Raw genomic sequence first — 54,044 nt, 5'->3', positions numbered from 1 at the left:
GGGTCGACGATCCCGCGGGTGTCGTGGCGGGGTGCCTCCATGGCCGGATCGTACGTCGCGTTTCTTCAAGATGGGCGGTCGTGGCTGTCCCTACGGTCGGAGCATGGACACGAACCCTGTGAGGACGTACCGCATCGCTGAGCTGCTGGGCATGGCGCGGGAGCGGGCGGTGCCGGTGGTGCGGGGCATTCCCGACGCGACGCTCGCCGCGCCCACGCCCTGTGCCGAGTACGACGTGCGGGCGCTGGTCGATCACCTCTTCCAGGTGATCGTGCAGTTCCAGCGGCTGGCCGCGAAGGAGGCGTCGGACTTCGGTGAGGCGCCCGACCCGGTCGCCGGGAGTCCCGAGTGGCGTGAGCGGTTCGCCCGGGAGGCGGACCGGCTGGTGGCGGCCTGGTCGGCGCCGGGTGCCGAGGAGGGCACGACGGGCGGGATGAACATGCCGGCGCGGCTGGTCGGCTCGATGGCGCTGCTCGATCTGACGGTGCATGTGTGGGATCTGGCGCGGGCGACGGGCCAGGAGTACCCGGGTGCCGACGAGGCGGTCGTGGCGGAGCTGTCCGGCGCGGTGGACGAGCTGGCGCCGACGGCCAGGAGGATGGGGGTGTTCGGGGAGCCGGTGCCGGTGGCGGAGGGTGCGTCGCCCCTGGAGCGGCTGCTCGGGCGGACCGGCAGGGAGCCCTCCTGGAATGCGCCCGCGCCCGCTGTCGTTCCCCCGAGTACTGTTGAAGGGTAAACAACCTGGAGGGTGAGCGACCATGCAGTTCGGGATCTTCAGTGTCGGCGACGTCACGCCCGACCCGACCACGGGCCGGACACCGACCGAGCGCGAGCGGATCAAGGCCATGGTCGCCATCGCGCTCAAGGCCGAGGAGGCCGGGCTCGACGTCTTCGCGACCGGCGAGCACCACAACCCGCCCTTCGTGCCCTCCTCCCCGACCACGATGCTCGGCTACATCGCCGCCCGCACCGAGCGGCTGGTCCTCTCCACGGCCACCACCCTCATCACCACCAGCGACCCGGTGAAGATCGCCGAGGACTTCGCGATGCTCCAGCACCTGGCCGACGGCCGGGTGGATCTGATGCTGGGCCGCGGGAACACCGCGCCGGTCTACCCCTGGTTCGGGCAGGACATCCGGCAGGGCATCCCGCTCGCCGTCGAGAACTACGCCCTGCTGCACCGCCTGTGGCGCGAGGAGGGCGTCGACTGGGAGGGGAAGTTCCGTACGCCGCTGCAGGGCTTCACGGCGACGCCCCGCCCGCTGGACGGCGTACCGCCGTTCGTCTGGCACGGGTCGATCCGCTCGCCGGAGATCGCCGAGCAGGCCGCGTTCTACGGCGACGGCTTCTTCCACAACAACATCTTCTGGCCGGCCGACCACACCAAGCGCATGGTCGAGCTGTACCGGGCCCGGTACGCCCACCACGGGCACGGCACGCCCGAGCAGGCGATCGTCGGGCTCGGCGGGCATGTGTTCATGCGGCGGAACTCGCAGGACGCCGTGCGCGAGTTCCGGCCGTACTTCGACGTCGCGCCGGTGTACGGGCACGGGCCTTCGCTGGAGGACTTCACGGAGCAGACGCCGCTGACCGTCGGCACCCCGCAGCAGGTCATCGAGAAGACGCTGGCCTTCCGGGAGTACGCGGGCGACTACCAGCGGCAGCTGTTCCTGGTCGACCACGCCGGGCTGCCGCTGAAGACGGTGCTGGAGCAGATCGACCTGCTGGGCGAGGAGGTCGTACCGGTGCTGCGCAAGGAGTTCGCCGTGGGCCGCCCGGCGGACGTGCCGGAGGCGCCGACGCACGCGGCCCGGCTCGCGCGGGCCCAGGGCTGAGGGGACGGCAGGCCTCCCGGCCCGTGGTTGTGTGAGCCCTGGTGAGAGGCGAGTAAGAAGGACGCTCCGGCGCAGCGCATCCGGTCCCGGGGAGCCGGTCGCCAGGCACACTGGACGCGTGCCCCACACCGTGCTGCTCGCCGAAGACGACCGCGCCATCCGCAACGCCCTGGAGCGCGCCCTGACCCTGGAGGGCTACCAGGTCATGGCGGTCGCCGACGGTGTCGAGGCACTGGCGCAGGCCCACCGCAACCGTCCGGACGTGCTCGTCCTGGACGTGATGATGCCCGGCATCGACGGGCTCCAGGTGTGCCGGGTGCTGCGCGCCGAGGGCGACCGGACGCCGGTCCTGATACTGACGGCCCTCGTGGAGACCGCCGACCGGATCGCCGGCCTGGACGCGGGCGCCGACGACTACGTGGTGAAGCCCTTCGACGTGGAGGAGGTCTTCGCCCGGCTGCGCGCGCTGCTGCGCCGCACCAGCCCGGTGGGGGTGGGCGACCCCCACGGCGGCGCACCGGTCGGCGGCGCTCCCGCCGGTGGCGCTCCCGGCGGCGGCGCTCCCGTCGGCGGCGCGTCCGCGCCCCAGGCGCCCAGGCAGCTCCCCGAGCGGTTCATCGAGGCCGCCGGCATCCGCATGGACCCGCAGGCGCGCCGGGCCTGGCGGGGTGCGCGCGAGCTGGAGCTGACCCGCACCGAGTTCGAGCTGCTGGAGCTGCTGGTCCGCAACGCGGGCATCGTCCTCGACCACTCGACGATCTACGACCGCATCTGGGGCTACGACTTCGGCCCCGGCTCGAAGAACCTCGCCGTCTACGTCGGCTATCTGCGCCGCAAGCTCGACGATCCGGACGGGCCGCAGCTGATCCACACGGTGCGGGGCGTGGGTTACGTGCTGCGGGAGGACTGAGTGGGCCGCCTCCGCCGGCTGCTGAGCGGGCGGCGGCCGAAGCTGGTCTCGCTGCGCACGACGTTCGCGGTGTCGTTCGCCGCGGTGACCGCGGCCGTGACGGTCCTGGTCGGCATCCTGTCCTACAGCGCGGCGGCCCGGCTGGTGCGGGTGGACCAGCAGACGGTGTTCGACGAGGTCGTGCAGGACCTGCGGGACGAGGTGCGGGAGAACCGGATGACGCCCGGGGACTTCTCCTCCGCCGCGCCCGGCCATGACCTCGTGCGGCCCGCCCGTACCGATGTGCAGGTGCTCGGCCCGGACGGCCGTGTCGTCGACCGGGGCAGTCCGGGACTGCCGGTGACCGGGGCAGATGTGCGGATCGCCGCCGCGTCCTTGTCGGGGCGGGTGGCCGAGCACAAGGACGTCGACGTGGGCGACGACGTCTACCGGGTGGCGACCGTCTCCCTCGGCGGCGGGCGGGGCGCGGTGCAGGTCGCGCAGGAGTTCAGCGACGTCGAGGACCTGCTGCGGGCGCTCCAGCGGCGGACGCTGCTGCTGATGGCCGCCGTCGTCATCGCCGCCGGTCTGTTCGGCTGGTGGCTCGCCCGGCGCATCACGCGGCGCCTGTTCGTCCTGACCGACGCAGCCGAGGACGTGGCCCGGACCCGCCGTCTCGGCATCCAGGTGCCGGTCGCCGGTCATGACGAGGTGGGCCGGCTGGGCCGGGCCTTCGACCGCATGCTGGGCCGGCTCGCGCAGTCCGAGGAGGACCAGCGCCGGCTGGTCCAGGACGCGGGCCATGAGCTGCGGACGCCGCTGACCTCGCTGCGGACGAACATCTCGATGCTCCGCCGGATCGACGAACTGCCGCCCGAGACCCGGGAGGAACTGGTCGCCGACCTCGGCCAGGAGGCCCGTGAGCTGACCGACCTGGTCAACGAGCTCGTCGACCTCGCGGCCGGCCAGTCCGACACCGAGCCGCCCCGGCGGGTGGACGTCGCCGACCTCGCGGAGGAGGTGGCGGGCCTGGCCCGGCGCCGCAGCGGCCGGCAGATCACGCTCCGCGCGAGCGGCGACACCACGACCGACGGACGGCCCGGGATGCTGACCCGGGCGCTGTCCAACCTCGTCGAGAACGCCGTGAAGTTCGACCAGCGCGGCACGGCCCCCGTCGAGATCGTCGTCGCCGGGCCCGCCCGGCCCGGCACGATCCGCGTCGAGGTCCTCGACCGCGGCCCCGGCATCACCGACCACGACCTCGCCCGCGTCTTCGACCGCTTCTACCGTGCCGCCGACGCCCGCTCCCTGCCGGGCTCGGGCCTCGGCCTGTCCATCGTCCGCGAGGTGGCTCTCGCGCACGGGGGAGCGCCGTTCGCGGTCCGGCGGGACGGGGGCGGGACGGTGATCGGGTTCACGGTGGGCGGGTTCCCGGTGGATGACGGGCGCCCGGCCCACTGAGTCACCGCAGGTCGCGATGGAGCCGGAACCGCCCGCCGTGCGTGAGCCGCACTCCGGGCGTCCCCGAGAACAGCTCGTGCCCCTGGTCGTGATCACCGGCCTCGGCCGCCTCCTGGTGGGCCTCGGCGCTGGTCCACTCCGTGTACAGCAGCACCCGGCTGCCGTCGACGCTGTGCAGGAAGTGGGCCGAGATCGCCCCGGGGTGGCCGCCTTCGCGCGGCTGGTCCGCGATCACCGCGTCGGTGAACGACCGCTGCCGCTCGGGCCCGTCGACATCGAACGCGGCGGTGATCAGACAGCCCGGGACCCGTGTCTCCCGCTCCTCGGCCAGGCCGCGGTAGAGGCGATAGCTGGGCGGGCTGGCCGGCGGAACCCCGGCGTCGTCCTCCCATCGAGCGAGCGTCAGCACGGTCTCCCCGTCCGTGCTCAGGAACCAGCTGACGTCGGCCGGACCGGCGGGCGACGGCTCCAGTAACGCCGACTCGTCGTCCACGAGGGCCTGTTGCCGGTCGGGGCCGTCGGCATAGCGGGTGCCGATCACCCATGTGCCGGGGGCGGACAGGTCCGGGAAGGGTGCTGAGGGCACGGACGGAACTCCTTCACGTGTGCGGAGACGGAAGCGGAACCGTGATCGTGCCCGTGGACGGCGGGGAGCGGTCAACTGCTTTTCACCGGCGTCCTACACCGCCAGCCACACCGCCTGGTCCGGCCCCAGCCGGCCGTTCTCCAGCGGGCCGCTGGACAGGAGGAGCCCGGAGTGTGCGGGCAGCTCGTACGGCTCGGCGGAGAGGTTGACCACGCACACGAAGCCCGGGTCCCGGGTGAAGGCCAGCACCCCGGCCGGTGTGTCCAGCCAGGTCATCGTGCCGTCGCCGAGGGCGGGGTGGTCGCGGCGGACGCGCAGCGCCGCACGGTAGAGCTCCAGCATGGACGCCGGGTCGCCGGTCTGGCTCTCGACGGTGTGCTCGGCCCAGAGCGCGGGCTGGGGCAGCCAGGGGCCGGCCGTGGCGCCGTCGGGGCTGAAGCCGTAGGGAGCCGTGCGCCCGGACCAGGGGATCGGGACGCGGCAGCCGTCGCGGCCCCGGTCGGTGTGGCCGGAGCGTTCCCAGGTCGGGTCCTGGAGGACGTCCTCGGGCAGGTCCTCGACCTCGGGCAGGCCGAGTTCCTCGCCCTGGTAGACGTAGGCGCCGCCGGGCAACGCGAGCATCAGCAGGGCGGCGGCGCGGGCCCGCCGGGTGCCGAGCTCGAAGTCCAGGGGCCCTTCCGGGCGGTAGCTCTCGTTGGCCACCCAGCGCTTGGCGGTGCGGCGGCCGTAGCGGCTCGGGTGGCGCGTCACGTCGTGGTTGGAGAGGACCCAGGTGGCCGGTGCGCCGACCGCGCCGAGCATGGCGAGGGAGTCGTCGATGACCGCGCGCAGGTCCTTGGGGTCCCAGCTCGACATGAGGAAGTCGAAGTTGAAGGCGGTGTGCAGACCGTCCCGGCGGACGTACGCCGCCAGCCGCTCAGGCGTGTCGGCCCAGGCCTCGGCGACGAAGGAGCGGTCGCCGGGGAACTCGTCGGCGACCCTGCGCCAGGAGCGGTATATCTCGTGCACCTCGTCCCGGTCCCAGTGCGGATGGTCGACGTGCTGCAACGGAAGCCCCGCGTCCGGGTCCCGGCGGGGCGGCAGGTCCGGCAGCTCCGGGTGCTTGATCAGGCCGTGGGCGACGTCGATACGGAAGCCGTCGACGCCCCGGCCGAACCAGAACCGCAGGACGGACTCGAACTCGGCCCGCACCTCGGGGTGCTGCCAGTTCAGATCGGGCTGCTCGGGAGCGAACAGGTGCAGATACCACTCCCCGTCGGGCAGCCGGGTCCAGGCCGGGCCGCCGAAGCAGGACACCCAGTCGTTGGGCGGCTGCGCCCCGTCGGCTCCGCGCCCGGGCCGGAAGACGTAGCGCTCGCGTTCCGCGCTGCCCGGCCCGGCGGCCAGCGCCGCCTGGAACCAGGCGTGCTGGTCGGAGGTGTGGTTGGGCACGATGTCGGGGATCACACGGATCCCGTGCGCGTGCGCCTCCTCGATGAACCGCTCGGCGTCGGCCAGGGTGCCGAACAGCGGGTCGATGGCCCGGAAGTCGGCGACGTCGTAGCCGTGGTCGGCCATGGGCGACTTGTACCAGGGGTTGATCCAGACGGCGTCCACACCGAGGGACTTCAGATAGGGCAGGCGGGAGCGGAGCCCGGCGATGTCGCCGACGCCGTCGCCGTTCCCGTCGGCGAAGCTGCGGATGTAGACCTGGTAGATGACGGCACTGCGCCACCAGGGTGCGGTGAAAGACACGAGGTGTGGCTCCTTCGAAGTCTCAGGGGACGTGTCTACTTGGCGGCGCCGGCGGTGAGCCCGGCGACGATACGGCGCTGGAAGAGCAGCACCATGACCACCAGCGGGACCGTGACGAGGACACCGGCGGCCATCTGGCTGCCGAACGGCGTCTCGTAGGTCGTGGCGCCGGTGAACTTGGAGATGGCGACGGTCGCGGTCTGCATGCCGGGCTTGTTGGTCATCGACAGGGCGATGAGGAACTCGTTCCAGGCGCAGATGAAGGTGATGATCGCGGTGGTGAAGATGCCCGGCGCGGCGAGCGGCACGATGACCTTGCGGAAGGCCTGGCCGCGGGTGCAGCCGTCGACCATCGCCGCGTGTTCCAGCTCGTCCGGCATCTGCCGGAAGAACGTGGTCAGGTTCCACACCGCCAGTGGCAGCGCGAAGGACATGCTCGGCACGATCATCGACTGGTAGGTGTTGATCCAGCCGATGTCCGTGAACAGCTTCAGCAACGGCACCACGATCGAGACGACCGGGAACATCGAGGTGGCGATGATCAGCGTGAGGATCAGCCGCTTGAAGCGGAACTCCAGCCGGGCCATCGCGTAGGCGGTGAACGTGGCGAGCAGCAGCGCCGCCGCGGTCGTGATCCCGGCGACGACCAGACTGTTGAGCAGCGCGCGCCCGAACCCCTGCGTGGGGTCGAACACGGCCCGGTAGTTCTCGAAGGACAGCGGGGCCGGGACGAGCGAGGTGTCGAAGATGTCGCCGGTGCGGCGGAGGCTGGAGACCAGCATCCAGTAGAACGGGGCCAGACAGTAGGCCACCACCGCGGCGATCCCCAGATACGGCAGCCACCGCCGCCACTTGACCGTGAGCGTCATGCCGCCACCTCCGTACGACGGCGCCTTCTCCCGCTGTCGCCCCCGACGAGGTCGGCGCCGAGCAGCCGCACGAAGGCGAGCGCGATTAGGAACACGTACAGGAAGAGGATCACCGCGTACGCGGAGGCGGGCCCGAAGCGGACGTTGGCCGCCTCGTTCTGCGCGAGCATCGACAAGGTCTCCACCGAGTGTTTCTGCGCGCCGACGAGGATGTAGGGCAGGTCGAACATCCGCAGCGCGTCCATGCAGCGGAACAGCACCGCGACCAGCAGCGCGGGCTTCACCAAGGGCAGGGTGATGTGCCAGAACTGGCGCGCCGGACGGGCCCCGTCCATGCGGGCCGCCTCGTAGACCTCCTTCGGGATCACCTGGAGGCCGGCCAGCACCAGCAGCCCGATGAAGGGCGCGGTCTTCCACACCTCGGCGACGATCACGGCGACCTTGGCGTGGAAGCCCTCGGTGGTCCACAGGATCTGCTGCCCGAGCAGCGCGTTGGCGACGCCGTCGCTGTTGAAGATCCACCGCCACAGCAGTCCGGAGATGGCCGTCGGCACCGCCCAGGGCACCAGGATCCCGGCCCGCACCAGGGCCCGGCCCCGGAACGCCTTGTGCATGATGAGCGCCATGGCCACCCCGACCACCGTCTCCAGGCCGACCGTGACGACGGTGAAGAACGTGGTGTTCCAGAAGGCGTTCCAGAACCGCGCCCCGGCCTCGCCGAAGATCTCGGCGTAGTTCTGGAGCCCGACGAACGGCTCGGTGTCGCTGATGAACCCGGTCCTCGGGTCCAGCTCCTTCGCCCCGTACAGCGACTCCTTCAGCGCCATGAGCGTCGGGTAGAGCACGACGATCGTCAGCACCAGCAGCGTCGGCGAGACCAGCAGCGCGGCCAGCCGCCCGGAACCGGCGGTCGCCCGGCCGGGCTTCGGCGCCCGCGGAGGTTCCGTACGGACATCGGCCTCTGCCGGAGTCCCGGTCATGACCCCGGCCCTCACAGCGCCACCGCCTTCCGCAGCGCCTTCTGCAGGTCCTTCAACGCCCGCGCGCTGCTCTTCTCCCCGGTCAGGGCGGCGTACGTCTCCCGCTGGACCGCCGAGGTCACATCGCCGTACTGCACCACCCGGGGCCGCGGCACGGCCCGCAGGATGGACTCCTTGAGCACCGGCAGATACGGGTACCGCGCGATGAGCGCCTTGTCGTCGTAGAGGGAGGCGTACGGCGGGGCGACGGAGGCGTCCTCGAGGAAGGTCCTGGTGTTCTCCTCACTGGACATGAACCTGATGAAGTCCAGGGCCGTCGCCTTGTTCCCGGCGGAGGAGGACACGGCCATGTTGTGCCCGCCGAGGCTGGAGGAGCCGGGCCCGTTCAGACCGGGCAGGGGCGCGGTGGCGAACTTGCCCTTGACGCCGCTCTTCTGGGCCAGGGAGTACGCGTACGGCCAGTTGCGCAGGAACACCAGCTTGCCGGACTGGAAGGCCTGGCGTCCGTCCTCCTCCAGGTAGGTGATGGCCTTCCTCGGGATCGTGCCGTCCTTGAAGGAGCCGGCGAGGAAGTCCAGGCCCTTCCTGGCCTCGGGGGTGTCGACGTCCGGCTTGCCGTTCGGGTCGGTGACGGTGCCGCCCGCGGAGTTCACCGCCTCGGCGAAGTTCACCGTCAGGCCCTCGTACTTCTGGAACTGCCCGGCGTAGCAGGACATGCCCTTCGCCTCGGGCAGCCTCTTCACCTTGGCGCAGGCGGCGGTCATCTGCGCCCAGGTCGTCGGAGGCCGGGCGACACCCGCCTTCTTCAGCAGGTCGGTGCGGTAGTAGAGCAGGCCGCCGTCCGAGCTGCCCGGCACCGCGTACAGACCGCCGCGGTAGCGCGAGGTCTCCACCACCGGCTTCAGCATCCTCCCCAGCGGGAACCGCTTCTCGGGCAACCGGTCGATCCACCGGTGGGCGGCGAACTCCGAGGTCCACACGGCGTCGAGGGACAGTACCGTGTACGCGTCGGACTTCGTCTCCGCGTTCTGGATCATCTGCTGGCGCTGCGCGTCCGGGTCCGTCGGCAGCTGGATGAAGGTGACCTTCTCCTTCGGATGCGCCTTGTTCCAGCGGTCGAGCATCGGCTGGACGGTGCCCGTGGTGTCCTTGCCGGCCACGTACGTGATGGGCCCGCGCCCTTCGAACGACGGTGGCCCGGCCTGCCCGGAGCCGCTGCCGCAGGCGGTGAGAAGAAGCCCGGTGGCGGCGAGCGCGGTGGCTCTGCTGGTGGTTCTGGTCGTCATGTCTCTCCTGGTCGCGCGGAACCGGGGTCATGGCTGCTGCTGAGACTGCGTTGTCACGGAATGAATGATGGAGATGTGCAGGTCAGGGCGATGCTGATGAAGCTTGCAGGGGTCTCGTCAGGGCCATTCGGACAACGCTTGCAAGCTAGGGGCGTGTTTTGCCGAAGTCAATGCGTTACGCGGGGGTAATCGGCTGACTGCTTGGGCTTCACTCCCGTGAAAGCGCTGTCACAATCAGAGGTGGGGGAGCGAATCCCTGTGCTAACGTCCGGCCCATGCCTCCAGCTCAGCGGCACCCCACGATGGCCGACGTCGCCGAACGGGCCGGGGTCTCCACCTCCACCGTCTCGCGCACGCTGCGCGGCCTGTCCACGGTGTCGCCGGAGGTGCGCGCCCGGGTGGAGAAGGCCGCGCGCGAACTGAACTTCGCCGTGTCACGGCAGGCCGCGAGCCTGGTCACGGGCCGGACCGGGACGGTCGCGGTGATGGTCCCGACGCTCAACTCGTGGTTCATGGGATCCGCCCTGTCCAGCCTGGCCCCGCTGCTGCGGGCGGCGGGCCTGCAGCTGAACGTCTACGAGATCCCGGACCTGGCCGAGCGCACGGCCTTCTTCGAACACCTCCCGGCGCGCCGCAACGCCGACGCGCTCCTGGTGTTCTCCTTCGACCTCACCGACGAGGAGACGGCCCGGCTGGACGACCTCGGCATGCCGGTGATCTACGTCAGCCAGCACGTCGACGGCCGCCCGAGCGTCTACGTCGACGATGTGGCCGGTGCCCTGCACGGCACCCGGCACCTGCTCAACCTCGGCCACCGCCGGATCGCCTTCGTCCAGACGCAGGGCGCGAGCGGCTTCACCTTCAGCTCCGACGAACGGCTGCTGGGCTACCAGCAGGCGCTCACCGAGGCGGGCGTCCCGCTCGACGACGACCTGGTGGTCTCCACCCGGGTCGGCGACAAGCGCGCCGCCGCCGAGGCGCTCGGCACGCTGCTGAGCCTGCGCGAGCCGCCGACCGCCCTCTTCGCCGAGCAGGACGAGGTCGCCGTCGCCCTCATCTGGAACCTGCGCAAGACGCGGATCGCCGTGCCCGAGCGCATCTCCGTCCTCGGCTTCGACGACCAGCCGCTGGCGGACTGGTTCGACCTGTCCACGGTCGCCCAGTCACCGTCGGACATGGGGCGCGAGGCAGGCGAACTGGCGCTGAAGCTCATCGGCGACGCCGAGGGGGAAGACGGCCGGCATCTGGTCCTGCCGACGCATGTGATCCCCCGTTCCACGACGGCACCGGTGGCCCAACCGGCTGATCAGCCCTTGAGCGAGTAGAACCCCATCGGGGAGTTCGGCTCGAACCCGATGCGCGGATACACGGGCGCTCCGGCGGCGGTGGCGTGCAGTGTCGCCCGGGTCAGTCCGGTGGCACGACCACCCTCGTACAGCGCCTTGCGCGTCACCGCCTCCCCGTATCCCCGCCGCTCCCACTCCGGATCGGTGGCGACCATCATGACGAAGAGCCGCCCCTGTGCCGCCACCGTGGCGGCACAGCTCACGGGCGTACCGTCCCGTAGCCCCAGATAGGCGTGCACCTCGCTCTTCCACAGCGAGGACGTGGCGAGCCCGTCCCGCCCGTCTTCCAACGGAAACCCGTACGCACGCGAGTTGATGTCCGCGTAAGCCCGCAGCAGCTCGTCATCGGTGACGCGCGCGAAGGTCAGCTCGGGGTGGACCGGTTCGGGAAGGGGCAGCAGGTCTCCCGCCATGCCGGTGCCGGGAAACGCGTAGGCGAGCCCCGCTTCCCCGGCGGCCTCCCCGAGCACGGCCCGTGCCTCGCCGTCGAGGAGATCCTCGAAGACCCATAAGAACCCGGACCGTTCCTTCGACCGCATGACCTCCGCCGCCTCGTTCAGCCGCTGCTTCAGAAGCCCCGCGTCCGCGCCGACGTCGGTCAGCGTCACGCAGTTCCAGAAGGCGAACCGGCAGTCGGCCCACCGCACGGCGATCCCGGGAAGGTCGCGGACATCCGCACGCGGATCCCGGTCGAGGACCATCACCCGCCAGACGGCGGCGAGTTGCTCCATCGACTCGATCGAGTCCGCGAGATCGCGCGTATCACGCCTGTCGCGCATGAGTACCCCTCAGATCGGTGGCGGGACAAGGGAGTTGTACGCACTCCGCACCCTGCCCTCCACAGACCTCTCTCATCCACACCCGGGAAGATTCTCGATCGCGAACCGCGAGGCGCTCACCCCTACACTGAGCTGCGTTTTCAAGATGATCGGAGCACGACATGCGTCGCCTCGCCACCGCTTTCGTGGCGGTCAGCGTCCTCGCACTCGCCGGATGTGCGCAGGACTTCGACAAGGGCCCGGAGGGCAAGGTCACCGAGAAGGTCAAGGACGGGAAGAAGTTCTATCTGGTCGTTGACCCGGCGAAGGCCGGTGACGAGACGAAGTTCAGGGTCAGCAAGTACGACTACCACGACTGCAACCGGGGCTCGAAGTACCCCAAGTGCGTCGGGGACTGAGCCGCGCCCGCTAGACAGCCGGGCGGGCGACCACGTTGATGTTGAACGTGTGAGAGCCCAGCCCGCCCGCGATGCCCATGAAGAGCAGGGCGAAGTGCTCCTGTCCGCGTGCGGTGCGGATACCGCCGATGTCGAGCTGGGACGACGGCGGCCAGCCGAGGTCGGTGAGCAGCCGTCCGGTGGTGCGCTTCGCCTCGGCGTCGTCGCCGGAGAGGAAGACGGTGCTCGGGCCGTCCAGATCACCCGGGGCGATCATCACCGCGGAGTCCATGGTGCACAGCGTCTTCACGACGGGGGTCAGGGGGAACGCGTCCTGGATCCGTTCCCCCAGGCTGCTGTTGGGGTGCGAGAGCTCGACGAAGTCGTCGGAGAGGCCGACCCCGACATCGATCAGCGGGATACCGGCGAGCGCCGGGGCCCCGATCGAGTGCAGCAGCTCCACGGAGACGGTCCCCGGGGTGGCGTTGACCAGGACCTCCGCGTGAGCGGCCGCTTCGCTCAGACTCCCCACGGGGAGCCCGAGGTCCGTCCGTTCCCCGGGCCGGCGTGAGCCGAGGAGGACGTCATGCCCCGCGGCGCTCCAGCCGTGGGCGAGTGCTCGGGCGACGTTGCCGGTGCCAAGTAGTCCGATACGCATGGCTGGGACGGTAGCCCCCGCCGGGACCACGGCGAATCGGGCCCCGGGCCCGGGTGGCCCGGCACGAAAGACCTAGTCCGGTGGTCGCCCACCCGGGACCCTCACGTCCGTCGTCGCCCTACCGTGCCGTGGGCGAGTGCCCGGCCTCTGAGTCCCCGGGCAGGTCCTCGCGCAGTGGTCGCCGGTCGGCGGCCTTCCGGTGCCAGGCGCCGTACCGCTTCGCGAGGACCACGGCCGACATGCCGTGCAGGAGGATGCTGAGCGCGACGGTGACCGCGATCACCCGGCCGAGGAGCTGAAGGCCCGGGACGTGTTCCTCCACCAGGAGAAGCCCGAAGACGACGGAGGCGAGGCCGCGCGGCCCGAACCACCCGATGTAGGCGACCGTGGGAAGGGCCAGGCCGGTCCCGGCCAGGGAGAGGGCGACCGGCAGCATCCGGATCACGGTGAGGCTCAGCACGGCATAGACGACGATCCGCCAGTCGAGGTCGTCCAGCGTCGGCCCGAGCAGGACGGCACCGAAGACCAGGAAGCTCAACGAGGCGAGAAGGTCGGCGAGATGCCCGGCGAGACCGGCGGAGTCGTCGACGGCGGCCGACGCCTCAGCCGGTGCCTCCGCCGGTCCGCCGCGCCGCAGGGAGACACCGAAGGCGAAGCCTGCCACCCAGGCCGCGATGAAGCCGCTCCCCTCGAGGACGACGGCCAGGGTGTACGCGCCCGCGGCCACGGCCAGGACGAAGGTCTGCCGCCAGTCACCACTGATCCAGCCCCTCGCACGCGACCAGCGCAACAGCCACCCGCCGAGCCCTCCCGCGACCAGTCCCCACGCGGTACTGAGCACCAGCGCCCGCCAGAAGACCCCGGCGGCTCCCTCCTGCGAGGCCATGGTTCCGGGCAGCGCCGCGAGGAAGAGCACGAAGAAGGGCAGCACCATACCGTCGTTGAGGCCGGATTCGACATTCAGGCCGCCGCGCACCAGCGGGGGGACACGCCGGTCGGAGACCGCTGTCTTGCCGAGAGCGGCGTCGGTCGGCGCGAGAACGGCACCGAGCAGGGCCAGTTCCCACAGGGTCAGCCCCGGCAGCAGGGGCCACGCCAGCAGCCAGCCCGCCCCGATGGTCAACGGCAGACCGATGCCCAGCAGGCGGCCCGGGAGGAATCCGCCGATACGCAGATCCCGTCCCCGTACGGACATCGCGTCGGTGAACAGGACCAGCGTCAGGGCGGCTTCGACCAGGGTGAGCACGGGGCCCGCGTCGTGCTTCAGGTCGAGCAGACCGAGCCCGATCGGGCCGATGGCGATCCCGCAGCCGGTGAACACCATCGGCCCCGACACGACGGTCGTGGTCAGCCGCCGGGAGAAGAGGGCGTACCCCGCCGTAACGGCGGCCACGGCCGCCCCCGCCCACGCGCTGCCGCTCACCGTGCCTCACCCGTCAGGGCGTGCGGTCACGAGTGGAGGACCTTCTCCTTGGCCCGGCGGAACTCCTCGTCGGAGATGTCGCCGCGGGCCCGGATCTGCGAGAGCTTGGCGAGCTGGTCCGCCTCGCTGGCCGGGCCGGTGGCGCCGACCGTCTCGCGGATGTAGCGGTCCGTCTCGTCCATCTTGGCCTTGACGTGGTCCTGTTCACGTTTGCCCATGCCCTTGCCCCGGGCGATGAGGTAGACGAAGACGCCAAGGAAGGGGAGGACGATGGTGAAGACCAGCCATCCCGTCTTGGCCCAGCCGCTCAGGGAGTCGTCGCGGAAGATGTCGACGATGACGCGGAAGAGCAGGAAGATCCATATGACCCACAGGAAGATCCACATGATCGTCCAGAAGGCCCCGAGAATCGGGAAGTCGTAGGCCAGGTTCACATAGTCGCCCGTCACCGCTCCTCCTCTCCGGGAAGGTCAAGACCGAACGCCTCGCCGATGGCGCGCGCGGCGGACACCACGCGGGCGCTGCCCACCACGGGGGCGATCGCCACGAGCGTTCCCTGGATCTTCTCCAGCGGCACGCCGGCGTCCGCGGCGGTGCCGATGTTGAGGAGGTAGGAGGGAGCGGAGGCGTCCATGGCCACCAGAGCCGCGATGCGTGCCAGCAGATACGTCTCCTCGTCCAGCCCGGACCGCTCGAAGGTGTCGAGCGTCATCTGGATGAGCGTCTCGAACACCGGCGCGTTCGCCTCGGCGAGAGCGGCGACGCCGCCCGCCCCTGTCCCTTGCTCAGCCATCTCAGGCTCCTTTCCCTGGTGGTTGGTGCGACATCCGGCGTGGCTGCGCCGTCCCGGAGGCCGCGGCAAGGGTTCCGAGAAGAGCCAGCACGAGGACGACGATGCCGAGGACGAGCGCCACGGACCCGGGGGTGGGGTAGTTCCACAGCACCAGGGCGAGCGCTCCGCCCGCGATGGCGATGCCGGTGGTCCACTTGCGGTGCGCGTCCAGCCAGTGGCCGGTGGCGCCGGTGCGCATTCCGTGGCGGGCCATGGACCGGCCCGTCGCCCCGGTTCCGCCCGCCGCCGCGCGTCTGATCCACCGGGCGCCGCGTCCGGGCCCGTACAGGTAGGCGGCCAGCGCGGTGATCACCGCGATGACCAGGACCGTGACCGTGGTGTTCTTGAGGAAGCGGAGGAAGATGTCGTAGATGTCGGCCGCGGTGTCCTGAGGCAGGGCGGTCGTGGAGACGGAGTCCAGATAGATCTGGCGCATCAGGGCGAGGCCGACGAGCAGCACGATCATCATGACCCCGACGCCGATGGCCGTGGTCAGCAGGGCGACGCGGTGCGCGGGCCCGCTCCAGACGGCGAGTGCCGCCAGGACCAGGACCAGGACCGGGAGCCAGACGCCGAGGACGTTCAGCAGACGCATGGCGCCCTGGGCCTCGTCGAGCTTGTCGGTCTGGAACAGGGTGATCGTCTTGTCGACGTCGGGGATCTTCGAGGCTTGATCGAACCCGGCGTCCACCAGTCGTTGCTCGACGTTGTCGACGACGGTGCCGAGGTTCAGGTCGATGCTGTCGTCACCGGCCTGGACGGCGCTGCCGCCCTCGCCGGTGAGAACCTTGACCACGGCGGCGTGAGCCCGTCGGTTGGTGTCGTCCCACACCTCGGCGAACTGGTCGCTGGTCACCACCCGCTGCACGATGCGGTGGACGGCCGAGTCGAGAGCGCTCTTCAGCGGGCCGGTCAGCGCATCGGCGCCCTGGACCACCCGAGGCGGTGCGCCTTCCCGCTCCAGCGTGCGCGCGACGGCATCGGTGAAGGCGGCGACATCGACGTTGTCGACCACGCGCTTGGTGAGCCGGTCGGTCACGGTGTTCTGGACGGAGGGCTCCGTGGCGATCGGAGCGACGGTCTGGACGTACCGGTCGGTGTCGGCGACCTCCGAGTCCACCCAGGCGGCGACCACGGCCAGCGGCGCCAGGAGGAAGGTGAGGACCAGCAGCACGGAGGTCGCCGTGTAGCGCAGACGCCGGTGGTGAACGGAGGCAGCCTTGCGCAGCCGCTCGTATTCCTCCCGTTCCGTGGCGCTCAACGGAGGTTCGCCGACCGGACGGTCGCGGCCTTCCGAAGCAGACGAGGAACCGTCGGAGGAATCCATAAGTCTCCCTCGCGCTGCTTTTCGGGATGTTTTTCCTGTTTGCCAACTTTATCGAGGGCGGGCGGACGGCGCATCGCGAACTGAAGGCGCAAGGAGTGCCGACGGATACGCGAGTTCGAGGGCCAGTGGCGTCGGATCCTCAACGGCTGACCACCGGACCCGCTCGTGTCGCAGCCCTACCGCGGCCTCAGCAACGTCGGCGCGTGGAACTCCCCGAGCCCCGTGACCCGGTCCCGGTCCAGCCAGTAGCGGCGCGGCTCCGCGAGCATGACGGCCACGCTGACGGCGGTGACGCCGGGGATCCTCGCCAACTCGCCGTCGATGAAGCGGGCCAGGGCGGAGCGGTCGGCGACCAGGCCGGTGGCGAGGACGGACAGGTCGCTGGCGACATGCGCGGCGAGGCGGGTCTGGGGGAGCAGGTCGATGCGGCGCATGACCTCGGGGGTCTCGCCGGGCTCGACGCGCAGCCGCAGCATGAACGGGGTCTGGAAGCCGAGCCACTCCGACACGATCTCCAGCCGGGGCTGGACCCAGCGCTCGTCCAGGGCCCGGCGCACGACGCGGTGCGCGGTGGACGTGGCCAGGTCCGCGGCCCGGGCGATGCTCGCGGCGGAGGCACGGCCGTCCCGCAGCAGCAGGGCGACGACCGCGCGCTCGGACTCGCTCAGCGGCCGGTCGGGGGGCGTCGCCGTCGCGGTGCCCTCCGGCCGCGTGCCGGTCAGCTCCAGGAGACCGGCACGCTCGCCGCCGGTCAGGAACTGCGGGTCCCAGGTGATGCCCCGGCGCAGGGTGCTGAGCGCGGGCAAGGCGTTGACGCGACGGACGCCGGGGATCGAGAACATCCGGTCGATCGCCTCGCTCGTGGCCGCCTCCGAGGGGGCGTGGACGACGGCGTAGAGGGGGTAGTCGCCGGAGATCTGCGCCAGCAGCTGGAGGTGGGGGAGGGCGCGCAGCCGATCCAGGACGGCCAGCGGGGTCTCGCCGGTGATGTCCAGGAAGACGTGGACCGGCATCGCCGTGGAGTGCATGCCCCAGTCGGCCTGCCCGATGACGCGGACCATCCGGGCCTCGTGCAGCCGGTCGAAGCGGCGCTTCAGCGTGCCGGCGTCGGCGGACAGGATCCCGCCGATGTCGTCCCAGGTCGCCCGGGGGGCCAGGTGCAGCGCCCCGATCAGGCGCCGGTCGAGCTCGTCGAGGAGAGGGCGCGTCATGGTGCCCCACCTTAGACCGCGGGCACCTGCCGATTAATCCCACTGTTACATGCAGGGTCTAGAGAATCTCTCACTTCGCTGTCATGGTTTGCGGGAACGTCCCCCAGCGTCCCTCGACGCGTCCCCCGCGCGTCGCCTCGAAACCTCCCCTCATGCGCGAAGAGGTACCCATGAGCGCCACCTCCACCGAGCCCCGGCCCACCGAGCCCCCCTCGAGAGCCCTGCGTGCCGCGTTCCGCGCCTTCGCGGCGATCGAGAAGGTCGGCAACAAGCTGCCCAACCCCTTCTGGCTGTTCTGGATACTCGCCGGGGTCGTGATCGTCCTCAGCGCGATCCTGGCGGCGGCCGGTGTCAGCACCCTGCACCCCGGAACGCACGACACCATCGAGGTGCGGAGCCTGCTCAGCAAGGCGGGGCTGACGACGATGGTCGAGGGGGCCGTCGACAACTTCGCGACCTTCCCGCCGCTGGCCACCATCCTCATCGTGGGCTTCGGCATCGCGGTCGCCGAGGCCAGCGGCCTGTTCACGACCCTGCTGCGCCGCATGGTCGCGCGCGTGCCGGGCAAGTACCTCACCTTCGCGCTGTCGATGACGGCGATGGTCGCGCATGTCGCCGGTGACGCCGCGTACGTCACCCTCATCCCGCTCGGCGCGCTCGTCTTCCGCGCGGCCGGCCGCAGCCCCGTCCTCGGCTGCGTCGTCGCCTACGTCGCCATCTCCGCCGGCTACGACGCCTCACCGGCGATCACCACCACCGACACCCTGCTGTCGTCGATCTCCACGGCCGCGGCCCACACCATCGACCCGGACCACGTCGTCACCCCGGTCGCGAACTACTTCTTCGGCCTCGCCTCGTCCGTCCTGGTCGCCCTGGTCATCACGGTCGTCGTCGAGAAGGTCATCGCCAGGCGCTCGGACCTGGACCCCGACGAGCCGGTCAAGGCGCTGACCGCCGAGGAGCTGAAGGCGGTCGAGGTCACCCCGGAACAGCGCCGCGCCCTGCGCAGGACCGGCCTGGCCGCGCTCGGCTTCGTCGCGGTCGTCGCGGCAGCCATGGTCCCGGCGGACTCCCCGCTGCGCGGTGAGCACGGCTCCCTGGTCGAGTCCCCGGTGATTACCGGCATGTCGGTCGTGCTCTTCCTGTTCTTCTCCCTGCTCGGCTGGGTCTACGGGCGCGGCGTCGGGACCTTCCGCACCGCGAACGACATCGTCGACGCGCTGGTCGAGGGCGCCCGCAGCTACGCCCCGATCCTCGTGCTGTTCTTCGCGATCTCCCAGTTCCTCGCCTACTTCAAGTGGACGAACATCGGCAACGTCATCGCCGTCGAGGGCGCCGAGACGCTGAAGGGCATGCACCTCAGCGGGTGGACCGTGCTGGTCGGCATCGCCGTACTGATCACCTTCATGAACCTTGTCATCACCAGCGGCTCCGCCCTGTGGGCGCTGGCCGCTCCGGTGCTCATCCCGATGCTGATGCTCATCGGCATCGAGCCGGAGACCACCCAGGCCGTCTACCGCGTCGCCGACTCGGTCACCAACTGCGTGACCCCGATGAGCCCCTACTTCGCCATGTGCCTCGGCTTCATCCAGCAGCACAAGAAGTCCGCCGGCATCGGCACGCTGGCCTCCTTCACCATCCCGATCGCCGCCGTCGTCTGGATCGTCTGGGTCGCCTTCTTCGTGGCCTGGTACCTGCTCGGCATCCCGTTCGGCGTCGGCTGACCCGACCCTTCAGCAGCCCACCCGACACCGTCGTACGAGACGTGCGACAGACACGAGAAAGCCGGTCATGACCACATCGTCACCCGCACCCGCCGCCGTCACCGCCCGCGCACAGGAGGTCTCGTCGGAGATCGTCACCGACATCCTCGCCCTCGTCCGTCAGGAGACCGGAAGCTACGACCTGCCGGGACTCGCGGCGGGCCTTGACCTCCTGCGCGAGCTGGCCGTCCACAGGCTGGGGAAGCCCGACCGCGAGCAGCGGTACGACGGCGGCGCGTGCGGTGACACCCTCACCCTGACGTACCACGGCACCGGACCCGGGCACGTCGCCCTCGTCGGCCACTACGACACCGTGTGGCCGGCCGGCACGCTCGCCGGATGGCAGCAGCCGCCGGCCGGCCCCGACGGAAGGGAGAAGCTCAGCGGGCCGGGCATCTTCGACATGAAGACCGGCCTGGCCCAGGGCATCTGGGCCCTGAGGCTGGCCCGCGAGACCGGCACGCCCCTGCCCACCGTCACCTTCCTCTTCAACGGCGACGAGGAGATCGGCTCCCTCTCCTCCCGCCCGGTGATCGAGGAGACCGCCCGGAAGGCCGACGCCACGCTGGTCCTGGAGCCCACCGCCCACGGCGCGGTCAAGACCTCCCGCAAGGGCTCCGGGATCTTCAAGGTCACCGCCACCGGGGTCGAGGCGCACGCCGGGCTGGCCCCGCAGGACGGGGCGAGCGCGATCACCGCGCTGTCCGAGTTCGTCCTCGCCGCGGCGAGGATCGCCCGCCCCGAGAAGGGCACGACCATCAACACCGGCCTGATCAGCGGCGGTTCGGCCACCAACGTCGTCGCGGGCCGGGCCACCGCCAGCGTCGACATCCGGGTCGGCAGCGAGCCCGAACAGGATCGCGTGGACGCCGAGTTCGCCGCCATCGAGGTCAGCGACCCGCGTGTGCGCATCGAGGTCGACCACGCCTGGAACCGGCCGCCCATGACCCTGAACACCGCCTCCGCCCCGCTTCTCGCCCTCGCCCGCGACGTCGCCCGCGCGCAGGGCCGCGCCGACCTTCCCACCGCCGCCGTCGGCGGTGCCAGCGACGCCAACTTCGTCGCCGCCCTCGGCCTGCCGGTCCTGTGCGGCATGGGCGCGGTCGGCGACGGTGCCCACGCCCAGGGCGAGTTCATCCACCCCGACACGGTGCCCGCCCAGACGGCCCTGGTCGCCGGCCTGCTGGCCCGGCTGACGGAGCCGCCGCGGGGCTGAACGCGGCGGGCGGGGGTAGGCGGTTCCGGCAAGGTCCCTCGTACGGAAGTGATGCCCGCCCCATGGCCCAGACACGAGACGTCGTCGAACTCATCCTCCAGGACCACGGAAGAATGGAGGAGCTCTTCCACCTGATGCGCAGCGTCGAAGCCGACCGGGCAGCCGCCCTGCGGGAGTTCGCCGACCTGCTGATCGCGCACGCGCTGGCGGAGGAGTCCGAGGTGTACCCCGCCCTCAAGCGCTACCGGAACATCGACGACGACGAGCTCGAGCACGGCGAGGAGGAGCACGAGGAGGGCAACAGGGCGCTTCTCGAACTCCTGGAGGTCGACGAGGTCGGCTCCGCGGAGTGGGACGAGAAGCTGGAAGAGCTGGTGAAGGCCATCACCCACCACACCGACGAGGAAGAGCGCACCATCCTCAACGGCGCCCGCGAGAACGTCGCCATGGACCAACGGGAGGAACTGGGCGGGGCGTTCCTGGCAGAGCGTGAGCGCCTGCTGAAGGAGGGCTGCGGAGCGGTGGACAACGTGCGCCGCATCGTCCGCTCCTGACCGCGCCGCGTCGCCGCGTACGCGGCGGGGTCAGCGATTGCGTGGAGTGACCAGGCCGGATTCGTAGGCGAGTACCACGAGCTGGGCCCGGTCGCGGGCATGGAGCTTGGCCATGGCCCGGTTGATGTGAGTCTTCGCGGTCAGCGGGCTGATCACCAGGCGGTCCGCGATCGCGTCGTTGGACAGCCCCCGCGCGACCAGCGCGACGGCCTCTCGTTCGCGGTTGGTCAGTTCTTCCAGCCCCGCGCCGGCACCGGTGGCGAGCGGCTGGGTGACGTACTGGTCGATCAGCCTGCGGGTGATCGACGGGGCCAGCAGCGCGTCGCCGCGGGCCGCGACGCGCACCGCGTGCAGGAAGTCGTCCGGCAGGATGTCCTTGACGAGGAAGCCCGCGGCGCCGGCGCGCAGCGCGTGGAAGACGTACTCGTCCATGCCGTAGTTGGTCAGGATGACGACGTGCACACCGGCCAGGTCCGGGTCGGCGGCGATGCGCCGGGTGGTCTCGATGCCGTCGAGGACCGGCATCTGTACGTCGACGAGCGCGATGTCGGGCAGGTGTTCCCTAGCGAGTGCCAGGCCCTCCATGCCGTCGCCGGCCTCGGCCACCACCTCGATGTCTTCCTCGAGGTCGAGGAGCGCGCGGAAGCCGCTGCGCACGAGCGGCTGGTCGTCGACCAGCAGCACACGGATCATGAGGTGTGCTCCAGGGGGAGTTCGGCCTGGACGGTGAAGCCGCGCTCGCCGCGCGGTCCGGCACGCATCCGGCCGCCGAGGGCGGTGACGCGTTCCCGCATGCCGAGCAGCCCCATGCCGGGCACCGGGGCGCTGTCCGGTGTGGCCTCGCCGTCGTCGTCGACCCGGATCGCGAGGGAGTCGCGGTGGTAGGCGATGCGGACCGACGCGGTGGCCGCGCAGGCATGCCGGGCGACGTTGGTCAGCGACTCCTGCACGATCCGGTAGGCGGTCCGGCCCACCGCCGCCGGCACGTCGGGCCGCTGTCCTTCGATCACCAGGTGCGCCTCCAGGCCCGTCCGGCCGGCCCGTTCCACCAGCTCCGGGATGTGGTCGAGCCCGCACGGCGGGCTGGTGTCATCGTCGCGCAGGGCCTGGAGGGTGGCGCGCAGCTCCCGGGTCGCCTCCCGGCCCGCCTCCTGGATCGCCACCAGCGCCTCCGGCACCTGCTCGCCACGCCTGCGGGCGACGTGGACGGCGACTTCGGACTGAACCTTGATGATCGAGATCTGATGGGTCAGCGCATCGTGCAACTCCCGTGCGATGCGCAGCCGTTCCTCATCCGCGCGACGCAGTGCGGCCTCCTCGCGGGTGCGCTCCGCCTCGTCCGCCCGCCGCTCGGCTTGCCGCAGCGCCTCCCCGGCGGCACCGGCCGCGACCAGCCACGCGATCTCCAGGGCGCCGCGGGCCCGCGCGTACGCCTCCTCCATGTCGTGCAGGGAGACCAGGGTGGCGAGCGGCAACGCGGCCACCATGACCACCGACGCGATCACCGTGACGGTGCGGTGCCCCGCTCGCACCGCGGCGTACACCGCGAACAGGAAGGCGACGACCGGCACGTCGAACCCGGCCGCCTGATACCCCATCGCGCACAGCCCGGTGGCGGCCAGCACGAGGACGGGAGCCCGGCGGCGGGCGGCCAGCGCCAGACCGCCCGCTGCCAGCAACGCCCAGCCCAGCAGGCCGAGTTCCGTGCCGGAGTGCTTCCCGGACCGCCCGGCGAGCAGCAACGCCACCGCCACGCCGACGGCGACAGCCCAGTTCATGACACCGGGTGGGACACCGAACCGTCCTCTGTTCATGCGCGCACCCTAGCCACAGGCCGGCGGGGGCGAGTCCCGCTGGGGCATGAGCGCCCAACTACCGCGGGCGCGGTACCGGTACCCCCGCCTGCCGCGTCGGCGGTAGACGGGTGCGCCGTCGGCGGCAGCGCGAAGTGCCTGCGGCCGGGGGACGACCGGAGGTGTCCCCGCAGGCAGCATCGGGTGACATCCGGAAGCCAGCCCCACGAAGCAGGAGGCCCAGCATGCGCACATCAGTGGTTCTGCGCGCCGCGGTCCAGCCGACCGCCGCCGATGTCTACGACATGAGCGCCGGGCGGCTCGGGGCCGTCGCGGCCGGCGTGCTCGCGCTGATCGGCGTGGTGGTCGGTGGGCTGGCCCTGGCCCGCCCCACCGGCCGTTTCGGCACCGGCACCGGACGGCGCGGCGCCGCCACCGCTCTGACGGCGGGGCTGCTCGCCATCGTCCTCGGCGCTCTGGTGGCGGCCACCGCCGACGGAGGGCTAGGCACCGGCAACGGGCTGGGAGGAGCCTTCGTGGCCCTGATCGTGGGACTGATCGCCATGGCCCTCGGAGGGCTGGCACTGACCCGCGATCCTGAGGTGTGACGGGTCAGTGGTGGGAGTGGACGACGGCGTGGCCCTTGCCGCGGCCGATCATCCACTTGTTGACCGGCGTGGTGATCGCGAACGCCACGGCGAAGCCGCCGAGCAGCGCGTACCAGAACAGCCCGTCCGACAGATGGGCGTCCATCGCTCCCGGCGTCAGCGCGATGATGACGTTGTCGACCAGTTCCATCACCGCGATGGAGACGGTGTCGGCGGCCAGGGCCACCTTGATCGCCGCCTTCGGGGACACCCCGGCGCGTACCACCGCGAAGAGGGTGAACGAGTAGCCGAAGACGAAGGCCAGGGCGATCGCCAGGATCATCGTCGGCACGTTGCCCCACCCCAGGGCGGTCCCGATGACCATGCCGAGGATCTCACCGATGGCACATCCGGTGAGGCAGTGCAGTGTCGCCTTCATCGCCGTCGTCCAGGTCGTGCCGTGGTCCATGACCTTCATCTCCATTCGACGCTCCGCAAGAACTCGGACGGCCTCAGAACGGAAACATATACCCCCCGTGGGTATCTGAACAGGGGTGGGGCGGGCACCCACCGGGAGCCCGCCCCACCCTGACGCGCTGCGGTCAGTCCTTGCCGAGCAGCTTGTTCATCTGCTCGATCTCCGCGCTCTGCGAGGTGATGATCTCTCCGGCCATCCTGGTGGCCGGTCCGTAGGCACCGTCGGCCTGCTCGGTCTTCGCCATCTCGACCGCGCCCTCATGGTGTTTGATCATCAGCTTCATGAAGGCGGTGTCGAAGGCCTTGCCCGAGGCTTTCTCGAGCTCGGTCATCTCCCCGTCCGTCATCATGCCGCCCATGTCGTGCGCGGAATGGTCCATGGCACCCTTCGCGGGCACGTCCTCGCCCCAGGAGGTCAGCCAGCCGGAGAGCGTCTTGATCTCCGGGTCCTGGGCCTTCCTGATGTCCGCGGCGAGCTTGCTCACCTCGGCCGACTGCGCCCGGCCGGACGCGAGGCCGGCCATCTCGACGGCCTGGCGGTGATGGGGGATCATCCCCTGCGCGAAGGCCACGTCGGCGGCATTGCGCTGCCCCTGCGACGCGGAAGCGGACGCGGAGGAAGAGGCGGAAGCGGAGGCGGTGGCCTTGTGGCCGCCGTGTCCGGCCGAGCTGTCGCTGTCGCCGTCTCCACCACAGGCGGCCAGGACGAGCGCGGCCGCACCTGCGGCGACAACGGCGGCACCGCGGCGGGCGAGTGAACGGTTTTGGATCATGGTTGTGCAACTCCTCGACGCGCGCCGTTCGCGGCGCGCGGTGGGAACGGATGTGAGGGCGTGCGAAGGCACGGCACCCGTCACCGGAGAACTCCGGACGAGGGGGTGCCGAGCGGGCCGCTCTATATCCGCAGAAGCTGCAGCTCGGAAAGATCGGGCGGAGCCCGGCCGTCATGAGGCGCCCCCGAGGAGGCCGCAGCGGGCGCGGGGGCCTGGGGCGCGTCCGGCAGGACGCCGGTCAGCGCGGGCGGCGTGTACGCCGAACCGATTCCGGCGGCCGCACACGTCCCGTCGGCGTGTTCGAGATGCCCCGAGCCGCCATCCGCATGCGCGCAACCCCCGCTCGCGTGCGGTACACCCGCCGCGGAGGCCATCACCATGTCGTGACCGGCAGCTCCCTGCGTCGCCGGCATCCCCCCGGGAGCGAGCCCGTGCATGCCCAGCACACCGGCCAGCACCGCCATCACCAGCAACCCGAGCAGCCGACCGGCGGGGCGGCTGCTGGATCGGGCGCTGGTGGTCACGGGCCCATCGTACGGGCCCGTCATGGGAGTTCCCCTTCAGCCTCGAAGGGGCTTGACCATGACGGCGTAGACAGGCGAGTCGGCGAACGGCTGTTGCTCGCCCGCCTTGGCGTACAGTGCCGCAACCGCGTGGGTTCGCCTCAGGTGCCGGCGCCGACCTTGGTCGTGTCGACCTCGGTGTCGGGCGACGGCGCGGATGGCTCGGTCTCCTTGCCGGACCTGAGGATTTCCCGGGCCTTGTCGGTGTCGAAGTCGTTCTCCCACTTGCCGATCACGATGGTGGCGACGGCGTTGCCGCACGATGAACGCACCGCCCGCGATGCCGGCGGTGCCCTTGCTGGTGAGCATCATGACGCCGACCATGACGCGATGCTGCTGCCAGGACAGGTCGATGCCCATGGCCTGGCCCAGGAAGAGGGAGGCCATCGTGAGGTAGACCGCGGAGTCGTCCAGGTTGAAGGAGAACCCTGACGGGATGACGATGCCGACGACCGGCCGGCCGACGCCGAGGGTCTCCAGCTTGCGCACGAGCTGCGGCAGGACGGCCTCGCTGGAACAGGTGCTCAGGGCGACGAGCAACTCGGCCTTGAGGAAGCGCATCAGGCCGATCCGCCTGCTGGACGACCTGTGGGACAAGTCCGACCGCTACCGGCGCCTCGGCCTCGAACTCCCGCCCGGCGACGAACCCCGTACCCGCGACCTCCAGGAGCACCACCAGCTCGTCGACCTCGTCGAGGACGGCCGGGCCGCCGAGGCGGCCCAGCTGATGCGCGACCACATCACCCACAGCCTCACCGCCACCGCCATCAGCGCGCTGGAAGACCGCGAAGGCGCCCGTACCGTGTGACGCGCGCCGACGGATGTCCGGACGCTGGAACGCGCGCGACCTGGCCGCCTGACGGCTCCTCTCGGCACGGAAAGGGCGAGGCCCGGAAGACCCCGCCCGAACACAAGGAACCCCAAGCTCACGGCCACACAAGGCAATAAGGCTGATGCCCCGCCTCATGCAGCCGATGCGAGAAGTCCTGCCACTCGTGCAGCAGTTGGTACACGTTGAACGCGTCCCGGGGCCCACCCCGGTCCGGCACCGTCGACCAGATGAAGGCCGCCGCGCCCACCGCCTCCTCGCCGATGCCCCGCAGGGGGTCGACGACGGTCATCGGGAGCTTCACCACCGCGTAGTCGGGGTGCAGGACGACCAGTTCCAGGGGCGGGACCTTGTGCAGGGGGACGCCCTCGATGCCCGTGAGGACCATCGCCGCCATGGTCTCCGGCTTGATCTTGGTGAACATGCCGTTCATGCCGAGCTCGTCGCCGCCGAGTTCCTCGGGGCGCATCGAGATCGGGACGCGGGCCGCCGTCGCACCGTCGGGTGCGCCGAAGTACTTGTACGTCACCCCCACCCGACCACCATTCCTGCTCCCCGCCCGAAGATCGTCCACCCGGCGTTCAGCCTGAAATTCATCCACGCGACGCTCACCCCGACGTTCAGCCCGAAGATCGTCCAGCCGATGTTCAGTACGTCCGTCGGGCCGCTCCGGTTCACTCTGCGGACCCTGCGTCTGACGAGTTTCCTGGGTGTCCTCCGCCTCGCGCCGGTGCTTGCCCCGCCTGGCACGTCGAGGACCCAGGTCATCGGTCCCCTCGCCCAGTCCGCCACCGCGATGCATATCTCCACCCGACTGCTTTTTCTAGGACGCGTCGCCCCCGCCGCGCAACCCGATCATCGTGTCAGTGACCTCCCCCGCGGCCGCCCGCCGAAACGTGCGTCGAAACATCTGTCCGCAGGATCTTCGCAGCCTCTGACCACCCTGGGCCGTTTGATCTGTGTGTATCAGGTCCAGTCTCGCAGACGGCCGGGAATCGCGGGCTGGACGCGGGTTCGCCCACACCTTGTGCGTCCGCCGGCGCGTCCGCCCCGTAACCTCCCCTGGCCTACCCTGAACAGGTCACTGAACAGGGTCACTGGCACCCGGAGCCCGACATCGTCGGAGAAGGTCGGAGAAGTCGCAGGTCATGAGCGAACTGGCATATCCGTATGAAGCACCGGCCTCGCAGGCTCTGTTCGACCGTGCGGCGGCCGTCACGCCCGGCGGTGTGAACTCACCGGTACGGGCCTTCCGCGCCGTCGGCGGCACGCCGCGGTTCATGGTGTCCGGAACCGGCCCGTATCTCACGGACGCCGACGGACGCGAGTACGTGGACCTCGTGTGCTCCTGGGGGCCCATGATCCTCGGGCACTCGCACCCCGAGGTCATCGCCGCCGTCCAGGACGCCGTCGCCCGCGGTACGTCCTTCGGTACGCCCGGTGAGGGCGAGGTCGCGCTCGCCGAGGAGATGGTCGCCCGCGTCGCACCGCTGGAGCAGGTCCGGCTCGTGTCCAGCGGGACCGAGGCGACCATGTCGGCGATCCGGCTCGCGCGCGGGTTCACGCAGCGCGCCAAGGTGATCAAGTTCGCCGGGTGCTACCACGGCCACGTCGACTCGCTGCTCGCCGCGGCCGGCAGCGGTGTCGCCACCTTCGCGCTGCCCGACACCCCGGGCGTCACCGGCGCCCAGGCCGGCGACACCGTCGTCCTGCCCTACAACGACCTCGACGCCGTACGCGAGGCCTTCCGGGCGCACCCCGGCGAGATCGCCTGCGTGATCACCGAGGCCTCCCCGGGCAACATGGGCGTCGTGCCGCCCGCCCCGGGGTTCAACCAGGGGCTCAAGGACATCTGCTCCGAGAACGGCGCCCTCTACATCTCCGACGAGGTCATGACCGGCTTCCGGACCAGCCGCGCCGGGTGGTTCGGGATCGACGGCGTCGTCCCCGACCTGATGACCTTCGGCAAGGTCATGGGCGGCGGCTTCCCCGCCGCGGCCTTCGGCGGGCGCGCGGACGTCATGGAGCGTCTCGCTCCGGCCGGGCCCGTCTACCAGGCCGGCACGCTGTCCGGGAACCCCGTCGCCACCGCGGCCGGCCTCGCCCAGCTGCGGCTGCTCGACGACGCCGCCTACGCCAAGGTCGACGCCGTCTCGAAGCAGATCCAGGGCCTCGTCACCGACGCCCTGACCAAGGAGGGCGTCGCGCACACGCTGCAGAACGCCTCCAACATGTTCTCCGTGTTCTTCACCGACCGGCCGGTCAGGAACTACGAGGACGCCAAGGCGCAGGAGTCCTTCCGCTTCACCGCCTTCTTCCACTCGCTGCTCGCCGACGGCGTGTACCTGCCGCCGTCGTCCTTCGAGTCCTGGTTCGTGTCCACCGCGCACGACGAGCGTGCCGTGCAGCGGATCGCCGACGCCCTGCCGGCAGCGGCCCGCGCGGCCGCGGAGGCGACGGCATGAGCGACCAGCGCAACGGCGCGGACCAGAGCAACGGCGCGGACCAGAGCAACGACGCGAGTGACGACATCACCGTCGTCCACGTCGTGCGCCACGGCGAGGTCGCCAACCCGGACGGCATCCTCTACGGCCGTCTCCCCGGCTACCACCTCTCCGAGCTGGGCCGGCGCATGGCGGACCGGGTCGCCGAGCACCTCTCGGACCGCGATGTGACCCACGTCGTCGCCTCCCCGCTGGAGCGGGCGCAGGAGACGGCCGAGCCGATCGCCAAGGCGCACGGCCTCGACCTCGCCACCGACGAGCGGCTGATCGAGGCCGACAACATCTTCCAGGGGAAGACGTTCGGTGTCGGGGACGGGGCGCTGCGCCAGCCCGCCAACTGGAAGCACCTGGTCAACCCGTTCCGGCCGTCCTGGGGCGAGCCGTACGTCGACCAGGTCGTCCGCATGATGAGCGCGCTGAGCACGGCGAAGGACCGGGCCCGGGGGCACGAGGCGGTCGTGGTCAGCCATCAGCTGCCGATCTGGATCGTGCGGTCGTACGTGGAGCGGCGGCGGCTGTGGCACGACCCGCGCAAGCGGCAGTGCACCCTCGCCTCGCTGACGACCTTCACGTTCCGGGGCGACCGGATCGTCTCCGTCGGCTACACCGAGCCGGCCCGCGATCTCGTCCCGGCGCATCTCCTCGCCGGTGCCAAGCCGGTGAAGGGGAAGGACAAGGCCTTCGGCGCCTGATCCAACCGGCAGGGCGTAAGCCCTTTCTGTTCGCTTCTGATCGGCTTTCGATTCGCTCGTTACGGAATCTGCAAGTTTCGGAGGAACCTCCCTGTTCGTCACGTCCTCTGACTGGGTGACCACCAGAGAACGTGACGAACGGGGATGCAATGCGCCCTTACTCCCGCAGGGGAATGCTCGGAATCGGAGCGGGAGCCGCCGCCGCTGTCTCGCTCGCCGGATGCGGTGGCCTCACCGGGTCAGAGGGGTCGAGCCATGCCGGAGGTTCCCCGAGTAAGGGAACCGGCGGCCCGAAGCCCACCGCCCGTCCCATCGGCGACGGCTCCACCGCCTACACCGGCAAGCAGCCCCACCAGCCCGGCAAGCCCGAGCCGCTGGAGCCGGGCCAGACCCCGCCGCAGTTCGTCGTGTTCTCCTGGGACGGCGCCGGCGAGGTCGGCAACGGGCTCTTCCCGCGCTTCCTTGACCTGGCCAAGGAGCACGGCGCGAGCATGACCTTCTTCCTGTCCGGGCTGTATCTGCTGCCCGAGTCGAAGAAGCGCCTCTACGACCCGCCGAACAACCCGCGGGGCGCCTCCGACATCGGCTACCTCACCGACGGGCACGTCAAGGACACGCTGAAGAACGTCCGCCGGGCCTGGCTGGAGGGCCACGAGATCGGCACCCACTTCAACGGGCACTTCTGCGGCGAGGCCTACGGCTCGGTCAAGAACTGGACGCCCCGGCAGTGGCGCAGCGAGATCGACCAGGCGAAGTCCTTCGTGAAGGAGTGGCGCACCAACACCGGCTGGACCGACCTGCCCTCGCTGCCGTTCGACTACGACAAGGAGCTCGTCGGCGGCCGTACGCCCTGTCTGCTCGGCCAGGACAACCTGCTGCCCACCGCCCGCGAGCTCGGCTGGCGCTACGACGCCTCCTCGCCCGGCGGCCGTCAGGTGTGGCCCGTGAAGCGGCAGGGGATCTGGGACCTGCCCCTGCAGCAGATACCTTTCCCCCGCCGGGGCTTCGAGGTCCTCTCCATGGACTACAACATGCTGGCAAATCAGTCCATAAGCACCACAAAGGCACCCGCGCACAACTACCCGGGCTGGCGCGAACAGTCGGCCCAGGCGTACATCCAGGGCTTCCAGCGGGCCTACGAGTCCAATCGCGCGCCCCTCTTCATCGGCAACCACTTCGAGCAGTGGAACGGCGGCATCTACATGGACGCCGTGGAGGAGGCCTTCAAGCACATCGCGCGCGAGAAGGACAAGGGCGGGGATGTGCGCCTCGTCTCCTTCAGGCAGTTCACCGACTGGCTGGACGCGCAGCAGCCGGAGGTGCTCGCGGGGCTCCGTACGCTCGAGGTCGGGCAGCAACCGGCCGGTGGCTGGAAGGGGTTCGTCGAGAAGACTCCGCAGGGGGCCGGGACGCCCTCGCGGAACGCTGCCTGAAATGCGGTTTTCCGCCCGCAAGGGGGGTGCGCGAGAGCCTCGGAACGGGCATGCGAAACTTTTCACATGAGTGCCGCCAGCCGCGCCCCCCTGGGCTCGAACAGCTCGCCCCGCACGACCCGGACCACCCGTTCACCCCGGGTCCGTCGCCGCGCCGCCCTGACCGCCGGTGCCGCCGCGGCCGCACTGCTCGTCTCCGCGTGCGGCTCGGGCGGCACCTCCGGCGGGGGCGGCAACACCAACTTCGTCACCGGCTCCGACGGCACCGCCACGGTCGCCAAGGGTGAGCGCACCCCGGCCCCCGACCTGTCCGGCAAGACCATCGCCGGCAAGACGCTCGACGTCGCCGACTTCAAGGGCAAGGTCGTCGTCCTCAACGTGTGGGGCTCCTGGTGCAACCCCTGCCGCGCCGAGGCCAAGTACTTCGCGAAGGTGTCCAAGGCGTACGCCGACAAGGGCGTGCAGTTCGTCGGCATCAACACCCGCGACACCTCCACCGGCGCCGCCCTCGCCTTCGAGAAGGACTGGGACATCACCTACCCCAGCCTCTACGACCCGACCGGCAAGCTGCTGCTGCGCTTCGACAAGGGCACGCTCAACCCGCAGGCGATCCCCTCCACCCTCGTCCTCGACCGGGACGGGAAGATCGCGGCCCGCTCGCTGTCCGCGCTCAGCGAGGAACGCCTGCTGAAGATGCTCAAGCCCGTCGTCGCGGAGAAGTGACGTGACGGACGTCACCACCCTCGCCGCGGTCACGGACCCCAACGGCACGGTGCTCAACGGCGCCCTGCTGGCGGCCCTGCCCCTCGCCCTGCTCGGCGGCCTCGTCTCCTTCTTCTCGCCCTGCGTGCTGCCGCTCGTGCCGGGCTATCTGTCGTACGTCACCGGCGTCAGCGGCACCGACCTGGCCGAGGCCAGGCGGGGCCGGATGGTCGCCGGTGCCTCGCTGTTCGTGCTCGGCTTCACGGCGGTCTTCGTCTCCGGCGGCGCCTTCTTCGGCTACTTCGGCCAGACGCTCCAGGAGGAGCGCGGCGTCCTGTCGAAGGTGCTGGGCGTCTTCATGATCCTCATGGGGATCTTCTTCATGGGGCTGATGCCCTGGCTCACCCAGCGCGAGTTCCGCTTCCACCGCAAGCCGGCGGCCGGCCTGGTCGGCGCTCCCGTGCTGGGCGCGCTGTTCGGCATCGGCTGGACGCCCTGCATCGGCCCGACGCTGGCCGCCGTGCAGACACTCGCCCTGAACCAGGGCAGCGCCGGACGCGGCGCCCTCCTGACCGTCGCGTACTGTCTGGGGCTGGGCGTGCCGTTCGTGCTCGCCGCGGTCGCCTTCCGCAAGGCCCTCGGAGCCTTCGGCTGGATCAAGCGCCACTACGTCTGGGTGATGCGGGTCGGCGGCACCATGATGATCGTGACCGGTCTGCTGCTGCTGACCGGCGCGTGGGACCGCATCGTGCAGGAGATGCAGGTCTGGTCCGACGGCTTCACTGTGGGGATCTGATCGATGAGCAAGACCACCGCCTCCGACCCGGCCCCCTCCACAACCGAGGACCAGGACCTGGGGGCCGCCGGCTCCCAGCTGTCCACCGCCCCCAAGGAGGACCTGCCCAACCTGCCCGCCCTGGGCGTCATCGGCTGGGCCCGCTGGTTCTGGCGCCAGCTGACCTCCATGCGGGTCGCCCTGCTGCTGCTCCTGCTGCTCTCCCTCGGCGCGATCCCCGGCTCGCTCATCCCGCAGTCCGGCCAGGACGAGACGAAGGTCGCCGACTTCCGCAAGAGCCACGAGACCCTCGGCGACATCTACGACAAGCTCGGCCTGTTCCACGTCTACGGCTCGGTGTGGTTCTCCGCGATCTACATCCTGCTGTTCGTCTCCCTCATCGGCTGCATCGTGCCCCGCACCTGGCAGTTCGTGGGCCAGCTGCGCGGCCGCCCGCCGGGCGCTCCCAAGCGGCTGACCCGGCTGCCCGCCCACACCACCTGGCGCACCACGGCCGAACCCGAGCAGGTCCACGAGGCCGCCCTGGCCCTGCTCAAGAAGCGCCGCTTCCGCGCCCACCTCGCCGGTGACGCCGTCGCCGCCGAGAAGGGCTACGTGCGCGAACTGGGCAACCTCGTCTTCCACATCGCCCTCATCGTGATGCTGGTCGCCTTCGCCTGGGGCCAGCTCTACAAGTCCGAGGGCAACAAGCTGGTCGTCGAGGGCCAAGGATTCTCCAACACCCTCACCCAGTACGACGACTTCAAGTCCGGCAACCTCTTCTCGTCGGACGACCTGGTGCCGTTCAGCTTCAACCTGAAGGACTTCACCGGCACCTACGAGCGCACCGGCCCCAACAAGGGCACCCCGCGCGTCTACAAGGCCGACCTCACCTACAGCTCGGGCCCCTACGGCAAGGACGAGAACACCACCGTCCGGGTGAACCACCCCCTGGAGATCGGCGACTCCAAGGTCTACCTCGTCAGCCACGGCTACGCCCCCGTCATCACCGTCCGGGACGCCAAGGGCAAGGTCGTCTACGACGACGCCGTACCGTTGCTTCCCCTGGACGCCAACGTCACCTCCTCCGGCGTCGTCAAGGTCCTCGACGGCTACCGCAACGCCCAGGGCAAGAAGGAACAGCTCGGCTTCAACGCGTTCTTCGTCCCGACCTACGGCGGCCACGCCAGCGGCACGATGCTGTCGCAGTTCCCCGCGCTGGACTCCCCGGTGCTCGCGCTGTCCGCCTACCACGGCGACCTGGGGGCCGACTCGGGCATCCCGCAGAGCGTGTACCAGATGGACAAGACCAACATGAAGGAGTTCAAGGACTCCAAGGGCAAGCTGTTCAAGAGGCTGCTGCGGCCCGGCGACTCCATGACCCTCCCGAACGGCGCCGGCTCGGTCACCTTCGGCAAGACCGTCAAGGAGTGGGCCGGCTTCCAGGTCGTCCAGGAGCCCGGCGGCGGCTGGGCCCTCACCGGGGCCATCGCCGCGATCGGCGGCCTCGCCGCCTCCCTGTTCATCCAGCGCCGCCGCGTCTGGGTGCGCGCGGTCCGAGGCGCCGACGGCGTCACCGTCGTCGAGATGGCCGGCCTCGGCCGCAGCGAGTCCGCCAAGGTCCCCGAGGAACTCGGCGACCTCGCCGGCATCCTCTACGACCAGGCCCCGGGCGCGCCCGACCCCGACGACCCCGCAGATTCCCCCGTACCTGCCGAAGGGGCTGAGAAGTGACTCTCGCCGCCGCAACCGATCTCGCCGCCGCCACCAACGAGAATCTCGCGAGCATCAGCAATGTGCTGATCTACTCGTCGATGGCCGTCTACACCCTGGCCTTCTTCGCCCATATCGCCGAATGGCTCTTCGGCAGCCGCAGCAAGGTGGCCCGCACCGCCGCCGCGCTCACCGGGCAGGCCGAGAAGAAGGCGGCCCCGGCCGTCACCGTGAACAAGGCCGGCGGCACCGCCGTCCTGGAGCGGCCGAAGGTCACCGTGCGGGCCGCGTCGGGTCAGCGGGACGTACCGGACGGGCCGGGTGCCGCGGGCGGGGACGAGCAGGGCGACCTGTACGGCCGGATCGCCGTGTCCCTCACCGTGCTCGCCTTCCTGATCGAGTTCGGCGGTGTCCTCACCCGCGCCCTGTCGGTGGAGCGGGCGCCGTGGGGCAACATGTACGAGTTCAACATCACGTTCTCCACGGTCGCCGTCGGCGTGTACCTCGGGCTGCTCGCCCTGAAGAAGAACGTCGGGTGGCTCGGCCTGCCCCTGATCACCACGGTCCTTCTCGACCTGGGTCTCGCCGTCACGGTGCTGTACACGGCCAGCGACCAGCTGGTCCCGGCCCTCCACTCGTACTGGCTGTACATCCACGTCTCGACCGCGATCTTCTGCGGCGCGGTCTTCTACGTCGGTGCGATGTCGACGATCCTGTACCTCTTCAAGGACTCCTACGAGAACAAGCTCGCGACCGGCGGAACGCCCGGCACCTTCGCGACCTCGGTCCTGGAGCGGCTGCCGTCCTCCGCCTCCCTCGACAAGTTCGCCTACCGCGTCAACGCCGCCGTCTTCCCGCTGTGGACGTTCACGATCATCGCGGGCGCGATCTGGGCCGGCGACGCCTGGGGCCGCTACTGGGGCTGGGACCCCAAGGAGACCTGGTCCTTCATCACCTGGGTCGCCTACGCCTGCTACCTGCACGCCCGCGCCACCGCCGGCTGGAAGGGCCGCAAGGCCGCCTACCTGGCCCTCCTCGCCTTCGGCTGCTGGCTGTTCAACTACTACGGCGTGAACATCTTCGTCTCCGGCAAGCACTCCTACGCGGGCGTGTAGGCCCAGGCGACGCACGAAGGCCGGTTCCCGCGACTCCACGTCACGGGAACCGGCCTTCGCCGTCTCCAGACGCGTCTCCTAGGACCGGCCGACGGTGCTCGTGACGATGTCCCGCAACCGCTCCGCGTACAGCCGCAGGTTCTTGTGGGCGATGTCCGTGTCCGGGTAGCGGCTGGCGAACCACAGGCCCTCGTGCAGCCGGGTGATCCAGGCGCACACCTGGTCGCCGTAGGACACCCGGAGCAGCCCGTACGCGTTCTGGTCCGTCCAGTCGGCGGAGCCGGGGATGGCGCGGGTGTCGACGAACGAGACGATCGAGTACAGGTCGGGGGAGGTGGGGCGGAAGTCGGCGCCCAGAAGGTGCAGGACCCGGGCGAGGGGGATGCGGGCGAGCCGTCGGTTGGCCTGGAGGGCGGCGCGTACGGTGCGCAGGGCGCTCGGGAAGTCGGAGGCCTCGGACATGGGGATCTCGATCGGGGCGCCGCCCACGTACCAGCCGACCGACTGCGACCACTGGGACTTCACCCGGGTGTGGAACGGCACGACCGTGCGGTAGACGGGCTCGCCGCCGATCTCGTGCAGGATCAGGGCGCTGGCCGCGAGGACCCCGACGAGGCTCCCGCCGTACGGGCGGCAGTACGCCTCGAACGCGGCGGCGGCGTCCGCGTCCACCAGCATCTCGCGCATGAACTTCTGCGTGGGCAGCCCGCCCTCGGGATCCAGCCCGAGGTCGATCGGGAAGCTCGGCAGCCGGCCGTCGCAGCGCTGGATGAACTCCCGCCAGCGGGCGACGATGTCGTGGTCCGCGTCGATGCGGTCGGCGTCCGCCCGCTCGGCCTCGCAGAAGTCGACGTAGCTGCCCACCGGTTCCGGCTCCGGCGCCGCCGCCACCTCACCGCCCGCGCGGGCCGCCTCGTACAGCTCGTGGATCTCGGCGGGGATGCGGTGGATGGAGTAGGCGTCGACATTGCTGTGGTCGAACGCCATGTAGACGCTGGTGCGGTCGTCCCGGACGACCGCCGTGTAGATGAGGTTGGGCCAGCGCAGGGCGTCCGCCGTGGTGTCGAAGCGGTCCTGGAGGTGCTGGGCCAGGGCCGCCGGGTCGGTGAAGTCGCCGGCCTCCTCGCGGTGCAGGGACACCGAGGAGGCGTCGAGCGTGAAACGGCGGATGGAGTCGCCGGGACCGCCCGCCCAGCGGAAGCCGCTGCGCAGGGTCTCGTGCCGCAGGGTCCAGCCGCGCAGCGCCTCACCCAGCGCGTCCAGGTCGGCCCGCCCCGGGATGTCGAACGCCGCGCCCAGCCAGGTCGGCACGAACAGCCCGTCCTCGCGCACGGACCGCGCCGTCCGGAGGTGCGACTCCTGGATGTACGCCGGCGGCCTGGAGTCCTCCGGCAGCGCCTTCGCCGTCGCGACGGTCGCCGGACTGAGGGTCCATTCGACGAGTCGCCCAGGTCGCACCTCGCAACGCTGGATGTCAGTCATTCGCACAGGGCGTCTCCGTTCGCAGGTGGGATAGACCCGACCAAAGGAATGCCGAACGTGCCCTCGGCGACACTGGGTTTCGCCACATTTCAATGGAACGGATGGCATCTCGAACGGCGATACGAGCCCTGAACGGTGCGTTCAGTTGACGCCGATGTCCTCGTTCCACAGCGCCGGGTTCACCGCGATGAAGTCCCGCATCAGGCCGGCGCACTCCGCGTCGTCCAACAACACGATCTCCACACCGTGTTCGGAGAGCCAGTCGTGGCCGCCGTGGAAGGTGGCCGCCTCGCCGATCACCACCCGGGAGATGCCGAACTGCCGGACCAGGCCGGAGCAGTACCAGCAGGGGGACAGGGTCGTCACCATCGTCGTGCCCCGCGCGCCGGTTGTGGCCGCGGCCCAGCAGGGTGCCGTCGGCGCCGTAGAGGGCGGCGCCGATCGGGATGCCGCCCTCGGCGAGCCCGGCGCGGGCCTCCTCGACGGCGGTGGCGAGCCACGCGCGTGCCTGTGCCTGGTCCATGACCTCGTTCATCGGGTCTCCTTCGTCGCTTCGGTGAGCCGGTCGAGGTAGGTGTGGAGGGCCCCGGAGCCCTCGATCATGGTCCTGGTCCGAGCGGTCAGGGCCTCCCCGCGGGCCGCGACGGCCGCGCGCAGGGCCTCGCTGCTGCCCTCCCTCCTCAACCCCTCCAGCACCGGCCGGATCTGGTCGAACAGATAGTGACTGCGGCGCAGGGTGTGCACGAGCCGGGCGTCCCGCACGTCCGCGGGTTCGTACAGCCGGTATCCGGTGGCGCGCTCGCGCCGGGGCACGAGCAGCCCGGCGCCCTCCCACACCCGCAGCGCTGACGTCCGTACGCCCAGCAGCGCGGCCACCTCCCCGATGCGCAGCCCGCCGGACCGGGGGAGCGGTGCGGGGGGCTCGGCGGCCAGCAGTTCCAGGGCCTCGCTCGCGGCCCGCAGGGAGACGCGCTCCTCGTGCAGTGCGGCGTGCGCGGCGTCGACCAGCGCGAGCGCGCCCGGGACGTCCCCCTCGTGCAGGGTCCGCATGATCCGCGTAGCCGGCACCGGCCCGTAGCCCCGCATCAGGGTCCGGTACGCCAGCAGCGCACCGCGGTGCACCTCGGTGAAGGCGCGGTAGCCGGACGCGGTCCGGGCGGCCGGCGGGAGCACACCGGCGTCCTCGTAGTTGCGGATCTGCTGCGTCGAGACACCGGCCGACCGGGCGAGGTCGACGGGCCGGAGGCGGCGTTCGTTCGTCATCGATTTGAAGGTTACGGCAGGAGCCAGGGCGGTGTACCGCTCAAAAGTCTCAACACCGCACTTCAATGGAAGACTTGAAGGAATGGACTCCTTCATCCGCGTGACCGGCGCCCGGCTCCACAACCTCAGGAACGTCTCCCTCTCCCTCCCGAAGAACAAGCTGGTCGTCCTGACCGGCCTGTCCGGCTCCGGCAAGTCCACCCTCGCCTTCGACACCCTCCACCGGGAGGGCCAGCGGCAGTACCTGGAGTCGCTGGGCATGGTCACCGGCCTCGTCAGCAAGCCCGCCGTCGACTCGATCACCGGCCTGTCCCCGTCCATCAGCGTCGACCAGCACCACACCAACCGCAGTCCGCGTTCCACGGTCGGCACGGTCACCGAGGTGTTCACGTACCTCCGCCTTCTGTGGTCGCGCATCGGGGTGCGGCCGTGCCCGGACTGTGGGAAGGACATCCCGCCGTCGTACGCCGAGGGCGACGAGGACGCCGAGGCGGAGCAGCGGCCCTGCCCGCACTGCGGCACGCCGGTGGCCGAACTCGTGATGGGCTCCTTCTCGTTCAACAAGCCCGCCGGAGCCTGCCCGGCCTGCACCGGCCTGGGCGAGGTGATCCGTCCCGACGTACGGCGCCTGGTCGAAGGCGGGAAGTCGGTCGCCCAGGGCGCGGTGAAGGGCTGGAACGCGAAGTACACCGACTGGAGCATCCCCGTGCTGCGGGCCGCCGCCGGCCACTACGGCTTCACCTTCGACGCGGACGCACCGGTCGACGAACTGGGCGACATCCCGAGGGACCTGCTGCTCCACGGCGTCGAAAGCCCCGAGTTCCGACGGCACTTCCCGGACACCGATCCGCCGGCGACCGTGTCGGGGGGCCGCTTCGAAGGGGTCGCCACGGCGCTGCTGCGCCGCTACAACGACCGTGCCGACGACCCCGAGTACCGCGAACGGGCCGAAAAGCAGGGCCTGTTGAAACAGCCCTGCGGGGAGTGCGGCGGGACCCGGCTGCGGCAGGAGAGCCGGGCGGTGACCGTCCACGGCCGCAGCATCGTCGAGGCCGCCCGGCTTCCCCTGACCGAACTCGACACCTGGCTGGCCGGACTGCGGGAGCGGTCGGGCGGGGACGAGTGGCTGCTCGTGGAACCGGTCGTCGCCGACCTGGAGGAGCGGGTGCGTCGCCTGGTGGACGTCGGAGTCGGCTACCTCACCCTCGGCCAGGCCACGCCCAGCCTCTCCGCCGGGGAGACACAGCGGCTGCGACTGGCCGCCCTGCTCGGCTCCGGCCTGACCGGTGTCCTCTACGTCCTCGACGAGCCGACGATCGGACTGCACCCGTCCGACACCGAGCGGCTGGTCCGTGTCCTGCGCAGGCTGCGCGACCTGGGCAACACGGTTCTGGTCATCGAACACGACCTGGATGTGCTGCGGGCGGCGGACTGGGTGGTGGATGTCGGCCCGGGGGCGGGCCGTGACGGCGGCCGGATCGTCGCCGAGGGCACATCGGCGGACGTGGCGCGGACCGAGGGTTCGACGACCGGGGCGTACCTGTCGGGCCGGCTGCCCGCTCCCGCGTCGCGGGGCCGCGCGGACGCGGACCAGGCGCTGGTGATCCACGGCGCCCGGGCGCACAACCTCAAGGACGTCACCGCCCGGATCCCGCTCGGCCGCCTGGTCACGGTCACCGGCCCGTCCGGCTCGGGCAAGTCGACGCTGATCCTGGACGTCCTGGGCCGGGCCGCCCGCCGCCACTTCCACGGGGCCGGGGAGCAACCGGGTGAGCATGACCGCATCGACGGCTGGGAGCACCTGTCCAAGGCGGTCCTGATCGACCAGGAGCCGATCGGCAGAATGCCGCGCTCCAACGCGGCGACGTACTCCGACGTCTTCACCCCCGTCCGGGAGACCTACGCGGCTCACTCCAAGGGCGCCCTCACACCCGGCCACTTCTCCTTCAACACCCCCGGAGGCCGCTGCGAACGCTGCGAGGGCGCCGGCGTGCTCACCGTCCACATGCACTTCCTCCCGGCCGTGGAGGTGCGCTGCCCCACCTGCAAGGGGCGCCGCTTCCGGCCCGAGGTGCTGGCCGTGCGCTACGAGGGCCACGACATCGCCGAGCTCCTCGCGGCGACGGTGGACGAGGCGCTGACGGTCTTCGCGGGCGTCCCGGCGGTCGCCTCCAGGCTCCGGCGCATGGTGGACGTGGGCCTCGGCTACCTCCCCCTGGGCCAGCCCGCCACCACCCTCTCCGGCGGAGAGGCCCAACGCCTCAAACTGGCCAAGGAGCTGGGCCGCCGTACCACGGGCCGCACCCTCTACCTCCTGGACGAGCCCACCACCGGCCTGCACGCCGCCGACACCGCCCGCCTCCTCGCCGTCCTCCAACGCCTCGTCGACGCCGGACACTCCGTCGTCACCATCGAGCACAACCTCGACGTCATCCACGCCTCCGACTGGCTGATCGACCTGGGCCCCCAGGGCGGTTCGAGCGGTGGGCAGTTGGTGGCGCAGGGCGCACCCGGAAGCTGAACCGATCCGCGTCCGCCCACGTCTTCGTTGCGTATCCACTCGGTCGGAGCCGAGGCTCCAGAAGGAGACATACCGATGCAGGCCTTACTCGCGCTGGCCGGCCGCGGACGCGCCTGGGCGCTGCTCGCGGCGACCCTCGCCCCGTTGTCCGCGGGCTGCACGTCGGTGTCGTCGTCGGACGACGGCGACGGCGTGCGGCCCGAGGCGTCCTGCGCCTACGTGGTCGAGTACGACAGCCGCAGATACCTCGGGAGAGAGGAGACCGACGTCCCCGTGGGCAAGTCGCTCGGCGGGGCGACCCGCGCGGCGTGCGACGACACCCCGGGCGACGGCGACGACGGGGAGGGCCCGGCCCTGATGACCGCGTTCGCGGTGCGGGGTGTCGACCCCCGGGTCGCCATCGCCGTGGCCGAGGACACCGACGAGTACCGTCTCGTCGTCGCCGACACCGTCAAGGAACTCCCGCCCGAGCTGAAGAAGGTGGCCGACCGCCCCTGACGCCGGGGCCTCAGCCCTGCCGTTCCAGTACGGCGTAGTCCGCGAAGCTGCGGCGGTAGCGCAGGTGCCGGGTTTCCTGGGTGTGCCTGCGCTGCCACTCCTCGACCTCGGCGGGGGCCGAGCAGGGCCCGGAGTCGGCCCCGCAGTCCGCGTCCTCTCCCGAGACGCAGTACGCCTGGTACTCCGGCAGGGCGGAGGCGTCCTGGACGATCGTGTACGGGACGTAGCGGAAGAGCCTGCGCCCTGTCGATTCCCCGCCGTGCTCCTTGCGTTGGTGCTGGCGCAGCAGCACGTTCGCGTCCGTCACGGCACTTCCGTCGAACGCCGCCCGGGCCCTGTCCCGCCGGGTGGCGAGCTCCTCGCAGGTCGCGCAGCCGGGCACCGGGACGGGGGGTCGGGTCGGGTCGAATGTGATCCCCTCCCTGGAACGGTCGTTGGCCGCGCGTACGCCCGCGCTGAGCCGTTCCTCCGGTGTCGCCTCGCGGATCCGTGCCGGGTCGGCCTGCCATTCCCGGCCGCCGCCGACCGGGCGCAGCATCACGTACGGGCCGGTCTTGTCCTGGTACTCGCCGACCTTGTGCGTGTGGGGGTCGTAGACGAGCGTTCCCGGTTCCATTTCGTACTCCTCCGTAACTCTGGGTGTATGGAGCGTTGCGCAGGGGAATGGGCCGGATCAATGTTTCGGGCGTGCGGGTGGTGCACTGTCACGGAGGGGGAGCCGTGAGTCGACGCAATGGCAGCGCGGGGTCCGGGGTGAGCACGGCGGCGGTGTTCGGGGAGGTGCTCAAGCACTTCCGCGAGGCGGCGTTGCTCACGCAGGAGGGCTTGGCGGGGCGTATCCCGTGCGACCGCTCGCACGTGGCCCGGGTGGAGGCGGGGACGAGGGTTCCGACGGACGGTTTCGCGAAGACCTGCGATGAACTGCTGGGCACGGGTGGGGTGTTGCTGCGGTTGTGGGGCCGGATCGACTGGTATCCGCAGGTGGAGCATCCTGACTGGTTCCGGCGGCGGGCCGAGATGGACGAGGTGGCCGTCACCTTGCGCGAGTACCAAGAGCGCCTGATCCCGGGCCTCCTGCAGACTGGTGACTACGTCCGGGCGCTGTTCCGACGCGTCGCCAGCGGAGACGAGGTCGAGGAGCGTGCTCACGCCCGACTGAGTCGGCAGCGACGATTCCTCGCCGAGGACGGTCCGCTGTACATCGTCGTCCTGGACGAGAGCTGCCTACGCAACGTGGTCGGTAGCCCGGGAATCATGAGGGACCAGTGCGCACATCTGCTTCGCGTCGGGCAGCGCCCCAACATCCGCATCCAGGTCGCCCCGGCGAGCTTCTCGGAACTCCTCCGGCCCAACGTCTCCATGTCGCTGATCGAGCTGCCGGGCGGGCACCGGTGGGTGTACTCGGAGTCGCTGGACCGTGGCCATTTCACCGACGATCCGTCCGTCCACACACGTCATAGCCACGCCTATGATGTGCTCAGGGCGGACGCTCTGTCAGTCCGCGAGTCCGTCGTCCTGATCAGCGACGTGATGGAGGGGTACGAGCAGCATGAACAGGCACGAACTCTGCGCGGCGACCTGGATCAAGAGCAGCTACAGCGGCGAAAACGGCGGCAACTGCATAGAAATAGCCCCCGGTTTCCCCAACACCGTCCCCATCCGCGACAGCAAAACCCCTGACAGAGCCGTGCTATTGGTGTCCCGCGAAGCCTGGGCGGCGTTCACTTCGTGTCTTCGCTGAGGCCGGAGGACCCGCGCTCCATAGGCGACTACCAGCTGCTGGGGCGGCTGGGCGCCGGCGGAATGGGCCGGGTCTACCTGGGGCGTTCGCCGGGTGGGCGGGACGTCGCCGTCAAGGTCGTGCACGCCGAGCTGGTGCGTAGGCCGGAGTTCCGGTCCCGGTTCCGCCGGGAGGTGGAGGCGGCCCGGCTGGTCAGCGGAGCCTTCACCGCCCCTGTCATCGACGCCGACCCGGACGCGCCCCTGCCCTGGCTGGTCACCAGCTACATCGCGGGGCCGTCGCTGGAGCAGGCGGTCGTAGAGCAAGGCCCCTTCGGCACCGACGCCGTACGGCGCCTCGCGGCGGGGCTCGCCGAGGCGCTCGTGTCGATCCACTCGGTGAACCTGGTCCACCGTGACCTCAAGCCGTCCAACGTGCTGCTCGCCCAGGACGGGCCGCGCGTCATCGACTTCGGGATCGTGCGCAGTGTGGAGGGCGACTCGATCACGGGGACCGGGCACATGGCGGGCTCGCCCGGGTTCATGGCGCCGGAGCAGGTCAGCGGAGACGAGATCACGCCCGCCAGTGACGTCTTCTGCCTGGGCGCGGTGCTGGCCTTCGCGGCGACCGGCGGCAACCCGTTCGGCGCCGGACCCACGCCCGCCCTGCTCTACCGGGTCGTGCACAACGAGCCCGATGTCACCGCCATCGGCGACCCCGCGCTGCGGGCCCTGATCGCCGCGTGTCTGGCGAAGGACCCGGCCGACCGTCCCACGCCGCGCGACATCCTCGCCCGGATCGGCCCGGCCGACGTCGAGAGCACGATGGCCCTCCCGCGCATCGGGCCGGGGCCGAACACCACCGACCGCACCCGGGTGTCCGGCCCGCCCAGGCCCACGCGTGCGGCGGTCCCGCCCCAGCCGGTACGGCAGGCCACGCAGACCGCCCCCACTCCGGCACCCGCCGGTCGTAGCCGCCGCGCGTTCCTGCTGTCCGGCGCCGGGGCGGTCGCCGCGCTCGGTGTCGGTGCCGGTGTCTGGTTCACGCGGTCCGCGGGCGACACCCCCAACGCGCAGCCGCCCGCCGAGGCCGGACCTTCCGCCCCCGCCTCACCCGTCGGCCTCTGGCCGCTCGACGAGGCCTCCGGGGCGCTCGCCCGGGACACCGCCGGTGACAACGACGGCACCGCGAGCGGGGTCAGGTGGCGGGCGGGCGGCCAGGGCGCCGCCGAGTTCGACGGGAGCGGGAGCCAGATCATCACCGAGGTGCCGGTGCTGAGGACCGGTGCCGGGCGCAGCTTCACGGTCGCGGCCTGGGTCCGTCTCTCCACCGAGCCGGGCCACTTCGCCACCGCCGTCAGCCAGGAGGCCGGTGACGCCAGCGGCTTCTACCTCCAGTACTCCAGCGACGAGAAGCGCTGGGCCTTCGCCCGGCCCGGACAGCGCGCCGTGGGGTACTCCGAGCCCGCCGTGAACACCTGGACGCACCTGGTGGGCGTCTGCGACGGGCCCGGACGCAAGCTGCGGCTCTACGTCGACGGCGTGCAGCAGGCGGAGACCCGTGACACCCGGCCGCTGCCCGCACCCGGCGGGCTGATGATCGGCCGCGCGACCTTCGACGGGCGCCCCAGCGACTTCTTCCCCGGCGCGATCAGGGACGTACGCGTCTTCGACCGGGCCCTCACCAGTGCCCGGATCAAGGCGCTGGTGTAGGCGCCGCGGCGACGGTCAGGGCTCGTCGCGCTTCGGGTCCTCGTCCCTCTTCGGGTCCTCGTCGAGGGACTTCAGGAAGTCGGGGTTGTCGTCGGGCGCCACCCACTGCCGGGAGCGGCCGCCCCGGGCGCCGGACCAGCCCTCCGCGGCGGGGCGGCGCTTCTTGCCGGCGATGAGCCAGGAGATCGAACCCACGAGCGGGAAGACCAGCACGAGGAGTGCCCAAAGCGGCTTGGGCATGTGACGGATGTCGTCGTCCTTCGTGCTGATGCAGTCGATGAACGCGTACACGCTCAGCGCCAGCGGCACGAGGAACATAAGTACCCGGAGCATGCGGCCTCTCAGCGAAAGCGGGTGGGCGGTTCAGGGCCAGGGTAGCCGCTCGGGGATACTGGACCGCATGGCTTACGACGATCTTCGCTCCCTGCTCAGGGCGCTGGAGCGCGAGGGCGACCTCAAGCGCATCAAGGCCGAGGTGGACCCGTATCTGGAGATCGGGGAGATCGTCGACCGGGTGCAGAAGGCCGGCGGCCCCGCGCTGCTCTTCGAGAACGTGCGCGGGTCGGGCATGCCGCTCGCGATGAACGTGTTCGGCACGGACCGGCGGCTGCTGAAGGCCCTGGAGCTGAAGTCGTACGGCGAGATCTCCGAGCGGATCGGCGGGCTGCTGAAGCCCGAGCTGCCGCACGGGTTCGTCGGCGTGCGCGAGGCCTTCGGAAAGCTCGGCTCGATGACCCACGTCCCGCCGAAGAAGGTCAAGGACGGCCCGGTGCACGAGGTCGTCCTCACCGGCGACGACGTCGACCTGGACCAGCTCCCGGCCCTGTTCACCTGGCCCAAGGACGGCGGCTCCTTCTTCAACCTGGGGCTCACTCACACCAAGGACCCGGAGAGCGGCGTCCGCAACCTCGGGCTGTACCGCCTGCAGCGCCACGACAAGCGCACGATCGGCATGCACTGGCAGATCCACAAGGACAGCCGCAACCACTACCAGGTGGCGGCGCGCCGGGGTGAGCGGCTGCCGGTCGCGATCGCCTTCGGGTGTCCGCCCGCCGTGACGTACGCGTCCACGGCCCCGCTGCCCGGGGACATCGACGAGTACCTGTTCGCCGGGTTCCTCGCGGGCAAGCGGATCGAGATGGTCGACTGCAAGACCGTGCCGCTCCAGGTGCCGGCGCAGGCGGAGGTCGTCATCGAGGGCTGGCTGGAGCCGGGCGAGATGCTGCCCGAGGGCCCCTTCGGCGACCACACCGGCTTCTACACCCCGCAGGAGCCCTTCCCCGCGCTGAAGATCGACTGCGTGACGATGCGGAAGCGGCCGCTGCTCCAGTCGATCGTCGTAGGCCGTCCCCCGACGGAGGACGGGCCCTTGGGCCGCGCGACGGAACGCTTCTTCCTCCCCCTCCTCAAGATCATCATCCCGGACATCGTGGACTACCACCTGCCGGAGGCGGGCGGCTTCCACAACTGCGCGATCGTCTCGATCGACAAGAAGTACCCGAAGCACGCGCAGAAGGTCATGCACGCGATCTGGGGCGCGCACATGATGTCGCTGACCAAGCTGATCGTGGTCGTCGACTCCGACTGCGACGTCCACGATCTGCACGAGGTCGCCTGGCGGGCCCTCGGCAACACGGACTACGCCCGCGACCTCTCGATCGTCGAGGGCCCCGTCGACCATCTCGACCACGCCTCCTACCAGCAGTTCTGGGGCGGCAAGGCGGGCATCGACGCGACGAAGAAATGGCCCGAGGAGGGCTACACCCGCGACGGGGGCTGGCCCGACATGGTGGAGTCCGACCCGGAGACGGCGGCGAAGGTGGACCGTCGCTGGAAGGAGTACGGCCTGTGACCTCCGCATCCGCCGCGATCCCCCAGCCGGGACGCACGAAGGCGTTCCTGCGCCTGGTGATGATCGAGCACTCGGTCTTCGCGCTGCCCTTCGCCTACATCGCCGCGCTCTCCGCGATGTTCCAGCTCGACCGGAACATCCACTGGGGCCGGCTGCTGCTGGTCACCGTCTGCATGGTGGGGCTGCGCACCTTCGCCATGGCGGTCAACCGGATCATCGACCGGGAGATCGACGCCCGTAACCCGCGTACGGCGCAGCGCGAGCTGGTGACGGGCGCGATGTCGGTGAAGCACGCCTGGACGGGCGCGCTCGTCGCCCTCGTCGTCTTCCTCGGCGCGGCGGCCCTGCTCAACCCCCTGTGCCTGGCCCTGGCCCCCATCGCGGTGATCCCGATGGTGGTCTACCCCTACGGCAAGCGCTTCACGAACTTCCCGCAGGCCATCCTCGGCCTCGCCCAGGCCATGGGTCCGGTCGGCGGCTGGCTCGCCATCACCGGCACCTGGTCCTGGGACGCGGTCATCCTCGGCCTCGCCGTCGGCATCTGGATCGGCGGCTTCGACCTGATCTACGCCTGCCAGGACGTCGAGACCGACCGAGAGATCGGCGTCATGTCCGTCCCGGCCCGCTTCGGCATCCCTGCGGCGGTCTGGGGAGCGCGGGTCTGTCACACCCTCACGACGGCCCTCTTCGTCTGGTACGCCCTGGCCACCGACGCCGGCGCCTTCTTCTGGCTGGGCCTGCTGATCGTCGCGGGCGCGTTCCTGTACGAGCACTCGATCGTCCGCCCGCACGATCTCTCCCGCGTGAACAGGGCGTTCTTCAGCGTCAACGGCTTCATCGGGATTGCCCTGTTCGTGTGTGCGTTGCTGGATCTGCTGGTGCGCGGCCTCACCGTATGAGTTCGGGCGGCGCCGCCCGGCGGCGGAACAAGAACGCCGCCGCCACGCCCGCCAGCAGCCCCAGCAGATGACCCTGCCAGCTGACGCCCGACTGGGTCGGGGCGAGGCCGGTCAGGATCGAGCCGCCCCAGATCGCGGCGATCAGGATGCCGGTCAGGATGCCCAGGGGGCGGCGCTCCAGGAAGCCCGTGACCAGGAGGAAGCCGAAGAGGCCGAAGATCAGGCCGGAGGCACCCGCCGTGTTGGTGTGGGCCGGGGAGATGAGCCAGACGCCCAGGCCGTCGACGAGGATGATCAGCGCGCAGACCAGCAGGAAACGGCGTAGGCCCGACAGCGCGGCCAGGAAGCCCAGGACCAGCAGCGGGACCGTGTTCGCCGCCAGATGGGCGAAGCCGAAGTGGATGAACGCCGAGGGGACGACGTCCACCAGCTCGGACGGCTCGCGTGGGGTGACGCCGAAGCCGTCCAGCGCGTGACCGCTCGCCACGTCCACCACTTCCAGCAGCCACAGCAGCGCCACCCAGGCCAGCATCAGCTTGCCCGCGGCCATCGCACGGCCGCCGCTCGACCACCGCGCTTCGACACCCGACATGGCGACCCCCAGTGCTCGCTCATCCCCTCCATGCAACGGCCCGCACCCCTGCACCGGTTCCCACCCTGCGACGCCCGATAGGCTCGGTGTCGTGAACCCAGTCAAGCCAGGCGAGACGCCGCGTACGCCTTGGATCGTAGGGGTGTCCGGGGCCTCCGGCACCCCGTATGCCGCTGCCGTGCTGCGGGCTCTCCTCGCGGCCGGCGAGAGCGTCGATCTCGTGGTCTCCCGGGCCTCCCGGCTCACCCTGCTGGACGAGACCGGGATCTCCTTCCGGGACGCCCACTGGCGCGACGACCTGCGGGAATGGCTGTCCCGGGGCGCCGACGGCAAGCCCGACACCTTCGCCGTCGACCTCGACGCCGTACGGCACTGGAGCGCCGGCGACCTGGCCGCCGGACCCTCCTCGGGGTCGTACCCCACCAAGGGCATGCTGATCGTGCCCGCCTCGACGGCGAGCGTGGCCGGGGTCGCGCTCGGGCTGTCGAAGGACCTGCTGCAGCGGGCGGCGAGCGTGACCCTGAAGGAGGGCCGCCCCCTCGTCGTGGCCGTACGCGAGACCCCGCTGAACGGCCAGACCCTGCGGCACCTGGTCACCCTCGACGACGCGGGCGCGAACGTCGTACCGGCCTCACCCGCCTTCTACGCGGGCGCGACGCACATCCAGGACCTGGTGGACTTCGTCGCCGGACGCGTACTCGACGCGGCGGGCGTGCCGCACCGGCTCTACCGCCGTTGGCAAGGTGAACTCGGCGGCGGATCACACCGCGCCGGCTGAGCACGACCCCGAACCTCATCGGACCCACAGACAACTTCAGCGGAAGGCTTCGATCGCAATGGACGCGGTGGACAGGCAGCTCATCCAGGCCCTGAGGGAGAACGGCCGGGCCTCCTACGCGGAGCTGGGACGCCTCGTCGGACTGTCGGGACCCAGTGTCACCGACCGCATCAACCGGCTGGAGGCGGCCGGTGTCATCACCGGCTACCGGGCCACCGTCGACGCCGCCTCGCTCGGCCTCGGCGTCACCGCCCTCATCGGCATCTCGCTCTCCGACGCCACCGACCACGAGGACGTGGCGCAGCGGCTGAAGGACCTCTCGGAGATCGAGGACTGCTGGTTCATCGCGGGCGACGACTCGTACATGCTCAAGGTGCGGGCGGCGGACGTCGACGGCCTGGAGAAGATGATCCGGCGGCTCAGCGGGATCGAGGGCGTCTCCCGCACGCGGACGACGATCGTGCTCTCCACGAAGTGGGAGAACCGGGTCGGGGAGCTGCCCGAAGAGGAGTAGAGCGGTAGCCGTACGGTTGGGACGTCTTCGTAGAAAGGTGTGGGCATGGATCTCGGGCTCAAGCGCGAGCTGGAGGAGAAGGTCAGGACGGGCGTCCGTCTGACCCGTGAGGACGGCATCGCGCTGTACGAGTCGGACGACCTGGCCTGGCTCGGCGGCCTCGCGCACGAGGTGCGCACCCGCAAGAACGGCGACGTCGTGCACTTCAACGTCAACCGTCACCTCAACATGACGAACGTGTGCACGGCCTCCTGCGCGTACTGCTCCTTCCAGCGCAAGCCGGGGGAGAAGGACGCGTACACGATGCGCATCGAGGAGGCCGTCAAGCTCGCCAAGGCGATGGAGTCGGAGAACCTCACCGAGCTGCACATCGTCAACGGCCTGCACCCGAACCTGCCGTGGCGCTACTACCCGCGCTCGCTGCGGGAGCTGAAGGCGGCCCTGCCGCACGTCTCGCTGAAGGCCTTCACGGCGACCGAGATCCACCACTTCGAGACCATCTCGGGGATGAGCGCCTCCGAGATCCTGGACGAGCTGATCGACGCCGGTCTGGAGTCGCTGACCGGCGGCGGCGCCGAGATCTTCGACTGGGAGGTCCGGCAGCACATCGTCGACCACCGCACCCACTGGGAGGACTGGTCGCGCATCCACCGGCTCGCGCACGAGAAGGGTCTGAAGACCCCGGCCACGATGCTCTACGGCCACATCGAGGAGCCGCGTCACCGCGTGGACCACGTACTGCGGCTGCGTGAGCTGCAGGACGAGACCGGCGGCTTCCAGGTCTTCATCCCGCTGCGCTACCAGCACGACTTCGTCGACGTGAAGGACGGCAAGGTCCGCAATCGCCTTCAGGCACGGACGCAGATGGCGACCGGCGCGGAGGCCCTGAAGACCTTCGCCGTGTCGCGGCTGCTGTTCGACAACGTGCCGCACGTCAAGGTCTTCTGGGTGATGCACGGGGTGCAGACCGCGCAGCTGGCCTTGCAGCACGGCGCCGACGACATGGACGGGTCGGTCGTCGAGTACAAGATCACGCATGACGCGGACAACTTCGGCACGCCGAACAAGCTGACGCGTGAGGACCTGCTCGACCTGATCCGTGACGCCGGGTTCCGTCCCGTGGAGCGCAACACGCGGTACGAGATCATCCGTGAGTACGAGGGGGCCGACCCGGAGCGCCGGGAGTCGCCTCAGCCGATGCGGGTCTGACTCGTCTCGGGGCGTGCGGGCGCTTTGTCGTAATAGTTACAATCCCCGCATGCCCCTTACCTTCACGCTCGATCCCGCCGTCACCCCCGAGCTGCGTGACGGCATCCTCGATCTGTGGGCCGACGTCTCCGACGCCGGGGGAGCCGTCGGGTTCGTGCCGCCCGTCACGCGGGAGGACATCCGGCCCTGGCTGGTGAAGCACTTCGCGTCGATGGCGGAGGGGCAGGTCAGGCTGCTCGTCGGGCACGACGAGGAGGGGCGGGTCGCGGCGACCGCGTTCCTGACCCTCAACACGCACCGCCTGATGACGCACTGGCTGTGGCTGTACACGGTGATGGTGCATCCGCGTCACCAGGGGAAGGGGTACGGCCGTGACCTGCTGGACGCGGCGGCGGACGGGGCCCGGAGCATCGAGGGCATCGGCGCGATCCGGCTGACCTGCCGGGGCGGGCTCGGGCTTGAGCGGTTCTACGAGTCCTGCGGCTACAAGGAGGTCGGCCGGATCCCGGGCGCCATCCGGGTGGCGCCGGGCGACGACCGGGACGACGTGATCATGCTGCTGCCGCTGGACTGACCCCCCTGAAAGGTCGGCCGCCCGGCGTGCTTCACTGAACCTGGCCCTTTTTGGAATCGGAAGAGTGGATTGAGATGCTCCGCTACACACTGATGCGCCTCGGGATCTTCGTGGGCTGCCTCGTGGTCGTCTGGGGCCTCGTCTACTCCGGCCTCGCCCCGCGCGGCCTCGGCGACAGCAACGGCCTGTGGATCGTGACCCTCGCCCTGCTGTTCTCCGCGCCGATCAGCTTCATCGTGCTGCGCAAGGAGCGGGACCGCGCCTCCGTGCAGATCGTGGAGCGGGTCGACCGCATGAAGGCCACCATGGAGGCCAGTCGCAGCCAGGAGGACTCGGCCGACGACACGAGCCGGGCGCAGGGCCAGGCCTCGTAAGCTTCCTCACACCCGCGCGCAGCGCCCCGTTTCCGTACATGCTCGGAAACGGGGCGCTTTGCCTTGTATGGGTGCCTGCGCGTTTCTGCCTGTCAAAGCGAGGCTTTGGGGTCCTCAAAGTTCAGGTGTTAAGGTGTCGCTGTTATGAACTCAGCAGTCGTGCCTCTTCAGCCCCGGAGCGTTACGCCCCGGAGGCTCGCGCTTGTCGCGCGACTGCACGTGGATCTCTGTCGGTGCGCGTCCGCTAACTGTCGTCTCTGACGTAACGCCAACCCCCGTCGTCTCCCACGTCAGCTCCCCCTACGCGTCCCCCCAACGGAGTCAGTCCGTGTCCTCATACACGAAGTCCTTCAAGGTGCCCTTCTGGGCTCAGATACTCGCCGGTCTCGTCCTGGGTGTGCTGCTCGGCTGGCTCGCCCGCGACCAGGACCTGTCCTGGCTGACCACGACCCTGGAGAAGGTCGGCGACACGTTCATCGGCCTGCTGAAGCTCGCCGTCGCGCCGCTCGTCTTCTTCGCGATCCTCGTCTCGATCACCAACCTGCGGAAGGTCAACAACGCGGCCCGCCTGGCCTCGCGCACCCTTCTGTGGTTCATGGTCACGTCGCTGATCGCGGTGAGCATCGGCCTGGTCATCGGCCTGGTCACCAACCCCGGCGCCGGTACCGGCCTCACGCCCAAGGACGGCGCGAAGCCCGACCAGACCGGCTCGTGGATCGACTTCCTGACCGGCATCGTGCCGACCGACGTGATCACGCCGTTCACCCAGCTGAACGTCCTGCAGATCGTCTTCATGGCCGCCGTCGCCGGTATCGCCGCCCTCCAGCTCGGCGAGAAGGCCCAGCCGATCCTCAACCTGAGCGAGTCCGTCCTGGAGCTGCTCCAGAAGGCGCTGTGGTGGGTCATCCGGCTCGCCCCGCTCGGCACGGTCGGCCTCATCGGCCACGCCATCGCCACGTACGGCTGGGACCTGATCGGCAAGTACGCGACGTTCACCGCCGACATCTACGTCGGCTGCGCGATCGTGCTGTTCGGCGTCTACCCGGCGCTGCTCGCGACCGTCGCCAAGGCCAACCCGATCCAGTTCTTCAAGGGCGCCTGGCCCGCGATCCAGCTGGCCTTCGTCTCCCGCTCCTCCGTGGGCACGATGCCGCTGACGCAGAAGGTCACCGAGCGGCTCGGCGTGCCGAAGGAGTACGCGTCCTTCGCGGTGCCGTTCGGCGCGACGACCAAGATGGACGGCTGCGCCGCGATCTACCCCGCGATCGCCGCGATCTTCGTCGCCCAGATCTTCGACATCCAGCTGGGGATCGGCGACTACCTGCTGATCGCGTTCGTCTCGGTGGTCGGCTCCGCCGCCACGGCCGGTCTCACCGGCGCGACGGTCATGCTGACCCTGACCCTCTCCACCCTCGGCCTGCCGATGGAGGGCGTCGGTCTGCTCCTCGCGATCGACCCGATCCTCGACATGATCCGCACCGCGACCAACGTCGCCGGCCAGGCCCTCATCCCGGTCCTGGTCTCCGCGCGGGAGAACCTGCTCGACCGCGAGGCCTACGCGACGGCGGACGGCTCCTCCCTGGACGACCCGTGGGACGAGAAGCGGGACGCGGAGCGCGAGCAGGTGCCTGCCGCGGCGTGACGGGGCACCGGGGGCACGCCTGACGGCTTGACCGCTACCGCGGAACCTCGCCGAAGAGCATGCGGTGCCCCCGGGCGGTGTCCATGTACTCGCGCACCCGGTGGACCAGCCCGTCCCGGAGCTCGAAGACGAAGCAGTAGTCGTTGGCGTAGTGGCTGCCGTTGGCCAGAGTCGCCGTCATGGTCTCCTCCACGACCACCCGCTCGCCGTCCGCGTGGAACCCGTGGAAGGTGACGGTGACATCGCGCACGAACAAGCGGGGGAAGTCCTCGGCGAGGAAGCGCACGATCGCCTCTCTGCCGACCATGTGGTGCGGAGTCGCCAGCGCGACGGCAGTGGCGTTGCCCGGCGGTGCGAACCACTCCGCGTCCTCGGTGAGGACCTCGAAGATCCGGTCGGCGTCGTGGCTGGCGAACGCCTTCCAGGCGTTCTGGACGACGCTGCGGCTCTGCTGCGACATGCCCGAGACCCTAGGCGACCGCGGGCGATCGGGCCGGCGATGTTCCGACAACACCCCCTGGGGTCTCGGACTCGGCTCGGGGCGACAGCCCGTTCGGACCGTACGCTAAGCCGTATGGGTGCCGTGAAGACCAAGCGGATGCCGCGTGCGGTCCGCGAACAGCAGATGCTGGACGCCGCCGTGCGGATCTTCGGCCAACGGGGCTACATGGCCGCGTCGATGGACGAGATAGCCGAACTCGCGGGCGTGTCCAAGCCGCTGGTCTATCTGTACCTGAACTCCAAGGAAGACCTCTTCACCGCCTGCATCCGCCGCGAGGCCAAGGCTCTCGTGGAGGCGGTGCGGGCCGGGGTCCGGCCCGATCTGCCCTCCGACCGGCAACTGTGGGAAGGGCTCGGGGCGTTCTTCGCGCACACCGCGCGCAATCCGGACGCCTGGGCGGTCCTGCACCTCCAGGCCCGCACACATGGCGAGCCGTTCGCCGCAGAGGTCGCCGCGATGCGCGAGGAGATCGTCGCGTTCGTGACACAGCTGATCCTCACCGGCGCCCGTGAGGCCCACCACGATCCCGACCTGCCGGAGCGCGAGGTCGCCGGACTCGCCGAGGCCCTGGTCGGCGCCGCGGAGTCCCTCGCCGCCTGGGCCAACGCCACCCCGGGCATCACGGCCCGCCAGGCCGCGGCCACGATGATGAACTTCGCTTGGGCGGGCCTGGGCGACCTCATCGCGGGGCAGCCCTGGGTACCTCCGGAGGAGGAGCAGACGGGCGCTCAGGCCGGGTAGACATCCCCCGCCACATGCACCCGCTCGTCCCCGTCCCGCAGTTCGAAACGGCCGTCCTCCGCCGCGTACGTCACCGTCCCCGGCAACAG

General features: G+C 70.5%; 60 protein-coding genes and 1 pseudogene (2 of these 61 only partly in view). 33 read left to right on the top strand and 28 right to left on the bottom strand.

The window, feature by feature from the left end:
* A protein-coding gene (locus tag ACZ58V_RS06780; protein ID WP_471288677.1) for a DUF6597 domain-containing transcriptional factor crosses the window boundary here: on the bottom strand, positions 1-41 show its beginning. It extends 793 nt beyond the left edge of the window; only the first 41 of its 834 coding nucleotides appear in the window; its start codon is at positions 39-41; its stop codon lies off the left edge, out of view.
* A 62-nt stretch (positions 42-103) separates the two neighbouring features.
* On the opposite strand from ACZ58V_RS06780, the gene ACZ58V_RS06775 reads away from it, so the two are divergent.
* From ACZ58V_RS06775 to ACZ58V_RS06760, 4 genes are all read left to right on the top strand, one after another.
* Entirely contained in the window at positions 104-736 is a 633-nt protein-coding gene (locus ACZ58V_RS06775; RefSeq protein WP_468186352.1) for a TIGR03086 family metal-binding protein, read from the top strand.
* Between the two features lie 22 nt (positions 737-758).
* Positions 759-1,835: an LLM class flavin-dependent oxidoreductase gene (locus tag ACZ58V_RS06770; protein WP_471288676.1), complete on the top strand. Its 1,077-nt coding sequence runs from the start codon at positions 759-761 to the stop codon at positions 1,833-1,835.
* Positions 1,836-1,953: 118 nt separating this feature from the next.
* Positions 1,954-2,745, top strand: coding sequence for a response regulator transcription factor (locus ACZ58V_RS06765; RefSeq protein WP_471288675.1), 792 nt, complete (start codon positions 1,954-1,956; stop codon positions 2,743-2,745).
* The gene (locus ACZ58V_RS06760; RefSeq protein WP_468186361.1) at positions 2,746-4,185 is read left to right on the top strand and encodes a HAMP domain-containing sensor histidine kinase; all 1,440 of its coding nucleotides are present in this window, start codon (positions 2,746-2,748) and stop codon (positions 4,183-4,185) included. It begins immediately after the preceding gene.
* A gap of 1 nt (position 4,186) precedes the next feature.
* Here the strand turns inward: ACZ58V_RS06760 and ACZ58V_RS06755 are convergent, their stop codons facing one another.
* From ACZ58V_RS06755 to ACZ58V_RS06735, 5 genes are all read right to left on the bottom strand, one after another.
* Positions 4,187-4,771 (bottom strand): hypothetical protein, encoded by a 585-nt coding sequence (locus ACZ58V_RS06755; protein WP_471288673.1) that lies wholly within the window; start codon positions 4,769-4,771, stop codon positions 4,187-4,189.
* Between the two features lie 93 nt (positions 4,772-4,864).
* Positions 4,865-6,505 (bottom strand): glycoside hydrolase family 13 protein, encoded by a 1,641-nt coding sequence (locus ACZ58V_RS06750; RefSeq protein WP_471288672.1) that lies wholly within the window; start codon positions 6,503-6,505, stop codon positions 4,865-4,867.
* A gap of 35 nt (positions 6,506-6,540) precedes the next feature.
* The gene (locus tag ACZ58V_RS06745) at positions 6,541-7,374 is read right to left on the bottom strand and encodes a carbohydrate ABC transporter permease (RefSeq protein WP_468186370.1); all 834 of its coding nucleotides are present in this window, start codon (positions 7,372-7,374) and stop codon (positions 6,541-6,543) included.
* A complete protein-coding gene (locus ACZ58V_RS06740) occupies positions 7,371-8,354 on the bottom strand; it encodes a carbohydrate ABC transporter permease (protein ID WP_468186373.1) in 984 nt (327 codons plus the stop codon). Before ACZ58V_RS06740 ends, ACZ58V_RS06745 begins: the two co-directional genes overlap by 4 nt.
* 11 nt (positions 8,355-8,365) lie before the next feature.
* Entirely contained in the window at positions 8,366-9,640 is a 1,275-nt protein-coding gene (locus tag ACZ58V_RS06735) for an ABC transporter substrate-binding protein (RefSeq protein ID WP_471288669.1), read from the bottom strand.
* Positions 9,641-9,942: 302 nt separating this feature from the next.
* Here ACZ58V_RS06735 and ACZ58V_RS06730 point away from each other — a divergent pair, with 302 nt between their 5' ends.
* Complete coding sequence (locus ACZ58V_RS06730; protein ID WP_468188232.1) at positions 9,943-10,965, top strand: LacI family DNA-binding transcriptional regulator; 1,023 nt, start codon at positions 9,943-9,945, stop codon at positions 10,963-10,965.
* Here ACZ58V_RS06730 and ACZ58V_RS06725 read toward each other — a convergent pair.
* Positions 10,947-11,765 (bottom strand): GNAT family N-acetyltransferase, encoded by an 819-nt coding sequence (locus ACZ58V_RS06725; protein ID WP_471288667.1) that lies wholly within the window; start codon positions 11,763-11,765, stop codon positions 10,947-10,949. The genes ACZ58V_RS06730 and ACZ58V_RS06725 overlap by 19 nt on opposite strands.
* A gap of 161 nt (positions 11,766-11,926) precedes the next feature.
* Between ACZ58V_RS06725 and ACZ58V_RS06720 the strand changes: the two genes are divergently transcribed.
* Positions 11,927-12,163 (top strand): hypothetical protein, encoded by a 237-nt coding sequence (locus ACZ58V_RS06720; protein ID WP_031102696.1) that lies wholly within the window; start codon positions 11,927-11,929, stop codon positions 12,161-12,163.
* A gap of 10 nt (positions 12,164-12,173) precedes the next feature.
* On the opposite strand, the gene ACZ58V_RS06715 is transcribed toward ACZ58V_RS06720, so the two are convergent.
* From ACZ58V_RS06715 to ACZ58V_RS06690, 6 genes are all read right to left on the bottom strand, one after another.
* Entirely contained in the window at positions 12,174-12,800 is a 627-nt protein-coding gene (locus ACZ58V_RS06715; protein WP_468186379.1) for an NADPH-dependent F420 reductase, read from the bottom strand.
* Between the two features lie 118 nt (positions 12,801-12,918).
* On the bottom strand, positions 12,919-14,223 hold the full coding sequence (locus tag ACZ58V_RS06710; protein WP_471288664.1) for a cation:proton antiporter: 1,305 nt from the start codon (positions 14,221-14,223) through the stop codon (positions 12,919-12,921).
* Between the two features lie 26 nt (positions 14,224-14,249).
* A complete protein-coding gene (locus tag ACZ58V_RS06705; protein WP_468188236.1) occupies positions 14,250-14,609 on the bottom strand; it encodes an SHOCT domain-containing protein in 360 nt (119 codons plus the stop codon).
* Between the two features lie 59 nt (positions 14,610-14,668).
* A complete protein-coding gene (locus tag ACZ58V_RS06700; RefSeq protein WP_471288662.1) occupies positions 14,669-15,016 on the bottom strand; it encodes a carboxymuconolactone decarboxylase family protein in 348 nt (115 codons plus the stop codon).
* Position 15,017: 1 nt separating this feature from the next.
* Complete coding sequence (locus ACZ58V_RS06695) at positions 15,018-16,316, bottom strand: hypothetical protein (RefSeq protein ID WP_471288661.1); 1,299 nt, start codon at positions 16,314-16,316, stop codon at positions 15,018-15,020.
* Between the two features lie 242 nt (positions 16,317-16,558).
* Entirely contained in the window at positions 16,559-17,593 is a 1,035-nt protein-coding gene (locus tag ACZ58V_RS06690) for an Lrp/AsnC ligand binding domain-containing protein (protein ID WP_468186390.1), read from the bottom strand.
* A gap of 170 nt (positions 17,594-17,763) precedes the next feature.
* On the opposite strand from ACZ58V_RS06690, the gene ACZ58V_RS06685 reads away from it, so the two are divergent.
* The 3 genes from ACZ58V_RS06685 to ACZ58V_RS06675 all read left to right on the top strand — a co-directional run bounded on the left by ACZ58V_RS06685 (position 17,764) and on the right by ACZ58V_RS06675 (position 21,126).
* Positions 17,764-19,317 (top strand): AbgT family transporter, encoded by a 1,554-nt coding sequence (locus tag ACZ58V_RS06685; RefSeq protein ID WP_468186393.1) that lies wholly within the window; start codon positions 17,764-17,766, stop codon positions 19,315-19,317.
* 67 nt (positions 19,318-19,384) lie between these two features.
* Complete coding sequence (locus ACZ58V_RS06680) at positions 19,385-20,572, top strand: M20 family metallopeptidase (RefSeq protein WP_468186396.1); 1,188 nt, start codon at positions 19,385-19,387, stop codon at positions 20,570-20,572.
* A 62-nt stretch (positions 20,573-20,634) separates the two neighbouring features.
* A complete protein-coding gene (locus tag ACZ58V_RS06675) occupies positions 20,635-21,126 on the top strand; it encodes a hemerythrin domain-containing protein (RefSeq protein ID WP_471288659.1) in 492 nt (163 codons plus the stop codon).
* 30 nt (positions 21,127-21,156) lie between these two features.
* On the opposite strand, the gene ACZ58V_RS06670 is transcribed toward ACZ58V_RS06675, so the two are convergent.
* Together ACZ58V_RS06670 and ACZ58V_RS06665 are read right to left on the bottom strand one after the other, a co-directional pair.
* Entirely contained in the window at positions 21,157-21,819 is a 663-nt protein-coding gene (locus ACZ58V_RS06670; RefSeq protein WP_359887629.1) for a response regulator transcription factor, read from the bottom strand.
* Positions 21,816-22,940, bottom strand: coding sequence for a sensor histidine kinase (locus ACZ58V_RS06665; RefSeq protein ID WP_471288657.1), 1,125 nt, complete (start codon positions 22,938-22,940; stop codon positions 21,816-21,818). The genes ACZ58V_RS06670 and ACZ58V_RS06665 overlap by 4 nt, the downstream gene beginning before the upstream one ends.
* Before the next feature lie 224 nt (positions 22,941-23,164).
* On the opposite strand from ACZ58V_RS06665, the gene ACZ58V_RS06660 reads away from it, so the two are divergent.
* Entirely contained in the window at positions 23,165-23,527 is a 363-nt protein-coding gene (locus ACZ58V_RS06660; RefSeq protein WP_471288656.1) for a DUF6223 family protein, read from the top strand.
* A 4-nt stretch (positions 23,528-23,531) separates the two neighbouring features.
* Here the strand turns inward: ACZ58V_RS06660 and ACZ58V_RS06655 are convergent, their stop codons facing one another.
* From ACZ58V_RS06655 to ACZ58V_RS06640, 4 genes are all read right to left on the bottom strand, one after another.
* Positions 23,532-23,990, bottom strand: coding sequence for a DUF4396 domain-containing protein (locus ACZ58V_RS06655; RefSeq protein ID WP_189728375.1), 459 nt, complete (start codon positions 23,988-23,990; stop codon positions 23,532-23,534).
* Between the two features lie 118 nt (positions 23,991-24,108).
* Entirely contained in the window at positions 24,109-24,756 is a 648-nt protein-coding gene (locus tag ACZ58V_RS06650; protein WP_471288655.1) for a DUF305 domain-containing protein, read from the bottom strand.
* Positions 24,757-24,878: 122 nt separating this feature from the next.
* A complete protein-coding gene (locus ACZ58V_RS06645) occupies positions 24,879-25,280 on the bottom strand; it encodes a DUF6153 family protein (RefSeq protein WP_423572763.1) in 402 nt (133 codons plus the stop codon).
* Positions 25,281-25,316: 36 nt separating this feature from the next.
* Entirely contained in the window at positions 25,317-25,880 is a 564-nt protein-coding gene (locus tag ACZ58V_RS06640; protein WP_471288654.1) for a cation:dicarboxylate symporter family transporter, read from the bottom strand.
* Between ACZ58V_RS06640 and ACZ58V_RS06635 the strand changes: the two genes are divergently transcribed.
* Complete coding sequence (locus ACZ58V_RS06635) at positions 25,867-26,127, top strand: FCD domain-containing protein (protein WP_423572769.1); 261 nt, start codon at positions 25,867-25,869, stop codon at positions 26,125-26,127. The genes ACZ58V_RS06640 and ACZ58V_RS06635 overlap by 14 nt on opposite strands.
* 118 nt (positions 26,128-26,245) lie before the next feature.
* On the opposite strand, the gene ACZ58V_RS06630 is transcribed toward ACZ58V_RS06635, so the two are convergent.
* Complete coding sequence (locus ACZ58V_RS06630) at positions 26,246-26,683, bottom strand: hypothetical protein (RefSeq protein ID WP_003974483.1); 438 nt, start codon at positions 26,681-26,683, stop codon at positions 26,246-26,248.
* A gap of 613 nt (positions 26,684-27,296) precedes the next feature.
* Between ACZ58V_RS06630 and hemL the strand changes: the two genes are divergently transcribed.
* The 7 genes from hemL (at position 27,297) to ccsB (ending at position 35,082) form a co-directional block, all read left to right on the top strand.
* Positions 27,297-28,613, top strand: a complete 1,317-nt coding sequence (hemL, locus tag ACZ58V_RS06625; protein ID WP_471288653.1) for a glutamate-1-semialdehyde 2,1-aminomutase — start codon at positions 27,297-27,299, stop codon at positions 28,611-28,613.
* Positions 28,610-29,344, top strand: coding sequence for a histidine phosphatase family protein (locus ACZ58V_RS06620; RefSeq protein ID WP_471288651.1), 735 nt, complete (start codon positions 28,610-28,612; stop codon positions 29,342-29,344). The genes hemL and ACZ58V_RS06620 overlap by 4 nt, the downstream gene beginning before the upstream one ends.
* 173 nt (positions 29,345-29,517) lie before the next feature.
* Positions 29,518-30,777 carry a polysaccharide deacetylase family protein gene (locus tag ACZ58V_RS06615; RefSeq protein ID WP_471288650.1) on the top strand — a complete coding sequence of 420 codons (1,260 nt, stop codon included), beginning with the start codon at positions 29,518-29,520 and terminating at the stop codon, positions 30,775-30,777.
* 66 nt (positions 30,778-30,843) lie between these two features.
* The gene (locus ACZ58V_RS06610) at positions 30,844-31,500 is read left to right on the top strand and encodes a TlpA family protein disulfide reductase (protein ID WP_189728397.1); all 657 of its coding nucleotides are present in this window, start codon (positions 30,844-30,846) and stop codon (positions 31,498-31,500) included.
* Position 31,501: 1 nt separating this feature from the next.
* Positions 31,502-32,275, top strand: coding sequence for a cytochrome c biogenesis CcdA family protein (locus tag ACZ58V_RS06605; protein WP_471288648.1), 774 nt, complete (start codon positions 31,502-31,504; stop codon positions 32,273-32,275).
* A gap of 3 nt (positions 32,276-32,278) precedes the next feature.
* Positions 32,279-33,988: a cytochrome c biogenesis protein ResB gene (gene resB, locus ACZ58V_RS06600; protein WP_471288647.1), complete on the top strand. Its 1,710-nt coding sequence runs from the start codon at positions 32,279-32,281 to the stop codon at positions 33,986-33,988.
* A complete protein-coding gene (gene ccsB, locus ACZ58V_RS06595; RefSeq protein ID WP_189728404.1) occupies positions 33,985-35,082 on the top strand; it encodes a c-type cytochrome biogenesis protein CcsB in 1,098 nt (365 codons plus the stop codon). The genes resB and ccsB overlap by 4 nt, the downstream gene beginning before the upstream one ends.
* Positions 35,083-35,160: 78 nt before the next feature.
* On the opposite strand, the gene ACZ58V_RS06590 is transcribed toward ccsB, so the two are convergent.
* The 3 genes and pseudogenes from ACZ58V_RS06590 to ACZ58V_RS06580 form a co-directional block, all read right to left on the bottom strand.
* The gene (locus tag ACZ58V_RS06590; RefSeq protein WP_471288644.1) at positions 35,161-36,570 is read right to left on the bottom strand and encodes a condensation domain-containing protein; all 1,410 of its coding nucleotides are present in this window, start codon (positions 36,568-36,570) and stop codon (positions 35,161-35,163) included.
* Between the two features lie 135 nt (positions 36,571-36,705).
* Positions 36,706-37,087: pseudogene (locus tag ACZ58V_RS06585) on the bottom strand (tRNA-specific adenosine deaminase).
* An 8-nt stretch (positions 37,088-37,095) separates the two neighbouring features.
* On the bottom strand, positions 37,096-37,827 hold the full coding sequence (locus ACZ58V_RS06580) for a MerR family transcriptional regulator (protein WP_468186435.1): 732 nt from the start codon (positions 37,825-37,827) through the stop codon (positions 37,096-37,098).
* A gap of 82 nt (positions 37,828-37,909) precedes the next feature.
* On the opposite strand from ACZ58V_RS06580, the gene uvrA reads away from it, so the two are divergent.
* Positions 37,910-40,348: an excinuclease ABC subunit UvrA gene (gene uvrA / locus ACZ58V_RS06575; RefSeq protein ID WP_471288641.1), complete on the top strand. Its 2,439-nt coding sequence runs from the start codon at positions 37,910-37,912 to the stop codon at positions 40,346-40,348.
* 75 nt (positions 40,349-40,423) lie between these two features.
* Positions 40,424-40,846, top strand: a complete 423-nt coding sequence (locus ACZ58V_RS06570) for a DUF6281 family protein (RefSeq protein WP_471288640.1) — start codon at positions 40,424-40,426, stop codon at positions 40,844-40,846.
* A 10-nt stretch (positions 40,847-40,856) separates the two neighbouring features.
* Here ACZ58V_RS06570 and ACZ58V_RS06565 read toward each other — a convergent pair whose 3' ends face one another.
* Entirely contained in the window at positions 40,857-41,462 is a 606-nt protein-coding gene (locus ACZ58V_RS06565) for a DUF7848 domain-containing protein (protein ID WP_471288639.1), read from the bottom strand.
* Positions 41,463-41,566: 104 nt separating this feature from the next.
* On the opposite strand from ACZ58V_RS06565, the gene ACZ58V_RS06560 reads away from it, so the two are divergent.
* From ACZ58V_RS06560 to ACZ58V_RS06550, 3 genes are read left to right on the top strand one after another with little or no spacing between them, the layout of a single operon-like run.
* Positions 41,567-42,526, top strand: coding sequence for a helix-turn-helix domain-containing protein (locus tag ACZ58V_RS06560; RefSeq protein ID WP_471288637.1), 960 nt, complete (start codon positions 41,567-41,569; stop codon positions 42,524-42,526).
* Positions 42,474-42,587 carry a DUF397 domain-containing protein gene (locus ACZ58V_RS06555; protein ID WP_468188240.1) on the top strand — a complete coding sequence of 38 codons (114 nt, stop codon included), beginning with the start codon at positions 42,474-42,476 and terminating at the stop codon, positions 42,585-42,587. The genes ACZ58V_RS06560 and ACZ58V_RS06555 overlap by 53 nt, the downstream gene beginning before the upstream one ends.
* Entirely contained in the window at positions 42,575-44,278 is a 1,704-nt protein-coding gene (locus tag ACZ58V_RS06550) for a protein kinase domain-containing protein (RefSeq protein ID WP_468186450.1), read from the top strand. Before ACZ58V_RS06555 ends, ACZ58V_RS06550 begins: the two co-directional genes overlap by 13 nt.
* A gap of 15 nt (positions 44,279-44,293) precedes the next feature.
* Here the strand turns inward: ACZ58V_RS06550 and ACZ58V_RS06545 are convergent, their stop codons facing one another.
* Entirely contained in the window at positions 44,294-44,611 is a 318-nt protein-coding gene (locus ACZ58V_RS06545) for a PLD nuclease N-terminal domain-containing protein (RefSeq protein ID WP_471288636.1), read from the bottom strand.
* A 67-nt stretch (positions 44,612-44,678) separates the two neighbouring features.
* Between ACZ58V_RS06545 and ACZ58V_RS06540 the strand changes: the two genes are divergently transcribed.
* Both ACZ58V_RS06540 and mqnP read left to right on the top strand, forming a co-directional pair.
* Positions 44,679-46,130, top strand: coding sequence for a menaquinone biosynthesis decarboxylase (locus ACZ58V_RS06540; RefSeq protein WP_405506908.1), 1,452 nt, complete (start codon positions 44,679-44,681; stop codon positions 46,128-46,130).
* A complete protein-coding gene (mqnP, locus tag ACZ58V_RS06535) occupies positions 46,127-47,029 on the top strand; it encodes a menaquinone biosynthesis prenyltransferase MqnP (RefSeq protein WP_468186457.1) in 903 nt (300 codons plus the stop codon). Before ACZ58V_RS06540 ends, mqnP begins: the two co-directional genes overlap by 4 nt.
* Here the strand turns inward: mqnP and ACZ58V_RS06530 are convergent.
* Positions 47,019-47,621 (bottom strand): rhomboid family intramembrane serine protease, encoded by a 603-nt coding sequence (locus ACZ58V_RS06530; protein WP_468186460.1) that lies wholly within the window; start codon positions 47,619-47,621, stop codon positions 47,019-47,021. The genes mqnP and ACZ58V_RS06530 overlap by 11 nt on opposite strands.
* Before the next feature lie 91 nt (positions 47,622-47,712).
* Here ACZ58V_RS06530 and ACZ58V_RS06525 point away from each other — a divergent pair, with 91 nt between their 5' ends.
* The 7 genes from ACZ58V_RS06525 to ACZ58V_RS06495 all read left to right on the top strand — a co-directional run bounded on the left by ACZ58V_RS06525 (position 47,713) and on the right by ACZ58V_RS06495 (position 52,712).
* Positions 47,713-48,399, top strand: coding sequence for a UbiX family flavin prenyltransferase (locus tag ACZ58V_RS06525; RefSeq protein WP_382578520.1), 687 nt, complete (start codon positions 47,713-47,715; stop codon positions 48,397-48,399).
* 58 nt (positions 48,400-48,457) lie between these two features.
* Positions 48,458-48,913 (top strand): Lrp/AsnC family transcriptional regulator, encoded by a 456-nt coding sequence (locus tag ACZ58V_RS06520; protein WP_033314055.1) that lies wholly within the window; start codon positions 48,458-48,460, stop codon positions 48,911-48,913.
* Positions 48,914-48,958: 45 nt separating this feature from the next.
* Positions 48,959-50,122, top strand: a complete 1,164-nt coding sequence (gene mqnE / locus ACZ58V_RS06515; RefSeq protein ID WP_471288634.1) for an aminofutalosine synthase MqnE — start codon at positions 48,959-48,961, stop codon at positions 50,120-50,122.
* Between the two features lie 49 nt (positions 50,123-50,171).
* Positions 50,172-50,696, top strand: coding sequence for a GNAT family N-acetyltransferase (locus tag ACZ58V_RS06510; protein ID WP_471288633.1), 525 nt, complete (start codon positions 50,172-50,174; stop codon positions 50,694-50,696).
* 74 nt (positions 50,697-50,770) lie between these two features.
* Positions 50,771-51,070: a DUF4229 domain-containing protein gene (locus ACZ58V_RS06505; RefSeq protein ID WP_471288631.1), complete on the top strand. Its 300-nt coding sequence runs from the start codon at positions 50,771-50,773 to the stop codon at positions 51,068-51,070.
* A gap of 144 nt (positions 51,071-51,214) precedes the next feature.
* The gene (locus ACZ58V_RS06500; RefSeq protein ID WP_468186474.1) at positions 51,215-51,331 is read left to right on the top strand and encodes a putative leader peptide; all 117 of its coding nucleotides are present in this window, start codon (positions 51,215-51,217) and stop codon (positions 51,329-51,331) included.
* A gap of 67 nt (positions 51,332-51,398) precedes the next feature.
* Entirely contained in the window at positions 51,399-52,712 is a 1,314-nt protein-coding gene (locus tag ACZ58V_RS06495) for a dicarboxylate/amino acid:cation symporter (RefSeq protein ID WP_471288629.1), read from the top strand.
* A gap of 34 nt (positions 52,713-52,746) precedes the next feature.
* Here the strand turns inward: ACZ58V_RS06495 and ACZ58V_RS06490 are convergent, their stop codons facing one another.
* Positions 52,747-53,172, bottom strand: coding sequence for a nuclear transport factor 2 family protein (locus ACZ58V_RS06490; protein WP_471288628.1), 426 nt, complete (start codon positions 53,170-53,172; stop codon positions 52,747-52,749).
* Positions 53,173-53,286: 114 nt separating this feature from the next.
* On the opposite strand from ACZ58V_RS06490, the gene ACZ58V_RS06485 reads away from it, so the two are divergent.
* A complete protein-coding gene (locus ACZ58V_RS06485; protein ID WP_471288627.1) occupies positions 53,287-53,955 on the top strand; it encodes a TetR/AcrR family transcriptional regulator in 669 nt (222 codons plus the stop codon).
* On the opposite strand, the gene ACZ58V_RS06480 is transcribed toward ACZ58V_RS06485, so the two are convergent.
* On the bottom strand, positions 53,943-54,044 hold the final stretch of the coding sequence (locus tag ACZ58V_RS06480; RefSeq protein WP_471288626.1) for a MaoC family dehydratase. 744 nt of this gene lie beyond the right edge of the window; the window shows 102 of its 846 coding nt (coding positions 745-846); its start codon lies beyond the right edge, outside the window; it ends in the stop codon at positions 53,943-53,945. The genes ACZ58V_RS06485 and ACZ58V_RS06480 overlap by 13 nt on opposite strands.

The organism is Streptomyces sp. NPDC040589, assembly GCF_055594445.1.
Note: the sequence above shows the minus strand (reverse complement) of the source record. Positions and strands in the feature narration are given on the sequence as shown.

Bases quoted from the DNA above. Each gene is read 5' to 3' on its own strand.
- ACZ58V_RS06735 (WP_471288669.1), bottom strand. From the start codon at position 9,640: ATGACGACCAGAACCACCAGCAGAGCCACCGCGCTCGCCGCCACCGGG.
- ACZ58V_RS06745 (WP_468186370.1), bottom strand. From the start codon at position 7,374: ATGACGCTCACGGTCAAGTGGCGGCGGTGGCTGCCGTATCTGGGGATC.
- ACZ58V_RS06610 (WP_189728397.1), top strand. From the start codon at position 30,844: ATGAGTGCCGCCAGCCGCGCCCCCCTGGGCTCGAACAGCTCGCCCCGC.
- ACZ58V_RS06775 (WP_468186352.1), top strand. From the start codon at position 104: ATGGACACGAACCCTGTGAGGACGTACCGCATCGCTGAGCTGCTGGGC.
- ACZ58V_RS06665 (WP_471288657.1), bottom strand. From the start codon at position 22,940: ATGAACAGAGGACGGTTCGGTGTCCCACCCGGTGTCATGAACTGGGCT.
- mqnE (WP_471288634.1), top strand. From the start codon at position 48,959: ATGGATCTCGGGCTCAAGCGCGAGCTGGAGGAGAAGGTCAGGACGGGC.
- ACZ58V_RS06545 (WP_471288636.1), bottom strand. From the start codon at position 44,611: ATGCTCCGGGTACTTATGTTCCTCGTGCCGCTGGCGCTGAGCGTGTAC.
- ACZ58V_RS06690 (WP_468186390.1), bottom strand. From the start codon at position 17,593: ATGACGCGCCCTCTCCTCGACGAGCTCGACCGGCGCCTGATCGGGGCG.
- ACZ58V_RS06675 (WP_471288659.1), top strand. From the start codon at position 20,635: ATGGCCCAGACACGAGACGTCGTCGAACTCATCCTCCAGGACCACGGA.
- ACZ58V_RS06565 (WP_471288639.1), bottom strand. From the start codon at position 41,462: ATGGAACCGGGAACGCTCGTCTACGACCCCCACACGCACAAGGTCGGC.
- ACZ58V_RS06740 (WP_468186373.1), bottom strand. From the start codon at position 8,354: ATGACCGGGACTCCGGCAGAGGCCGATGTCCGTACGGAACCTCCGCGG.
- ACZ58V_RS06680 (WP_468186396.1), top strand. From the start codon at position 19,385: ATGACCACATCGTCACCCGCACCCGCCGCCGTCACCGCCCGCGCACAG.
- ACZ58V_RS06700 (WP_471288662.1), bottom strand. From the start codon at position 15,016: ATGGCTGAGCAAGGGACAGGGGCGGGCGGCGTCGCCGCTCTCGCCGAG.
- ACZ58V_RS06520 (WP_033314055.1), top strand. From the start codon at position 48,458: ATGGACGCGGTGGACAGGCAGCTCATCCAGGCCCTGAGGGAGAACGGC.
- ACZ58V_RS06490 (WP_471288628.1), bottom strand. From the start codon at position 53,172: ATGTCGCAGCAGAGCCGCAGCGTCGTCCAGAACGCCTGGAAGGCGTTC.
- ACZ58V_RS06685 (WP_468186393.1), top strand. From the start codon at position 17,764: ATGAGCGCCACCTCCACCGAGCCCCGGCCCACCGAGCCCCCCTCGAGA.
- ACZ58V_RS06655 (WP_189728375.1), bottom strand. From the start codon at position 23,990: ATGGAGATGAAGGTCATGGACCACGGCACGACCTGGACGACGGCGATG.
- ACZ58V_RS06725 (WP_471288667.1), bottom strand. From the start codon at position 11,765: ATGCGCGACAGGCGTGATACGCGCGATCTCGCGGACTCGATCGAGTCG.
- ACZ58V_RS06620 (WP_471288651.1), top strand. From the start codon at position 28,610: ATGAGCGACCAGCGCAACGGCGCGGACCAGAGCAACGGCGCGGACCAG.
- ACZ58V_RS06730 (WP_468188232.1), top strand. From the start codon at position 9,943: ATGGCCGACGTCGCCGAACGGGCCGGGGTCTCCACCTCCACCGTCTCG.
- ACZ58V_RS06485 (WP_471288627.1), top strand. From the start codon at position 53,287: ATGGGTGCCGTGAAGACCAAGCGGATGCCGCGTGCGGTCCGCGAACAG.
- ACZ58V_RS06540 (WP_405506908.1), top strand. From the start codon at position 44,679: ATGGCTTACGACGATCTTCGCTCCCTGCTCAGGGCGCTGGAGCGCGAG.
- ACZ58V_RS06570 (WP_471288640.1), top strand. From the start codon at position 40,424: ATGCAGGCCTTACTCGCGCTGGCCGGCCGCGGACGCGCCTGGGCGCTG.
- ACZ58V_RS06615 (WP_471288650.1), top strand. From the start codon at position 29,518: ATGCTCGGAATCGGAGCGGGAGCCGCCGCCGCTGTCTCGCTCGCCGGA.
- ACZ58V_RS06530 (WP_468186460.1), bottom strand. From the start codon at position 47,621: ATGTCGGGTGTCGAAGCGCGGTGGTCGAGCGGCGGCCGTGCGATGGCC.
- ACZ58V_RS06715 (WP_468186379.1), bottom strand. From the start codon at position 12,800: ATGCGTATCGGACTACTTGGCACCGGCAACGTCGCCCGAGCACTCGCC.
- ACZ58V_RS06720 (WP_031102696.1), top strand. From the start codon at position 11,927: ATGCGTCGCCTCGCCACCGCTTTCGTGGCGGTCAGCGTCCTCGCACTC.
- ACZ58V_RS06505 (WP_471288631.1), top strand. From the start codon at position 50,771: ATGCTCCGCTACACACTGATGCGCCTCGGGATCTTCGTGGGCTGCCTC.
- ACZ58V_RS06660 (WP_471288656.1), top strand. From the start codon at position 23,165: ATGCGCACATCAGTGGTTCTGCGCGCCGCGGTCCAGCCGACCGCCGCC.
- ACZ58V_RS06500 (WP_468186474.1), top strand. From the start codon at position 51,215: ATGAACTCAGCAGTCGTGCCTCTTCAGCCCCGGAGCGTTACGCCCCGG.
- ACZ58V_RS06770 (WP_471288676.1), top strand. From the start codon at position 759: ATGCAGTTCGGGATCTTCAGTGTCGGCGACGTCACGCCCGACCCGACC.
- ACZ58V_RS06670 (WP_359887629.1), bottom strand. From the start codon at position 21,819: ATGATCCGTGTGCTGCTGGTCGACGACCAGCCGCTCGTGCGCAGCGGC.
- resB (WP_471288647.1), top strand. From the start codon at position 32,279: ATGAGCAAGACCACCGCCTCCGACCCGGCCCCCTCCACAACCGAGGAC.
- ACZ58V_RS06510 (WP_471288633.1), top strand. From the start codon at position 50,172: ATGCCCCTTACCTTCACGCTCGATCCCGCCGTCACCCCCGAGCTGCGT.
- ACZ58V_RS06650 (WP_471288655.1), bottom strand. From the start codon at position 24,756: ATGATCCAAAACCGTTCACTCGCCCGCCGCGGTGCCGCCGTTGTCGCC.
- ACZ58V_RS06640 (WP_471288654.1), bottom strand. From the start codon at position 25,880: ATGCGCTTCCTCAAGGCCGAGTTGCTCGTCGCCCTGAGCACCTGTTCC.
- uvrA (WP_471288641.1), top strand. From the start codon at position 37,910: ATGGACTCCTTCATCCGCGTGACCGGCGCCCGGCTCCACAACCTCAGG.
- ACZ58V_RS06580 (WP_468186435.1), bottom strand. From the start codon at position 37,827: ATGACGAACGAACGCCGCCTCCGGCCCGTCGACCTCGCCCGGTCGGCC.
- ACZ58V_RS06705 (WP_468188236.1), bottom strand. From the start codon at position 14,609: ATGTGGATCTTCCTGTGGGTCATATGGATCTTCCTGCTCTTCCGCGTC.
- hemL (WP_471288653.1), top strand. From the start codon at position 27,297: ATGAGCGAACTGGCATATCCGTATGAAGCACCGGCCTCGCAGGCTCTG.